This window comes from Synechococcus sp. KORDI-52 (genome assembly GCF_000737595.1).
Lineage (GTDB): Bacteria > Cyanobacteriota > Cyanobacteriia > PCC-6307 > Cyanobiaceae > Parasynechococcus.
Window position 1 is genome coordinate 449,471 of the sequence record NZ_CP006271.1, and the last position, 57,671, is coordinate 507,141.

Genomic DNA, 57,671 nt, shown 5'->3' on the forward strand with positions numbered 1-57,671 from the left:
CGCGACTCACAAAGGCAGACGAGCAGTTGATCTGCTGATCTTAAAAATGCCACTCTTCGGCGATTTAATTTTGTTAGCAGCAACAGCTCAATACTGCCGGATCTTCAGTTCCTTAACCAGAGCTGGGGTACCCATCCTTCTTTCCATGGAGATCTCGAGCGAAACTGCAGGCAATTCAATCATCTCCGATGCCATTGATGCATCCAGAGAGATGGTTCAAGAAGGTGTACTCCTAAGTGATGCTCTCATTCGCCAAAAAGTTCTACCAGACATGGCCCTAGAGATGCTAGCGATTGGCGAAGAATCAGGGGAAATGGACAAAATGCTCGGCAAAGTCGCTGACTTCTACGAAGACGAGGTAAGCACCACAACAAAAGCCCTGACATCGCTACTCGAGCCAATCATGATTGTGCTCGTTGGCGGCATTGTGGGGTCAATTCTGGTGGCGATGTACCTGCCGATGTTCAGCGTGTTTAGTGAGATCTCTTGAAGATTGCTGCGACGGCACGACCTGCTGACCAACCGCCGCTCCAGCAAGCCTGGAAGTTGAAACCGCCGGTCACCCCATCCACATCCAACAGTTCACCGGCCAGGTAAAGACCGGGACATTGGCGGCTCTCCATTGTGGCCAGGTTGACCTCCCCCAAAGCGACACCACCAGCGGTGACGAACTCCTCCCCGAACGGCCCCCGTCCCTGGATCGACAAACTCTGCCCGCAGAGCAGCTCCACCAATTGACGCTCCGCCTTCGCCGGCAGGTCCGCCCAACGGCGCTCAGCCTCAACTCCGGCCATGGTCAAGAAGGCTTGCCACAACCGCCGTGGCAAATGCTCGCAGGGGTTGGCCGCTGAAAGGGTTCGCCGCGCCTGCTCCCGCCGCCATTGATGCAGCCGCTGCTCCATCCCTTGACGGCCCTGGCCTGCACTCCAATCCACTTTCAGCTCACCCTGGTAACGGCTCTGATGCAAGGCCCTGGCCGCAAAGGCCGAGAGGCGCAGCGTGGCCGGACCACTCAGACCGCGGTGGGTGATCAGCACCCGCCCGGTCTGGCGAAAACGCTGGTTGCCCAGCTTCAGATCCAAGCCCACATCATCGACGGCGATGCCACTGCAGTCCGTCAGGGCCGGAGCCTGCAGCGTGAGGCTGAACAGCGACGGCACAGGCGGCACCACCCGATGACCCAGGGATTGCGCCAGTTTCCTGCCACTGGGATGTCCCCCCGTGGCCAGCATCACGCAGCGCCCATGCAAAGGCCCCAGACCGCGGCCCTCGAGCACAAACCCCCCCTCGGGGTGAACTCGCACCTGCTGGACCATGGCCTTAGTGCGCAGCTGGACACCCGATGCCTTTGCCGCCTTCTGCAGGCACTGAATCACAGCCTCAGAACGGTTCTGCTGCGGAAACATCCGTCCATCGGGTTCCTCCACCAGCGTGAGCCCATGCTCGTCAAACCAGGCGATCGCATCGCCGCAGGCGAAGCGACTGAAGGGCCCCCGCAAGGGTCGACTGCCGCGGGGGTAATGGGTGGCCAGTTCACGAGGGTCCCAGCAGGCATGGGTCACATTGCAGCGACCGCCACCGCTGATGCGCACCTTCTGGAGAGGCTCGGGGGTCCCTTCCAGCAGCAGCACCTGCCGAACCCCCTGCTCGGCTGCGGTGATCGCCGCCATATACCCAGCAGGACCACCGCCAACAACGATCAAATCAAGCGGGCTGGAAGCGGAGGGCGACACCGTTGTTGCAGTAGCGCTTGCCGGTGGGTCGCGGTCCGTCATTGAACACGTGGCCCTGGTGCCCACCACAACGACTGCAGTGGTATTCCGTACGCGGCAGGATCAGTTTGAAATCTACTTTCGTGGCGATGGCCCCATCCAGGGGCTGCCAGAAGCTGGGCCAGCCGGTGCCGCTGTCGAACTTGGCCTCCGACGAAAACAACGGCGCATCACAGCCTGCGCAGTGGTACGTACCTGAACGCTTCTCAGCATTGAGCGGACTGGTGAACGGGCGTTCGGTCCCCTCATTACGCAACACGTCATAGGCCTGGGAAGACAACCGCTCACGCCACTGGTCGGCATTGAGATCCCATGAGGGATCACCAGCTTTCGACGCCGCCACCACAGCCTGAGGTCTCCAAAGACTTCCAAAAACCCCTGCCATGGCCGCCAAAAGCAGCGATCGTCGGGACAGAACAGCGGCACTCAGGCTCATTGATGCTGACGCAGGTATCACGGCCGGTTCTAATGGATTGATGACCGCTGCAGGATCCACCGCTGCCTACCGCTTCAGTGTGGCTCCGATGCTGGATTGCACCGACCGCCATTTCCGAGTGCTAATGCGGCAGATCAGCCGCAGGGCCCTGCTCTACAGCGAAATGGTGGTAGCCCAGGCGCTGCATCACAGCAAGCGACGCAGCAAACTCCTGGATTTCGATCCTGTAGAACATCCCATCGCCCTGCAGGTGGGGGGGGACGATCCAGCCCTGCTGGCCGAGGCGGCACGACTGGCGCAGGACTGGGGCTACGACGAGATCAACCTCAATGTGGGGTGCCCGAGCCAGAAGGTTCAAGCCGGCAATTTCGGAGCCTGCCTTATGGCAGAGCCAGATCTGGTCGCCCGCTGCGTGGAAGCCATGGCGGACGCAGGGGGACTCCCCGTGACCGTGAAGCATCGAATCGGCATTGACGATCTCGACAGCGATGCGCTGCTGACGAACTTCGTGGATCGGTTAGCACTGGCGGGGGCCAGCCGCTTCTCGGTTCATGCCCGTAAGGCCTGGCTGGAGGGCCTGGATCCCAAGCAGAACAGGACAATTCCTCCGCTGCAGCACGAGCGCGTGGTGGCCCTCAAACAGCGCCGGCCCGATCTGGTGATTGAACTCAACGGAGGGCTGGAATCCCCTGAAGACTGCCTTCAGGCGCTGGAGGGGTGCGATGGCGCCATGGTGGGGCGGGCGGCCTACAACCATCCCTTGCGCTGGACCAGCGTCGATGCCTTGATTTTCGGGGAGGAATCACGCCAGATTCTGGCTTCAGACGTGGTGGACGGGCTGCTTCCCCATGCGGCCGCTCATCTGGAGCGAGGGGGACGGCTGTGGGAGCTCTGCCGTCACCTGGTGCAACTCGTGGAAGGCGTTCGCGGTGCGCGTCACTGGCGCCGGGAGCTGGGGGAGAAAGCCCAGCGCCCAGGGGCCGACCTGAAAGTCTTGGTCCAAGCCGGGCAGCAGCTCAAGGACGCAGGACTCTGATCAACGGCTGAGGTCAGCCCTCAGCTCCGCCGTAACCGGAGTAGTCATCGCCACCACCACTGGACGATCCACGGCGACGACGGCTGCGCCCTTCGTCGTAGGCGTTTCCCTCACCAGCATTATCGCGGGCGCCGTAGCTGCGGTCTTCCCAGCCCCGTGCACCGGAGGGACGATCACCACCGCCGCCGTAGCCGCCACCGCGATAACCACCGCCACCGCCGTAGCCACCACCGCCGCCACCGCCATAACCGCCGCCGCCACGGCGGGGGGCACTACCACGGGGCTCCGCTTTATTGATCCGCAGAGGACGGCCCATCAGTTCTGCACCCTGCAGCCCCTCAATCGCTGCCTCTTCGATGGACTCATCGGCCATCTCAATGAAGGCAAAACCTCGCTTGCGGCCTGTGTCCCGCTCGAGGGGCAGCGCGCAATTGGTCACTTCACCGAACTGGGCAAACAGTTCGATCACATCTTCCTGCTCAGCGCGGAAGGGGAGGTTGCCGACAAAAATGCTCACGTTTTGCGTGGACCGGGTACGAAACAGTGGACCGATGAGGCCTTGAACATTGCCATCGGGCCATGACTCCGGAACGAAGTGACATACCTCTGGCTGATCAAGCGTAGACCCGTTTATGGGTGAGAGTCATCCCATGGGTTGGGTTCCGTTGAAACGCTGTAACCAGCGCTGAAGCTGTTCATCAACACGCTCAAATCCTGTCCCCCCTTCACTGCGACGGGCAGCCACAACGGCGCGGGGAGCCAGGGCATCATGCAGATCCGCCTCAAAGGCCGGATGGAGTTCCTTCCAGGCACTCAGATCAAGGTCCCGCAACAGACAACCCTGCTCAAGGGAGCGACGGACGACGGCCCCCACCAATTGATAAGCCTCACGAAATGGAACGCCACGAGACACCAGATAGTCGGCCACATCCGTTGCATTGGAGAAGTCCTGCTCCACCGCTTCATTGAGGCGCTCCACTCTGAAATCAAGGCCTTCCTCAAACAAAATCGCCATCGCCTCAACACAATCACGCGTTGTACGGAAGGCATCAAACAGCGCCTCCTTGTCTTCCTGAAAATCCTTGTTGTAAGCCAGCGGAAGACCCTTGATCATGGTCAGCAAGCCTTGAAGATGTCCAAAGACCCGCCCGGTCTTTCCCCGAACAAGCTCGGGCACATCGGGATTCTTCTTCTGAGGCATCAGGCTGCTGCCCGTGGCACAGCGGTCGCTGAGACGCACAAACCCAAATTCCTCGGACGCCCAGGCGATCACCTCTTCTGCAAGACGGCTGAGGTGCACCATCACCAGGGACGCGGCAGCGGAGAACTCAACGCAGAAATCACGATCGCTGACCGCATCGAGGCTGTTGGCGTAAACCGCTGAGAAACCCAGCTCCTTCGCGGTGTGCTGGCGATCAATCGGTACAGGTGTGCCCGCCAGGGCAGCAGCGCCGAGCGGGGAGATGTTCACGCGTTTCCGCACATCCTGAAGACGCTCCCGGTCGCGCTCCAGCATCTCGACATAGGCGAGGAGGTGATGGGCGAGACAGAGCGGTTGGGCCCGCTGCAGGTGGGTGTACCCAGGAATCATGGTGCGGCGATGGCGATCGGCCTGGGTCAGCAGCGCCCCCTGCAACCGCTGCAGATCGTGATCCAGGCCATCAAGCCGCCGCCGCAGCCAGAGGCGTAGGTCAGTCCCAACCTGATCATTACGGCTACGTCCGGTGTGGAGCTTCTTGCCGACGGGACCGAGCAAGGCAATCAGCCGGCGTTCCACGGCGAAATGAACATCCTCATCGGCCAAACCTGGCTCGAAACTGCCGGATGCCGCCTCAGCACGAATCGTCTCCAGGCCCTCCACCAACTGCTCAGCCTCCGCCTCCGTGATCACTCCCACGCTGGCGAGCATCCGGGCATGGGCGATCGACCCATCGAGATCCTCCTGAAGAAGGGTCAAGTCAAAACCGATGGAAGCGTTGAACTCCTCGATGAAGGGATGCAGACCCTGCTCAAAACGATCGCTCCAGGTGCCTGCAGCACCACCGGTCACCCCAGCAGCCATCAATTCATCCGTCGATTTCCTCAGCTTGTCAGGCGGTTGACCGTCCCTGCACACTCGGCAACGTGACCGCTTCTGGAACTTTCAGCACCACAAGGGACGCATCGTCCTCCAGCTGACGATCCGGACCCACAAACCGATCCAAACGTTCAAACAGGCTTTCAAGAATTCCCTGCGCCCCCTGACCACTGCGACATACCGTTTCAAGGGCACGAATCAGCCGTGCCTCATCGAAACGGTCGCCGGTGATCCCGGGTGCCTCGGTCACGCCATCCGTGTAATAGAGCAACACATCTCCGGGTTCAAGACGAACCTCGCCAAGGGCAAACTCAGCCTCAGGTTGGAGACCGATCAGAAGCCCGGCGGCATCGAGCCGCATAACCACCCGACGTTCGGCACGCCAAAGTAGGGGCGGGTTATGGGCCGCGTTGGCATAGCGCAGCCGCAGCGTGCGTGGATCCAGATCGGAATAAAACAGCGTCACAAACCGGTGGGACTGCGCGAGGTCCTCCTGAGCCAGCTGGTTGAGGTCATGAAGAATTCGGTCAGGTGGCAGCCCGCTGAGAACCTCCGCGCGCAGCATCCCTCTCAGCATCGTCATCAGCAGACCGGCGGGAACGCCTTTGCCCATGACATCCCCCATCACCAACGCCCAGCGACCACGCTCACGGCGTCGGCCAATCAGTTCCGGACGGGTGGGAATGAAGTCGTAGTAGTCACCGCCCACCTGAAAGGCGGGCCGGCACCGCGCGGCCAGCTCGACGCCTTCGATCACCGGGCAGCGATCCGGCAACAACTGGGCCTGAATTTCCGCGCCGATGCTGAGTTGACGGTCGACCCGCTCATGACGGCGTGCATCCTGCAGCATCTGATCGTTTTCGATCGCGACACCAGCCAGATCCGCCACCAACTGGACATGCCGACGATGCACCTCAGTCCAGGCGACCGAACCGTTGCGGGCATAGACATAAAGACGACCCCGCGACCGACCGCGGGCCGTCACAGACGTGGACAACAGAGCCACTTTGGGAAGGCAGCGTTGAACCAGACGATCAAGCGCCAACAGCTGCTGGTCGTCGCTACCAAAACCTGCAGCAGAGCCGGGTTCAAAGGCGGCTAAACGCCGCAGCACCTCCTGGGACGGATCAACCGGACTCCCCTGCAGCTGGTCACGCCAGAGGCGACCATCCACCTGAAACGGAACCAGCAAAGCGCCCTCAACCGCCACCAGACGCGCGGCCACGACAGGCACAAGCTCGAGAAAGCGCTGGAGGTTCGTGAAGCTGCGGAGGGCAAACCCCAGGGAGACCAGCAAATCCTGGTTGCGACGCTGTTCGCTGCTGAGGCTGTCAAACAGCTGACGCAGTGAGGCCATCGCCTGTGGCGAGGGAGCCCCAATCCGCGGCTGAGGGCTGGGGTGACGTCCGGGCGGCTTGCTGCTCAACATCGCACCGCCAGGATTCGAAAGTTAGCAACGCTTCAGCGTCCAGCCAGCAGAGCCTCAACGAATTCAAAACTGTTGAAGGGGCGCAGATCACGGATGCCTTCACCAGCACCGATGAAACGAATCGGCAATCCGGCCTCGGATGACACCGCCAGGGCGACGCCACCACGGGCTGTGCCGTCGAGTTTGGTGATCACGACACCGGTAAGGCCGGCCGCCTGGGCAAAGGCCATGGCCTGGCGAAGCCCGTTCTGACCCTGGCTTGCATCCAGAACCAGCAGCGATTCGACCTTCGCCTCCGGCGCCAAGCGATCGATGATCTTCCTGACTTTCTGGAGTTCTTCCATCAGGTTGTGCTTGGTCTGCAACCGTCCAGCGGTGTCCACCAGCAGCAGATCAGACTTGCGCGAGCGCGCGGCACCAATGGCGTCGAAAACAACGGCAGCGGGATCGGCATTGCTGCTGGGATTGGACACCACTGGAACATCACTGCGCTCTCCCCAGACCTCAACCTGCTGAACAGCTGCAGCCCGGAAGGTATCTGCTGCCGCAATCAGCGCCGAGTAGCCACTGCGCACAGCCAAGTTGGCAAGTTTGCCAAGGGTGGTGGTCTTACCAACTCCATTCACCCCCACCATCAACCAGATGTTGAGCCGATCCCGCTCCGGCGCCAGGAGAGGAACACCACTGGCCTGGATCGGGGCATCCAGCAGGCCACGCAATTGTTCCTTGAGGAAGCGAATCCCTTCCGCAGGGTCAACCACCTCCTGGTTCATCCTCTGCCGCAAGGCATCTAGCACCTGATCAGTGGCCTGGACGCCAGCGTCAGCCCTCAGCAACAAAGTTTCGAGTTCATCAAGAACCTCGGGCGTCAGCGGGTCATCCCCAAGGTTCTCGAGAAGACCGGTGACGAAGCCCTGACGGGTCTTTTCAAGGCCGCGACGAAGCCGGCCCAACCAATCGATTTCTTCGAGGGAAATCTGATCGGCACGACGCCCCTGTGCCGCAAGAACCTCGGCGGACCAGGTGAAATCCTGATCAAAGTCACCGAGCTGCGGCTCGTCCGAATCGACGGCTGGCGCAGGGGTGGGAGCCGGCGTGGGTGCAGGGGGAGCCTCACGAGCCCTGTCATCGAGATCCTGCTGACGCTGCTGGCGCTGTGCTGCGGCCTGCTCCAGCAAGGAGAGCCCTGTGGCTGGTTCCGGGGACGGCGTCGGTGGCTGCGTCGGTAGCGGGGACGGCGTCGGTGTGGCTGCCGGTGCTGGTATGGCTGCCGGAGATGGTTCCGGACTGGGAGCAGGGGTGGGCGCGGGGGGCGCTTCGGCAACAGAGGCCGCGGCCTGTTGTTGAGCCTTCAGCCGGGCATAGGCCTCACGAGCCCAAACCAGAGCTTCATCCTCTTCCTCACTGGCTGCAGAAGCTGGAGTCGGCTCCGGCGATGGTGAAACGGGAACATCAGTCCCACCAGCCGTCGGTTCCGGCGTCGGTTCCGGTGGGGGCGCAGGGGAGAGAGTCGGCTCCGGTTTCGGAGACTCCTCGGCCTGTCGTTGAAACCAGTTGAACACCATCAGGCCGATGTCTTGGATTGAGCGGTGTGGAAGCGACGTAACACGCCGTTGATCATCCTGCGTCCCTGCTCATCGCTATAACGATGAGCCAGTTCAACCGCCTCGTTGAACGCCACAGGCGCTGGTGTTCGCAGGCTTTCAAGGTCCACCACAGCCAATCGGAGGATGTCGCGGTCGATGCGCGGAAGTCGAGTCAGTCTCCAACCCTCCATCACCTGATCCAGCCGCGTGTCGATCCCCTCGCGCTGGGTGATCACCTTCTGAACCCTCTCCATGGCACCACGGCGGATCTGTTCTTGATCCCCGAGCAACAACAGACGAGGCAGCTCAAGGCTTGCGGACAATCCGTTCAGCACCTGTTCAGCGGACGTCAAGGACGAACGCAGGTGGGTGCGAACGGTGTCGTGGGTTGCTGTATCGCCCTGCTGCAATTCACTGTCCAACAAGGACTGCTGCGCCTGCTCAAGCTCTGCAGCACTGGCATCAAGTGATTCACGCCAGTGTTGGGTGAGGGTGTCGAGGGCCTGATCAAGGATGGAATCAAGAGCCAGATCAGTCACTGGGACTGACTTCTGTTCCGGCACCTGACCGAGCACCAGCAGAGCCAGCTCGCGTGAAAGGGATCGTGTCGCCATGACTCAGCTCGAAGGAGATGCAGAAGCCCGCAACTGGGCCATGAGGCTTGAAAAACTTCGATTCACGGGTGCTTCCCGATCATCGGGGTTGACGATGCCAGCCGAAATAATGGTTCGGAAGGCTTCTTCAACACTGATCTCAAGCTCCCGGACGGAGCGCGCAGGAACAAGGGTGTACCAACCGGTGGTTGGATTCGGAGCAGTGGGAATGAACACACTCAACAAGGGCTCCTTCAGATCGGACTGAAGGGACGGACCGACCTCACCGGTCACAAAACCGACGCTGAACAATCCTTCCCGGGGGTACTCAACAAGAACAACGCGACGGAACCGGGTGGAGTTATCGCGGAAGAAGGTCTCAAGCAGCTGTTTGAGTGTCTTGTAAACCGATCCAGCCAGAGGGATCCTGCTCAGGGTTCCTTCCCCGAATTCCAACAGCCAGCGGCCCACAATGTTTCTGGCCATCAGCCCGATCAGGAGGATGCCCATCAGAGGCACCGTGAGACCGAGGGCAAGATTGATCAGGTCCTGAAGAAGCGGATTCAGGGTGATGAAGGGATTGAACTGCTTCGGGATCGACGTCAGAAACGCCAGAACAAAGCGACTGACAATCGTTGACAACCAAATTGTGGTAGCCAGTGGGATGACCACCAGCAACCCAGCAATCAGGTCATTCTTCAGATCCTGCCGAAGCCTTGCGGACAAAGGAAGATCAGGTTTGGGATTGGACTGGACCAAGGAGCTACTGCGCCCAGCTTTGGTTGAGGTTTGACCAACCTAACCAGCGGTCAGAGCACTGCCGTGAAAGCAAGCAGGACAAAAGCAACAGCAAGCACCACGGCAGTGATGGTTCCTCCGATGAACCGCTGCTGGGATTCACGGGCCTGACCGGCCTCAACGGTCTTGAGCTGGGCCTCCATCTGAGCGATCTGATCGTCCACCATCCTTTCGGCAGCGCGCAGCTTGTCTTCATCCGTGGCATCCGCAGCCAGTTGACCGGCCTGGGCCAGCTGCTCGCCGAGGGAGCTCACCTGCGCTTCATCAGCGCGGAAGGCTCGAGCATCCTTCAGAGCTTCTCGGCCCTGTTCAAGATTGCGCAGACGGGCAGCATCACCCGCACCCCCATCCATGGACATGGGCACGGCAACCACCATGCCAAGGGCCAACACGGATGAAAGAACAGCGATCAGCAGACGCAGAGGACTGCGCTGCTGCTGAGGGTGATCCAACCGTGACCCAATCAGGCATATCAGCAAGCCGGCAAAACCCAGAGGCGCCAGAGCCACCAGAGGGCCGGTGACCTGCGGGCGGGATGCATCAGCAGTCCAGTCAACGCCGACAAGAACCGCCACCATCTGCAGCACCAGAACCACAACAAGGGTCAAACCGAGCCACCGCAGCAGAGGTGCGAGTCGTCCTGTCTCGGTGCCAGTCACGAAGAAGATGCTGAACAGCGCCCAAGATTAGGGTCAATGCAAGGGCACGTCACCGACCAACAGACGCAACTGAGTCAGGCTCTGAAGCGGCGCGCCGCTGAGGAAGGCTTCAATCCCGTTGGCATTGCCAGAATCCCCGGGAGCCCACGGCTGAAGCTGCGCACCGAAGCCCTGCAGCGCTGGTTGGACCATGGACATCAGGCCGACATGGCCTGGATGGCAGCACCCCGACGTCAAGATCCCAGGCTTCTTTTGGACGGGGCCAAGAGCCTTCTCGCCGTTGGCCTCAACTATTACGTTGACGACCAACCCTCCCCTGGCTCCCTCAAGGTCGCCCGCTACGGCTGGGGACGGGACTACCACCGGGTTGTGGACCAACGGCTCCGACGGATCGGTCGCTGGCTGTCGAAACATCGACCCGACTGTGGCTGGCGCGCCTGTGTTGATGCCACACCGCTGCTCGACAAGGCATGGGCTGAAGAGGCAGGGCTGGGCTGGATCGGCAAGAACAGCAATCTGATTCACGCCGAACGGGGCTCGTGGATGGTGATCGGCCACCTACTAACCACGGAACCCTTGGACGCCGACCCGCCAGCACGAAGCCTCTGCGGACGCTGCACAGCCTGCATCGATGCCTGCCCCACGGATGCGATCCAGGAGCCTTTTGTAGTGGATGCACGGCAGTGTCTTGCTTTTCACACCATCGAAAACAGAGCCAAAGACCTACCGGAACACATCCGCACCGCCCTTGGGCCCTGGGTGGCGGGGTGTGACATCTGCCAGGACGTTTGTCCCTGGAACCATCGGACCTTGCCTCAGAGCAGCGATCCGGAAATGCAGCCACGCCCTTGGCTGCTGAATCTGCAGCATGAGGACATTCAGCGCTGGGATGACAGCGTCTGGGACCAGAAACTGCGTGGATCGGCCCTCAGACGAGTCAAACCGTGGATGTGGCGACGCAACGCCGCTGCGGCACAACCGGATCCCACACCTACGCTTTAGCGACTCCACGATCGCTCCAGTGCTGCGTCGAATCCGCTTCCGTCGAACGCTGGCGGCTGCACTCCTGGTCGTTGGGGGTTGGGTTGGAGCCCCGGCTGCGAACGCACTGATCCCGTACGTCTACCTTCCCACCGAGGAGGAACTGAAAGGCTCATCCATCGGCATCGGACGGACGGCTGCGCAGTTGCTGCAGTTGGGACAGTCCAAGGATGCAGAACGCCTCGCAGCTCTGGCGGTTCGACTCAATCCAAATGACGAAAGGTTCTGGTCGATCCTGGCGGAGGCACAACTCCGCAACAACGACCTCGACAATGCGAGCCGATCTCTGGCCCGCGCCAAGAAGCTGAATCCGGAAAAAGCCGGCCTCTGGTTTGCCGAAGCTGCCATCGCCCTGCGAGGGGAACGCCCCGAGGACGCCGTACCGCTGATTGCCCGCGGACTCCAATTGGATCCGAACAACGCTGCGGCCTATTTCGACCTCGGCAACGCCAGGATCATGCAGAACGAACTCCCGCTGGCCTTGGAGTCGTTCGAAAAAGCCACCGCTCTGAAACCGGAGTTCTGGGAAGCCCTGAACAACCAAGCTTTGGTGCTGTACGAAATGGGCCAGCGTCAAGAAGCGGTGCGACGCTGGCGCCGGGTGTTGAAGCTGGAGGCCAACGCCGAACCGATGCTGGCCCTGGCCGCAGCCCTGCATCAACGGGGTGAACAGACCGAAGCGATCCAGCTGGCATCCACGGCATTGGCCAAAAACCCCAACTACGTCTTGCCGTTGCACCAAGCGGAACAGCTTTGGGGTGTTCGCATCCGTAAGGCAACGGCACAATTGCTGAGCGAGCCGGAACTCACGAACAGCGTGGAACGCGCCCAAGCCAACGCAACGTGGAAGAAAAGCCAGTGATCATCTGTAGGCTGAGCGACCTACGGTCAGAAAGCGACAGACCGAATGGCTGAGGAGCGCGTTCAACCGATCGCCCTGCATCAGGAGATGCAGCGCTCCTACCTCGAATACGCGATGAGCGTGATCGTGGGTCGGGCGTTGCCCGATGCCCGCGATGGTCTCAAGCCCGTCCAACGGCGCATTCTCTACGCCATGCAGGAGCTGGGGCTCACCCCAGACCGTCCCTACAGGAAATGCGCAAGAGTCGTTGGTGACGTTCTCGGTAAATACCACCCCCACGGTGATCAAGCCGTCTACGACGCCTTGGTGCGGCTTGTTCAGACCTTTTCCAGCCGTCACCCCCTGCTCGACGGCCACGGCAATTTCGGCTCGGTGGACGACGACCCACCAGCGGCCATGCGGTACACCGAAACCCGCCTGGCACCGATCTCCCACCAGGCGATGCTTGAGGAAATCGGCGAAGACACGGTTAATTTTGCGCCGAACTTCGATGGGTCCCAACAGGAACCCACCGTTCTTCCAGCCCAGCTTCCCTTCCTGCTGCTGAACGGCTGCTCCGGCATCGCCGTTGGCATGGCCACCAGCATTCCTCCTCACAATCTGGGCGAGGTAGTGGATGGCTTAGTCGCTCTGATCCGGAAGCCGGAAATCAGCGACGACAAACTGCTGGACCTGATCCCGGGGCCCGACTTCCCCACAGGTGGTGAAGTGCTGATCAGCTCAGGACTCCGGGACACCTACCTGCACGGCCGCGGCAGCATCCCGATGCGCGGGGTCGCCCACACCGAAGAGGTGCAACCGGGAAAGGGGCGCCACAAGCGCAATGCCGTGGTCATCACAGAGCTGCCCTACCAACTCAGCAAGGCCGGCTGGATTGAAAAACTGGCTGAATCCGTGAACGACGGAAAAATCGGCGGCATCGCCGACATCCGGGACGAAAGCGACCGCGAAGGCATGCGTGTTGTGGTCGAGCTGCGCCGCGATGCGGATCCGGACAAGGTGCTGAAGGATCTTCAACGTCGAACGGCGCTGCAAAGCAACTTCGGAGCCATCCTGCTTGCCCTGGTGGATGGACAACCCCAGCAGCTGTCGCTGCGCCAACTGCTTCAGACCTTCCTCGATTTCAGGGAACTGACCCTGATCCGGCGCACCAGTCATGCCCTACGCAAGACCGAAGACCGGCTTGAGGTAGTGGAAGGTCTGATCACGGCACTGAACAATCTGCAGGCCGTGATCGCCATGATTCAGGAGGCCAACGACGCCGCCTCCGCGCGCGCCAGCCTGATGGTGCACCTCGACCTCAGCGAACGACAGGCCGATGCGGTATTGGCCATGCCCCTCCGGCGTCTGACCGGACTCGAGCAGGAAAGCCTGCGCCAGGAGCTGGATGACCTGCGGGCAGAACGGCAACGGCTCAAGTTGCTCCTGGACAACCGGGATCAGCTGCTGGACGCGATGGTGACGGAGCTCAAGGCGTTGAAAAAACGCTTCAGCACACCGCGGCGAACCCGCCTGGTGGAGGGCGGTGATGCCCTGATGGCCGAACGGGCAGCCAGCCAACGCCCGAACACGGAACTGTTGCGTCAGCAGGCTCTGGCTGCATTGCCCGGAGATGGTCGGGTGCTGATCCAGGCCGATGGACAAGTGAAGATCGTGACCCCCCAGGTGCTGGGCAGGCTGCACCTCAATGATCCTTGCCCTATTGGTGACGCACCGTCGCCGGCACAGGTGATCCTGCCGATCGAACCACCACCTCGACTGCTGGCGGTGAGTGCGGGGGGACGCATCGCCCAAGTGCGCTGGGAATTTGCCGGACAGCAACCCGGCCCGATAGACCGTTTCCTGCCCACCGGCCTCGACGGTGACCCCATCGTGTCGCTGCTGTCACTGCCCGACCAAAACATCGACGACCTGAGTCTTGGCTTGCTCAGCAGCGATGGTCGCTTCAAGCGGCTTCCCCTCAGCGACGTGGTGGACCTCTCCGGTCGTGCCACCAGCGTTCTTAAATTGAAAGAGGGCGTGGAGCTCAACTGTGCGGTGATCTGCCGCGACCAAGGAACTCTGGTGCTGGTCAGCGACATTGGTCGCCTGCTGCGCCTGCGGGTCACCGAGGATTCACTGCCGTTGATGGGTCGATTGGCACAGGGACCCATGACCATGCGATTGCTCCCCGGAGAACAGATCCTCGGAGCCATCTGCACAGAACAGACACCACTGATGCTGTTCAGCCAACAGGGATTGATTGGGCGTATCGACTGTTCAGGCCTGCGCTACAACCAGCGGGGTGATCTCGGCAGCATGGCCGTGCAGGTTGATGCGGAATCCGATCGCCTCGTGGGCATCAGCGCTGGACCAAGTCTTGTCGGTGTGCGCACCAGCAAAGACCGTCATGGACGCTTGGATCCGGAAGACATCAACATCTCCAAACCCGGAGACAAACTGATCGAGCAGACGTCTCTTCAGAACGGAGAAAGCATCGTTGAAGTGATCAACGCCATTCAACCGAACCCCTGAGCTCCGATCAGGAGCTGCAGTTCTGCTCAAGCCATTGGAAATAATCCTCGTCAATTCCACCGGTCACATAGTGGCCATCGAAACAAGACATCTCAAGGTCCTTGATCTCAGTGTTCTCGACAATGCTTTCCAACAGGTTCTCAACGGTCTGGTAGACGACATAGTCAGCCCCGAGAACATCTGAAATCTCATCACTGGTTCGGCCGTGGGCAAGGAGTTCCGCCCGAGTCGGCATGTTGATCCCATAAACATTGGGATAGCGAACCGGTGGAGCAGCCGACGTGAACGTCACTTTGTTGGCACCGGCGCTGCGTGCCATCTGAACAATCTCGCGAGACGTCGTACCACGAACAATCGAATCGTCGACAATCAAGACATTCTTACCGGCAAATTCAGTGCCGAGAGCGTTGAGTTTCTGACGCACTGATTTCTTCCTTTCAGCTTGACCCGGCATGATGAAAGTACGGCCGACATAGCGGTTCTTGTAAAACCCTTCTCGATACTCAAGACCCAATTGCTTGGCCACCTGCATCGCCGAAGGTCTGGCTGAATCAGGAATCGGCATCACAACATCGATATCGCCAGCCGGCAACGTTTCGGCAATGGTTTGAGCCAAACGATCACCCATCCGCAGCCGCGACTCATACACCGAAATGCCGTTCATGACGGAATCCGGTCGCGCCAGATACACGTACTCAAATGCACATGGAATCAGCCGAGGAGACTCGGCACACTGACGCTGGTGCAGGTTCAAATCGACGTCAATGAACACCGCCTCGCCAGGATCAACATCGCGAACGATGTCGTAGCCGCTGTTTTCAATCACCAACGATTCACTGGCGACAATCCACTCCTCACGCCCCTGTTCAGACAGCCGCCTGCCGAGAATCAGGGGGCGAATTCCATAGGGATCCCGGAAGGCCAGCATTCCGTGGCCGGCAATCAAAGCGATCGCTCCATAGGAGCCCTGAACGCGGTGATGCAGTGACGCCACCGCATCAAACAACTGATCCGGCGTCAGATCGCGTCCTGTGAGTTGAGCTTGAATCTCCGTGGCCAACACATTGACCAGCATCTCCGTATCACTGGTCGAATTGGTGTGACGACGATCAATCTTGAAGAGGTCCTGCTCAAGCTGATGGGTGTTGGTGAGATTGCCGTTGTGAACAAAAGTGATGCCATAGGGGGCATTCACATAGAAGGGCTGAACTTCCTCTTCCGACGCAGCAGCACCACGGGTGGCATAGCGAACGTGACCGATCCCGGCATTGCCCAACAGCTTTCGCATGTCTCGGGTGCGAAAGGCTTCACGCACTCGCCCCCTTTGCTTGTGTACATGGAAGGTGTGATTGTCCATCGTGACAATCCCTGCCGAATCCTGACCACGGTGCTGAAGCAGAAGCAGATTGTCGTAGATCTGTTGGTTGACTGAGTCAACACAGAACATTCCGATAATGCCGCACATGATGAATCCGTAGACAGAGAGATGAGGAAGAGAAACGACCGTCAGGTCACGCCTGACGCAATCACTCCGAATGGATCCGTCGGGGCAACGCATCACGGAATACAGCGGCACAGCGTTGCACCTCGAGATCAAGCTGAACAACCGATTCAGATCGGATCACCAATCGAGCCTCCGCGGTGACGCGTCCAAGCTGGGTGACAGAGAGCGCTGGATTGGATCCAATCAACTGCTCCCATGCAGGGAGACTGGCTGCGTTCACCGACACAATCACCCGGCTTCCGCCTTCGGCGAACAGAACGCGCTCCAGGCGAGCTAAGCCTGTGGACAGCGTCACGTCGATGCCCAGATCAGAGGCGATGCAAGATTCAGCCAATGCCACCGCCAGGCCGCCATCACTGCAGTCGTGGGCGGAGGCCAACAGCCCCTGAACAATGGCCTCACGCACCAGACGCCCCACCGCTGCTTCAACGGCAAGATCGGGCTTGGGCGGTCGTCCGGCCAGTGATCCAAGGGTCTGCTGCTGATAGGCACTGCCCGCCAAACCAAGGCTGGGATCCGCGCCGTCCTCCGGCGGAACACCGATGAGGAAGATGGCATCGCCGGGCTGTTGCCAGGCCAAGCCAGTCACACGGCTGATGTCATCCACCCCACCAACCATGCCGATCACCGGCGTGGGATGGATCGGTTGCATCGTGCCGTCGTCCTGTTTGGTCTCGTTGTAGAGCGAGACATTGCCCCCAGTGACGGGGGTGTTGAGGGCGCGGCAGGCTTCGGAGATCCCGCGGCAGGCCATGGCCAGCTGCCAGAACCCCTTGGGTGTTTCCGGTGAGGGGAAATTGAGGTTGTCGGTCACCGCCAGGGGCTCCGCCCCAACACAACTCAGGTTGCGTGCCGCTTCCGCGACAGCGGCCTGGGCGCCGCGTTCGGGATCCAGGGCAACCCAACGGTTGGGGCAGTCCACCGTGGCGGCAACACCACGATTGGATGCAGCCATGGATCCATCGCCCTGCTGTGGTCTCAGACGCACCACAGCGGCATCAGCGGCACCGGATGAGACCACCGTGTTGGCCAGCACCTGCTGGTCGTACTGACGGTGAACCCAGTGCTTGCTGGCGATGGTGGGATCGTCCAGAAGCTGCAGGAGGGCTGCCGCGGCATCTGTCAGCTCCGGGAGCTCCTGCTCGGTCCAGCGCCAGAGCGCCTGAAGGTCTGCCGGGGGCTCCTGCAACAGGGCATGTTTTTCGATTGGGGTGTCATCGGCAAGAGCTGTGGCCGGCACCTCAGCGGCGACGGCACCGTGATGCAACACCCGCACAATCGGTTCCTGGAGCACCTTGCCCACAACCGCTGCCTGCAAGCCCCAACGACGGAACCGCTGCATCAAGGCGTCCTCCCGGCCGGCCTTCACCACGAACAACATCCGTTCCTGGGATTCCGACAGCAGGAACTCGTAAGCCGTCATCCCGGTTTCACGGGCCGGAACACGATCCAGATCCAGTTCCACCCCCAGGCCCCCTTTCGCGGCCATCTCCGAACAGCTGCAGGTCAGACCGGCTGCGCCCATGTCCTGAGCAGCCACCACATCACCACTAGCGAAGGCCTCAAGACAGGCTTCAATCAGCCCTTTCTCTAGAAACGGATCCCCCACCTGAACGGCGGGGCGATCATCCAGGGAATCAGCACTGAGTTCAGCACTGGCAAAGCTGGCTCCCCCCATGCCATCCCGGCCGGTGGTGCTGCCGACATACACCACGGGATTGCCGACGCCGATCGCACCGGATTTGACGATCTCCTCGGTCTCCATCAACCCGAGAGCCATGGCATTCACCAGCGGATTGCCGGAATAGGAGGGGTCAAAGGCAACCTCGCCACCCACCGTCGGCACCCCAACGCAGTTGCCGTAATGGGCGATGCCAGCCACAACGCCTTCGATCAGACCGACATTGGCGGGATCCTCAAGAGGACCGAAGCGCAGAGCGTTCAGCAGCGCGATCGGACGGGCCCCCATCGTGAAGATGTCACGCAGGATCCCGCCCACCCCTGTTGCTGCCCCCTGAAAGGGTTCGACAGCGGAGGGGTGGTTGTGGCTTTCGATTTTGAAGGCCAACCGGTGGCCCCCTCCGAGATCCACCACGCCAGCGTTTTCGCCCGGTCCCACCAGGATGCGTGGTCCCTCTGTGGGGAAGCCACTCAGCAAGGGCCGGGAATTGCGATAACAGCAGTGTTCGGACCACATCACACCGAACATGCCCAGCTCAGCTCGGTTCGGCTCGCGACCGAGTCGACGGCAGATCTCATCCCAGTCACTGGGCTTGAGCCCTTCCTGCTTCAGGGCTGCAGCTATGTCGTACGCAGGGGAGGAAACCACGAATCGCGGAGCACCTCCCCCCAGTGTTGCCGACCGCCCGTCAGACCCAGGGGTCTTCGTCCTCGCGGCGGCGGCGGGAGGGGGCGTCCTCCCAGCTGTCGTCGTCCCAGACCTCAGGTCCAGACAGGACCTCGGGCTCGGGCTCGTCGTCATCAGGCGAGGAGCGCATGGTCTCTGAGCGCAGATCGTCAATGGGCGCGTCGTCCAACCACCCCTCCAGGCGATCACCAGCGCGGTCCCCCATGGCCCGCAACTGGTCCCGCCAGCGTTGGGTGCGTTGGAGCAGATCTTGACGCACGCTGGCTCGAGCCATGGGCAGATCATCCAATCCCATCAGGCCGGTTTGGATCTGACCAGGTTGCTGATCAAGGATGCGATCCGGAGCCAAACGCCATCGGGAACTCCCCGGCAGTCGCGGGTCGCTGCGGGCGATCAGGTAATGAAGAATCGCACCGTCAGCGGGGCGGAAATCGAGATCCACAACGCTGCCAATCCGCTCACCGTTGCGGTCCAGCAAGGCTGCATCCATCAGCGTGGGCAAGCGATCCAGAGTCACCTGGTCGGTGAGCGCCGGTTCGCCGCGCACGAAAACCTGCTGATCCGTCAACCCACAACACTGGTTCAAACGCCAGACATCTCGCGACATGCGCAGGGCTGATGGACGGCTGACCCAGCCCAGCAGCCGATGCACCGGCGGATGCATCCAGGCCATGACCCCAGGGCCATGGTCCAAACCCAGATCACAACGAACGGTGTGACTCAGAAGATCACTGAGAAGCAGCTGATCCGGAAGCGACACATCAGGAACGAATTTGAACGGGCATCACCAGATAGGTGAAGGCTTCGGAGGCTTCATCGGATCGAAGCACAGCCGGTGTGGTGGGGGCATTGCAGTGCAGAACAATCCGATCGGAACCCAACGCTTTCAGGCCATCCAGCAGATAGCGAACATTGAAAGCAATCTGAATCGCATCACCCTGCAGGTTGGCGGGAAGCGACTCTGAGCCACTGCCCACATCCTGGGCATCGGCACTGATCTGAACAACACCGTCTTCAGGCTGACTGCTGAATTTCACAACGTTGTTGTGTTGATCAGCCAGCACAGCAATCCTCTCCAAAGCAGCGATCAGGGAGCGACGGTCCATTCCGAAGGTGCGGGTGAAACCATCGGGAATCAGCTGGCCGTAATTGGGATACGTGCCCTCCAATGTGCGGCTGGTCACCATCTGGTCGGCCGCAAGAAAGACCACCTGGCCGCGATCACAGAACAAACTGACGGGTTCATCGGAGCGCCAGGACGTCATCAGACGTTCCACCTCCCGCAGAGAACGCGACGGGAGCGTCACCGCGAAACCCTGTCCATCAACAGTGTCGGTAACGGCCGCATCCTGCAAAGCATCATCAACATTGAGAACCGCAAGGCGGTGACCATCGGTGGCAGCCGCTTCCAGAGCCCGCTGGTTGAACTTGAGATGCACACCAGTCAGAAGTTGCTTGGCTTCGTCAGCACTGCTGGCAAAAAGGGTGCCCTTGAGCGCCTGCACCAACCGTTCTGGCTGCAGCTTGAGCGTCATGCCGCTCTCCACCATCGGAAGGTCGGGGTAGTCATCAGCACTCATACCGCGCATCTGATAGCTGCCACTCAAGCTGGTGAGCTGAACCTGTTCGCCGGAGTCGTCAACCGCAAGCGTGACCGGAGAATCACTGGACAAACGAGAGACGATCTCTCCCAGCAACCGGGCTGGAAGGGTGATGGCTCCACTGGTTTCCACACTGGCGGCAAGGGACGTCTGAATCCCAAGACTCAGATCAAACCCCGTGAGACTGAGTCGGTTGCTGCCGGCATCGGCAGTGAGCAACACATTGGCCAACACTGGATGGGTGGGGCGTGTGGCAACGGCACGACTCACCAGCTGCAAAGCGCCATTCAGTTCGGACTGTGAACAGACCACCTTCATCGTCCTGGAGACCTGAGTGCGCTGAGGTGTCCCACGGTTTCACAGGCTGAGGGGAAGTGCAATGGCCAGGGCAACGGGATTCTCTGTCGGCTGTTTGGTTCTTATGGATTTAAAAAAGAAACAACAAAAACAGCCGTCGTAGGGCCTGGGGAAACGGGGAAAAGCTGCCTTGAAACCAGTGCTCAAAGGAGTTTTTTGCCCTACACGGCTGAGGAGAATTTTTTACAGAATGGGGAACGTCACCTGTTTTTCCACCTCTTCACAGCAAGTGGAAAACCGGAGGCTCGAGAGAGTCGGATCTTTTCGTTGGTTTTCCACAGTGTGTTGGGGCGGTTCTGGCTTGTCTTCCGCAGCCGCTTTGTAGGTTGGTTTGCCGCAATGGCCACAAAAAAGCCCCCATAAGGGGGCTGAAGCGCGTTGATGGAGGGCGGTGTCAGAAGCCCATCACGTTGGCGACGGTGCCCAGATCGGGATTGAGATCGGTGTGGAAGGCGGCATCGTTGTTGCTGATGGCGCAGTCGGGATCCTTCAGGCCGTTACCGGTCAGAACGCAGACCACCGTGGCGCCGGCCGGTACTTCATCTTTTCGTTTAAGCAGGCCTGCCACAGAGGCAGCGCTGGCGGGCTCGCAGAAGATTCCCTCCTGGCCGCCCAGGAGTTTGTAGGCCGCGATGATCTCCGAATCGGTCACATCCAGGAACGCACCGTTGCTGGCTTCCCGTGCTGCCAGGGCCTTGGCTCGGTTGACCGGGTTGCCGATGCGGATGGCTGTGGCGATGGTTTCGGGATCCGCCACCGTGGTGTTGTTCACCAGAGGGGCTGATCCGCTGGCCTGGAAACCCATCATTTTCGGCAGGATCCGGCTCCGGCCGGCCTGCTGATATTCCTGAAAACCCATCCAATAGGCGGTGATGTTCCCCGCGTTGCCCATGGGAATGCACAGCCAGTCGGGGGCGTCTCCGAGGGCATCCACGATTTCGAAGGCTGCCGTCTTCTGTCCCTGCAGCCTGTAGGGATTCACCGAGTTCACCAGGGTGACCGGATACTTTTCCGCCGCTTCGCGAACGATGTCGAGGGCACGGTCGAAGTTGCCGCGGATCGCCAAGACCTCAGCGCCGTAGACCAGAGCTTGAGCCAGTTTTCCCTGGGCGACATAGCCATCAGGGATCAAGACGAAGGCCCGCATCCCTCCTCGGCGGGCGTAGGCCGCTGCTGCAGCACTGGTGTTGCCTGTGCTGGCACAGATCACCGCTTCACAACCGGCTTCCTTTGCTTTGCTGATCGCCATGGTCATGCCCCGGTCCTTGAAGGATCCCGTGGGATTGAGGCCGTCGTATTTCACGAACACCTTCACACCCTTGCCGATCTGGTCCGCGATTGATGGAACGGGAATCAGAGGGGTGGCTCCCTCGCGCAGGCTGATCACCGGCGTTGCATCGGTGACGGGAAGCCAGCTGCGGTAGGCCTCAATCAGTCCTGGCCAGTCCTGCATCACAGGGGTGGCACTAAAACGCCGACGGAGGTTCTGAAACAGGGACACCGGCTGGGATGGGGGGATTTCCGAAATCTAGGCGGCGTCCGTTCGGGGCTTGATCAGGGTTGTGCTTCCTTCAATCCGTCCAAAGGGGAGTCGGAGAAAAACTGCACCAGGCCGGCGATCGATTCAGCTTTTTCGATCACCCCAAACAGAGCAGGCAGATTCACCGCCAACACGGCATTGGGATAGCTCTTCAGAAAGCTCACTGCTGTGAGGCCATCTTCACTTTGCAATCCATTGATCACGCCCGCACGGATCGCTGGGACACTGACCTCTGGTTCCGGTGAGTGGATCGGATAAATGATGCGTGCAGTACGACGCAGGATGGCTTCACCGATCCGTGTGTTGATCAGACGGCTGGTGAGCACCAGGGGAAGCTCAAGTTTTTGATTGAGCATCTGCGAAACCTCTTGAGGGTTCTGCCCGGACAGCTCAAGCAGATTGCCCAGCAGTCCAATGCCTTCCCCGGTTTCGGCCAGGTGCTCAAATTCCTTGACCGGTATCGAGCGACGGAAAGCACCGCTTACGAGGGCCACATCGGTGGCGGCGTGCAGGGGTTGCATGATGCTGCTCCAACCGATTCCAAGCCCTGCGGCCAAGGCCACCAGTGAGGAACGGGTGAAAGGCCTGCGAAGCATCACGCTGTTGATGTTGTGGGGAACTTAGGCAGGAACGCCAGCAGCGACCCGCACCAGGCGGACAACTCCACGTTCGGCCAGCCCCTGAGCCACCTGGAATCCCATCCGTCGGGTGTCCGGTTCGTTCAGAACCCTTGGCATTCTTCGAAGTAGAAGCTCGGGTGTGAACCCCGGCAAGGATTGCAACACCTGAATCAACTCGCGCACCGGCTCCAGTTGCATCAGCGGATCGGAGAGCCCTGGAGCTGTTTGAGCGATGGAGGAGGGTTGCAGTCGTTTGGGCAAGCGTCGGCCCAGACGTTGCATCGTGGACCACCCCAGGGCATCCAGTCGGTCCACGGTGGCGGACACCAATTGATCCCTCAGGAGCCCTGCCTTGGGTGAGAACAGGAAGTCGAGCAGTTGGTCCAGAAGGGACTCCAGGTCCAGCTGGGCCTGACTCGCAGCACTGGAGACCAGATTTTCAAGACGGGTCCAACGGAAGGCGTCCCCGTCGAACAGCATCTCTTTGAGGCTCTGACGCAGTTGTGGATCGGGATCCTCCATCAGCCTCCGGGCGAAGTAGGGGTAGGCGGCGCCGAGGATCTTGAAGTTCGGATCCACACTCAGGGCGATGCCTTCGAGGGTGACCAGCGACCGAATGATCAGGGCGTAGTAGGGCGGGACCCGGAAGGGGAATTTGTACATCACACCGGACATGTCGTCGGTGACCGCTTTGAAATCCATCCGGTTGACGCCGGCTTCCAAGGCTTGGCTGAAGACCTTCTCAAAGGCCGGAACAATCGGTTCCAGGTTTACGTCTTCCGCCAGGAAACCCAGGGTGACGAAGTCTTTGGAGAGCTTTCCGAAGTTCCGATTCACCAGATGGACGACGGCCTGAATCAAGCCGGTGCGCGACTCGCGGCTGACTTCGCTCATCATCCCGAAGTCGAGATAACAAAGACGACCGTCCTCCAAAGCCAGGAGATTGCCGGGGTGGGGATCGGCATGGAAGAAGCCATGCTCCAGCAACTGTTGAAGGCTGCAGTTCACGCCCACCTCCACCATGTCGTCCGGATCCACGCCGAGCTCCCGAACCGCATCCAGGTTGGTGAGCTTGACGCCGTCGATCCACTCCATTGTCAGCACGCGGCGGCTGGTGGCGTTGCGGTAGATCGTTGGAACAGCGATCCGAGGGTTGTGTTGATGCAGCTCAGCAAAGGTCTCGGCATTTGAGGCCTCGTTGAGGTAGTCCATCTCTTCGAACACCCGTCGCCCCAGCTCGTCGATCAAAGCGACGAGGTCGCTGCGGATCAGGCCGATGTTGCTGTTCAGCCAGGCGGCGATGTTGCGCACGATGTACAGATCCAGGGTGATCTGCTCACGCAGCCCCGGGCGCTGCACTTTCACCGCCACCTTGGCGCCGCCTTTGAGGGTTCCTTTGTGGACTTGACCCAGGGAGGCGGCTGAAATCGGATCCCGGTCCAGCTGTTCGAAAATCTCGTCGACCGGTGCACCCAGGTCCTCTTCGATGCAAGCCATGGCCAGGCCACTGTCGAAGCCGGGCAGTTGGTCCTGCAGCTGGGCCAGTTCCTCCAGCAGCAATGGGGGGACGATGTCCGGCCGGGTGGAGAGCGCCTGGCCGGCCTTGATGAACGCAGGGCCGAGATCCACCAGCAGTTCAGCGCATTCGCGCGCTCGCCCCCGGGCCCGTTCCTCATCCTTGAGCAACTGGAAGATCCAGTCGAAGGCGACGCCCAGGAGCAACAGGCCGATCGGCACCAGGGTTTGCCAGAGCCGACGGATCAGCCGTTGGGGATGGCCGGCATAAATACGTGTGATGGCGGCAGGGTCGTACTCGAGTAACCCCGCGGCTTCGATGAAATCCCCGAGCTCCTGCGCCATCAATTCATCGGGATGTTCAACACCCCTTCTAAACGAACCGAGCTGCCGCTACGGTCGGCATCATCACAGGGCTGGACGTGCTCACGGGTCTGCTGCTGCAGAACATTGCTCTGATTGAGAGTCTTGAACTGGAGTTCAGCTCGGGTTTCACGGTGCTCACCGGTGAGACCGGCGCCGGCAAGTCGATCCTTCTCGATGCCCTCGATGCGGTGCTGGGTGGAGCGCAGGGGGCCAGCGGGATTCGTCTGCTGCGTGCTGGTTCGGATCGCGCCAGGATCGAGGCTGAGTTTCAACTCAACCCAGCCCTCGAGCAGTGGTTGACCGAGGCGGAGTTTGATCCCGAAGAGGAGCTCCTGATCAGCCGTGAATGGAAACGGCAGGAGGGTGATCGTTATTCCAGTCGCTGTCGGCTGAACGGCAGCACGGTGAATCGTCAGCAGTTGCTTGAGCTCAGGCCGCTGTTGATTGACCTCACCGTTCAGGGCCAGACCCATTTGCTGTCGCGGGCAGGGCAGCAACGGCTCTGGCTGGACCGTCTCGGTGGTGCTGCGTTGGCCCAGGTCAAGGTTCACGTGGCTGATGCCTGGACCGAATGGCGCCTGGCTGCAGATGCCCTGAAGGCACTTGAACAGGAGCAGCAGCGCTCAGAACAGGAGCGGGCTGAACAGGAAGAGCAGCTGGAGCAGCTTCAAGCCGCTGATCTCGAGGACCCCGACGAACAGCAGCGGTTGGAACAGGAGCAGGACCGCCTCGTTCATGGCGTGAGGCTGCTGGAGGGTCTGGCCTCGCTGTTTGGTCGCCTCCGCGATGCTGCGGATCAGGGTCCTTCTCTCCAGGATCACCTTGCGGTGTCCATCCAGGAGCTGCAGGCCATGGCGCAGCTGGATGGTTCACTCGAGCCCCTGCGCGATCAGGCTCTGGATCTCGAGGCCGGTGTGGACAGTTTGCTGCGCTCCCTCGATCAATACGGTCTGGCGCTCGAGAGCGATCCAGACCATCTCACGCGGATTCAGGACCGTCTGTCGGTTTTGAAACGCCTGCAGCGCCGTTACGGCCTTGATCTGGCCGGCTTGATTCAGCGTCGCGATGAGCTGCTTCATCGTTTGGGATCGGACGGCTTCGCGGCGGATCTCACCCGCCTGCACAAAGAGGAAAACGACCGACGTCAGACGCGTGATCAGGCCAATGCGGTCTTGCATCGTGAGCGGTTGAAGGCGGCGGAGGCTCTGGAGGCGTCGTTGCTGGAGCTGTTGCCACCCATGGGCCTCGCCAACGTGCGTTTCAAGGTTGGTCTCACCCCTTCTGATCCGGCTGAGCATGGTGCGGACGCTGTTCAATTCCTGTTTTCCGCGAATCCCGGCCAGCCGATGGCACCGCTGACGGAGGTTGCCTCCGGCGGTGAGATGTCCCGTTTTCTACTCGCGCTCAAGACCACCCTTGCCGCGGTGGATGGCTCCAGCACGCTGCTGTTCGATGAGATTGATGCCGGCGTCAGTGGACGCGTCAGTGGAGCGATGGCGGATCTCCTCCAGACCCTGGCCTGTCAGCGTCAGGTGTTTTGCGTCACCCACCAACCGCTCGTGGCAGCGGTGGCTGATCACCATTTCCGGGTGAGCAAGCATGTGGAAGATGGCGTCACCCATTCGCGGGTGTCCCGACTGCGGGACACTCAGGAACGTCGCCAAGAGCTGGCGGACCTTGCTGGTGGGGATCAGGCCGATGCCTATGCAGCGAGCCTGCTGGACCAGCGAACAGCCTGAAGGCTTCGGTTCTTCCTAAACTTCTGAGCTTTCCAACGGGTCCTGATGGCGCGAATTGCTGCCAAGATCGCTGAATCAGCGGGCCCGCTGGCGACTCAGGATGATGTGATTCGCGTGAGGGGTGCCCGGCAGCACAACCTCAAGAACGTCGACGTCACCATTCCCCGCAACAAGTTGGTGGTGTTCACCGGGGTGAGTGGCAGCGGCAAGAGTTCACTCGCCTTCGACACGATTTTCGCGGAGGGACAGCGCCGCTACGTCGAAAGTCTGTCGGCCTATGCCCGCCAGTTTCTGGGGCAGGTGGACAAGCCTGATGTCGATGCCATCGAGGGCCTGTCTCCGGCGATATCGATTGATCAGAAATCCACCAGCCACAACCCCCGTTCCACGGTGGGCACAGTCACGGAGATTCAGGACTATCTCCGTCTGTTGTTCGGCCGCGCAGGCGAGCCCCACTGCCCCAAATGTGGCCGTTCGATCAAGCCGCAGAGCATCGACGAAATGGTCGATCAGATCCTGTTGTTGCCGGAGGGAACCCGTTATCAGCTGTTGGCGCCGGTGGTGCGCGGCAAGAAGGGTACCCACACCAAGTTGATCAGTGGTTTGGCGGCTGAAGGTTTCGCCCGGGTGCGCATCAACGGCGAGGTGCGCGAGCTGGCCGACAACATTGAGCTCGACAAGAACCAAAGCCACAACCTTGAGGTGGTGGTGGATCGTCTTGTAGCCCGTGAGGGGATCCAGGAACGGCTGACCGATTCGCTGCGCACCGCCCTCAAACGAGGTGATGGTCTGGCGCTGGTGGAGGTGGTGCCCAAGAAAGGGGAGGAGCTTCCCGAGGGTGTTGAGCGGGAGCGGCTTTATTCCGAGAATTTCGCCTGCCCGGTGCACGGCGCTGTGATGGAGGAGCTCTCACCGCGACTGTTTTCGTTCAACAGCCCTTACGGCGCCTGTGAGGCCTGCCATGGCATCGGCCATCTGCGCAAATTCACTGTGGACCGGGTGATCCCGGACCCAACTCAGCCGGTGTATTCAGCTGTTGCGCCTTGGGCCGAGAAAGACAACAGCTATTACTTCTCACTGCTGTATTCGGTGGGTGAAGCTTTCGGCTTTGAGATCAAGACCCCATGGAATGAGCTCACGGATGAACAGCGGGATGTGCTGCTCAACGGAAGCCGGGATCCGATTCTGATTCAGGCCGACAGCCGTTATCGCAAGGGCAAAGGGGGCTACACCCGACCCTTCGAAGGCATTCTCCCGATTCTCGAGCGGCAGCTCCGCGATGCCAGCGGTGAAGCCCAGCGCCAGAAGTTGGAGAAGTATCTCGAGCTGGTTCCCTGTGAAGCCTGTGGCGGTCAGCGGCTCCGCCCTGAAGCCTTGGCGGTGAAGGTGGGGCCATACCGGATTCCAGAACTTACAGCCGTCAGCGTCGGTCAGACCCTGGAACGGATTGAAAAACTGATGGGTGTGGGCGCCCATGAGGGCTCTGAGCCCTTGCTGAATGCCCGTCAGATCCAGATCGGTGATCTGGTGCTCAGGGAAATCCGCCTGCGTCTGAAATTCCTGCTCGATGTTGGTCTCGACTACCTGAGCCTGGATCGACCGGCGATGACGCTCTCGGGTGGTGAAGCCCAGCGCATCCGTCTGGCCACCCAGATCGGTGCTGGCCTCACTGGGGTGCTCTATGTGCTGGATGAGCCGAGCATCGGCCTGCATCAGCGGGACAATGACCGTCTTCTGAACACCCTGGTGCGGCTCAGGGATCTCGGAAACACCCTGGTGGTGGTGGAACACGATGAAGACACGATTCGTGCTGCCGATCACGTGGTGGACATCGGCCCTGGTGCCGGCGTCCATGGGGGCCACATCGTTGCTGAGGGAAGTTTCGATGACCTGGTGGCGAGCAGTGAATCCCTCACCGGCGCTTATCTGAGTGGCCGTCGGTCGATTCCAACGCCGGCCGAACGCCGCCAGAGCGGTTCGCGCTCACTCAAGTTGATTGATTGCAACCGCAACAACCTCAAGAACGTTTCGGTTGAGTTCCCCTTGGGCCGGTTGGTGTCCGTCACCGGGGTGAGCGGCAGCGGCAAGAGCACCCTGGTGAATGAGCTACTGCATCCCGCCCTGGAGAACGGACTGGGTCTGAAGGTGCCCTTTCCGCAGGGTCTGGGGGAGCTGCGGGGGTTGAAGTCGATCGACAAGGTGATCGTGATCGACCAGAGCCCGATTGGACGCACTCCCCGATCCAATCCAGCCACCTACACCGGTGCCTTTGATCCGATCCGTCAGGTGTTCGCCGCCACGGTGGAGGCCAAGGCCCGCGGTTATCAGGTGGGTCAGTTCAGTTTCAACGTGAAGGGCGGCCGCTGTGAGGCTTGCCGCGGTCAGGGCGTGAATGTGATTGAGATGAACTTCCTGCCGGATGTGTACGTCCAGTGCGATGTCTGCAAGGGCGCCCGGTTCAACCGCGAAACCCTGCAGGTGAAATACAAGGGCTACACGATTGCCGATGTGCTCCAGATGACGGTGGAGCAGGCCGCTGAGGTGTTTGATGCGATTCCTCAGGCGGCAGATCGCTTGCGCACGTTGGTGGATGTGGGCCTCGGCTACGTCAAACTTGGACAGCCGGCGCCAACCTTGTCTGGGGGTGAGGCCCAGCGGGTGAAGCTCGCAACGGAGCTGTCACGGCGCGCCACCGGTAAGACTCTTTATCTGATTGATGAGCCCACCACCGGTCTCAGCTTCTACGACGTGCACAAGCTGATGGATGTGATGCAGCGGTTGGTGGACAAGGGCAACTCGATCATCTGCATCGAGCACAATCTTGATGTGATCCGTTGCAGCGACTGGATCATCGATCTCGGCCCCGAAGGCGGTGACAAGGGTGGCGAGATTCTGGTGACGGGAACTCCAGAAGAGGTCGCCCAGCACCCCACCAGTCACACCGGCCGCTATCTCAGTCGGGTTCTGGAGCAGCATCCTCCTGAACTTCCTGTTCCTTTGGCGGCTTGATGACTCGTCTACGCACACACCTGGGTGCTCTCGGCGTCGGCATCTCGTTGGCCTTGACCGGCGGACCCGTCTCAGCTCTGGAAAGGTTGGCGCTGCGACTGCCATTCCTGGACAGTCAGGTCACGATCAATCTTTCCGGCAGTCAGTCCGCTGAACAGTTGATCCTGGCCAGTCCGGATCTGCAGGATCTGCAATCGGTCAGTGGTGGCAAGTTACTGGTTCTGCTGCGCCAAATTTTCCTCACGCCACTGCCTGTGGAGACCAAGGCCTTGCTGGCGGGATCGACCGGTCAGCCGCTTCTGGAGCAGGCCCTCCATGCGGCGACGCAGGTGGTGGACCTTCAGGGTGTTGAACCGGATGTGACCGGTCAGATGCTGACCGATGCCTTGATTCGTGCAGAACGCCGGGGACAACCCAACATTCTCGGGTTTCTAAGGGAATTGCCTGGAGAGCAGGCATCGATCGATCTGTCGCGCGTCGTGGAGGTGGCCAATCGGCTCAAAACCAACCTTGAAGAGGGCGTGACTTTGGCGCGTTCCACCGAAGCTGCATCCGTGACGGCCGCTCTGCGGGTGCCACTGCGGCCCAGTTGGTCCCGTGAGGTTGTTCAGGTTTCCGTGCCGCACCGCCCGCAATCCCTTCGGGTGCTGACGCTTCGGCCTGCAGCGCCATCGAATGGTCGGCTGGTTGTGATTTCCCATGGGCTTTGGGACGATCCGGAATCCTTTGAGGGTTGGGGTGAGGTACTGGCTGCCCATGGGTACACGGTGCTGATGCCAGACCATCCCGGTAGTGATCTCAATCAGCAGAAGGCCATGCTCGCTGGTGATGTGCCCCCTCCTGGAGCCGAGGAACTCAGACTCCGGCCCCTTGATGTTTCCGCTCTGTTGGATGCTGTTCGTGCTGGCCGACTCCTGGCCGACGCTGATTTGGACACGGATGCCGTTGCGGTGGTCGGTCATTCCTGGGGAGCCACCACCACCCTTCAGCTGGCTGGTGGTGTGACCACCGATCGAAAACTCAAATCCCGTTGCAACGACTTGAAGGATTCGGAGCGCAATCTCAGCTGGGTGTTGCAGTGCAGTTGGCTGTCCGGGATCAACCAAGCCTCTGTCGCAGATCCGAGGGTCAAGGCTGTTGTGGCCGTCAGCCCACCACTTCGTTTGTTGTTTGACCGCAGTCGTTTGAAGACCCTTTCCGCCAAGGTGCTCTTGATCAGTGGTACGCGCGACTGGGTGGTGCCCTCGGGTCCGGAGGCGATCGTTCCCATGCGCGAGAGCAAGGCAGTGCAGTTGGGTCACCGTCTTGTGTTGGTGCAGGGTGCTGACCACTTCAGCCTTCGCAGTTTTGGTGGCGAAGCCTTCCCGGCACAGGTTGGGCCGGTTCTCCTTGGCTGGATCAATGAGCAGCTTGAGGTGGACGGTGCCGTCACCTTTTCTGAGGGTGGTTGGGGTGACGAGCAGGGCAGCCTTGTCGATGTGAGCGGCCGTCTCTGACGTTGCTGGGTTGTTACATCCAGCCGTTCGTATGACGTTGGTTTTTCGGGCCCAGATCTCCTGCCAGACAAGACGACTCGGCTGTTTTGATGGTCTTGAACACCTCCTCTTCTAAGGTTTTTTTCACTTTTCACCACTTCTTCTGCCTCTAAAGAAAAACCAACGGCACCGAATCTGTGTCCCGTTGTTGTTTGTGAGGGGAGCGAATGGGGATCCGGTTGTTGCATCTGCACCTCCATGGTCTCTTTCGTGCCCATGGGCTTGAGCTGGGACGGGATGCTGATACCGGTGGCCAGACCTTGTATGTGCTTGAGCTCGTGCGCAGCCTGGCTCAGCGGGCTGAGGTCGAGCAGGTTGATGTTGTCACTCGCTTAATTCAGGACCGCCGGGTTGCGCTTGACTACAGCCAACGGGAAGAGGCCATAGCTCCAGGAGCTCGCATCCTGCGTTTCCCCTTCGGTCCGAAGCGGTATCTGCGCAAGGAGTTGCTTTGGCCCCATCTCGAGGAGCTGGCTGATCAGCTGGTGGAACATCTGAGCCGGCCCGGTCAGAGGGTCGACTGGATCCATGCCCATTACGCCGATGCCGGTCTGGTGGGTGCTTTGGTCAGTCAGCGGATGGGGATTCCACTGGTTTTCACGGGTCATTCCCTCGGCCGGGAGAAACAGCGACGTCTTCTGGCGGGTGGCCTGGATCGCTCTCAACTTGAGCAGACCTACGCCATCAGCCGGCGCATCGATGCTGAAGAGCGCGCCCTGGCCCAAGCCGATCTGGTGATCACCAGCACCCGTCAGGAAGCAGATCAGCAGTATTCCCGCTATGGGCACTTTCAGGCGGATCAGGCGGAGGTGGTGCCCCCTGGGGTCGATGCCACGCGGTTCCATCCCCACGGTTCGTCGCAGGAAAGTTCGGCGTTGCAAAGCTTGTTGCAGCCTTTCCTGAGGGAGCCGGATCGCCCGCCCCTGCTGGCGATTTCCCGTGCTGTGCGACGCAAGAACATTCCCGCGCTGGTGGAAGCCTTTGGCCAATCGCCGGTGTTGCGGCAGCGTCACAACCTGGTGCTTGTGCTCGGTTGTCGAGATGATCCCCGTCAGCTTGAGAAGCAGCAGCGTGAGGTGCTTCAGCAGGTGTTTGATCTGGTGGATCGCTTTGATCTCTATGGCCAGGTGGCTTATCCCAAACAACACAGCCGTGCCCAGATTCCCGCCTTGTACCGCTGGGCGGCGCGTCGGGGAGGGTTGTTTGTGAACCCGGCGTTGACCGAACCGTTCGGACTCACCCTTCTGGAGGCGGCAGCCTGCGGTTTGCCGATGGTGGCGACCGATGATGGAGGTCCACGGGACATCCAACACCGCTGCGACAACGGTCTTCTGGCGGACGTCACCGACCCGGGAGCACTTCAGGAGGCCTTGGAATTGGCCGGCAGTGATCGCTCCCGTTGGCGGCGTTGGAGTGACAACGGGGTCGAGGCCATCAGCCGCCACTTCAGCTGGGATGCCCACGTGTGTCAGTACCTCGCCCTGATGCAGCACAAGATCCGTGTGTCCCCTGTTCGTGGGATGTCGGTGGTGCGGCGACCCAGTCCCGTTTCCAGGCTGTTGGCGTTGGATCTCGATAACTGCCTCGAGCTTCCGGAGGAGCATCCCCTGGCGCATCTGCGAGATCGGCTTCAGGCCGAACCTTTCGCTGCTTCGACAGGGTTGGTGATCCTGACGGGGCGTTCGCCGGATCAGGCGCGTCAGCGCTACCGGGAGTTGCATCTTCCCGACCCCAAGGCCTGGATCTGCCGCGCTGGAACCGTGATCCACCACCGGCTCGATCGCGCAGAAGACCCCGTTTGGACGCAGAGGATCAGCCAGGCTTGGGATCGCGAGGCTGTCCTTGCAGCCATGGGTCAACTGCAGGAACACATTCAGCTTCAGGATCCTGACCATCAGAGTCGCTTCAAGGTCAGCTACCTGTTGCGTGCCACCGATCGGGGTCTGATCGGGTTGGCCCGGCAGTGCTTGCGGCGCCATGGTCTGCAGGCGGAACCCCAGCTCCGCTGTCACTGGTTCTTGGATGTTCTGCCGCAGCGCGCATCCCGCAGCGAGGCCATTCGCTTCCTGGCCCAGTCCTGGGGGCTCCCCCTGGAGCAGGTTCTGGTGGTGGCCAGTCAGCAGGGGGATGGAGAGTTGCTGGATGGTCTACCCGCCACAGTTGTTCCTGCGGATCACGATCCCTGTCTGCTGGGTCAGCGGACCCAGCAACGGGTGTACGTGTCGAAACGCTCCAGTGTTGGAGCTGTGCTGGATGGCTTAACCCATTATCGGTTTTCAGCCAGCCGTTGATCCTGGGATCACGGTTACACATGCGGCTGCCCTGTCGGCCTTGGCTTGTGCTTCCCTGCGATCGGCTCCCCTTGCCAGCGCCACACCCATCCGCCGACCGGGGCGGGCTGTGGGCTTGCCGAACAGCAGCACTTGGGTGTCGGCTTCCGTGAGCGCTTGTTCGACCCCTTCAAAAGCGACGGAGTCCATGTTCGTTTGGGCCAGGATCACTCGGCTGGCCGCGGCACCAGCTGCCGTGATGGTGGGGATCGGTAGACCGAGAACAGCACGCAGGTGCAGTTCGAACTCGCTCAGGTTCTGGCTGATCAGGGTGACCAGGCCGGTGTCGTGCGGTCGGGGAGACAGCTCTGAAAAAATCACCTCGTCGCCACAGAGGAAAAATTCCACTCCGAAGAGGCCGGCGCCGCCCAGGTTGTCGGTGACGGTCTTGGCCATGGCCTGGGCCTCTCGCAGTTGTTGGTCGGTGAGTTGAGCCGGCTGCCAACTGCATTGGTAGTCGCCACCTTCTTGCTCGTGGCCGATCGGGGCGCAGAACAGGGTTTCGCCATTGCGTTGGCGGATGGTGAGCAGGGTGATTTCCAGATCAAAATGGAGGAATTCTTCAACGATCACCTGGGTTGAGGTGCCCCGAGCGCCAGCCATGGCGGCCTCCCAGGCCTTGGGCAGATCGTCGGCACAGCTCACAACGCTCTGGCCTTTGCCGGAGGAACTCATCACCGGTTTCACCACCACGGGCCAGCCCAGAGGCTCCGCCACCTCCATGAGTTCATCAGCGCTGGAGGCATAGGCAAACCGGGCCGTTCGGAGAGCGAGCTCGTCAGCCGCCAGGTCGCGGATCCGGTCTCGGTTCATGGTGACGGCCGTTGCACGGGCCGTTGGAATCACGGTGATTCCCTCCTGTTCGAGTTCTGCCAGGGCATGAACGGCGAGTGCTTCGATCTCCGGGATCACCACGTCGGGTTGGTGGCGCCTGACCACCTTCAGTAAGGCATCGGCATCGGTCATCGGCAGCACTTCCGCTGCGTCCGCCACCTGCATGGCTGGAGCACCGGCATAACGATCACAGGCGATCACCCGGCAGCCAAGGCGTTGGGCAGCAATGGCCACTTCCTTGCCCAGCTCCCCACTGCCCAGCAGCATCACGGTGCGTGGAAACGACGGCATGGTGATCCTTGAACGGCCTGCTTGCATCATCAATCAATGCAAGTCCTGAGACTTTCCGCAGCCTGGGGTCCAGCACTTGATGTTCCGCTAGCTCAGGGATGCGTTCTTGATCGAGTCCAGTGCTGCGGGCGACGTTGTTGGCGGTCCTCACTGGAGCTTGTCTTCAGCTCGGGCCGGTCGGAGCCAGGCCTGCTGATCCCATTCCGCCGGTTGCCCCCTGGCTGAGCGATGTGGAGGCGTTGGCCCTGCTCCCCGCCGCCGTTCGTTCGCGGCCCAGTAAGCAGCTTGTCCTGCATCGCTCCAGCCGTCAGCTGATTCTGCTGGATCAGGGTCAGGTTCGTCTGCGAGTGCCTGCTGCTGTTGGCACCCAAGGCTGGGAAACGCCACTCGGAGAGCATCGCGTGCTGTTCAAGACGGTGGATCCTGTTTGGAGGCATCCCGGCACCGGGGTTCTGGTTCCTCCTGGAGGTGGGAATCCCCTGGGATCGCGTTGGATTGCCTTCTATCAGGACTGCTCCAATCCCGGTGGCTGGGATGGCGAGAAGGTGGTGCAGGTTCGCGGCTGCTCCCACGTCGGGTTGCACGGCACTCCTCATCGTTGGACCGTTGGACGGGCCGTGTCGCATGGATGTGTTCGCCTCTTTGACGAACACATTCGCCGCGTGTTCGACCTTGTGGATGTAGGCACACCCGTGGTGGTCTTGCCTTGAGGAATTGGCTTTGATCCATCGGGCACGAAAAAAGCCCTGGGCAGAGCCAGGGCTTGATTGACGTGTTTTGTCGTTATGGCGTCAGATCACCAGAGTCCCTGAACGGGAGCGGCGGGAGCGGGAGCGGGCTCGGGAGCCTTGGCGGTGTAGGCCTGGATGCATGCCGGGGTGTTCATGTACCAGCTGAGCAGAGAGGTGTCCTTGTGGAAATCACCCTGTGTGTCGGCATTGCAGACCTTCATGGCGCCTTGCAGCCGCTGGTCGGTCGGCAGCTTGGCCATCATTCCGTAGCTGGAGAGCTTGCCATCCTCTGCATCGAGAATGATGGCGCTGCGAACGGCCTGCAGATCGTTCTGCTGGCTGTAGTACGGGTGATAGTTGCCGTTGAGGCTCTCTTTGAGGAAGGCTTCGCCTTCCGTTGAGTAAAGGAATTCAGTGACGTCAGCAACATCGACGTCGTACTGCTTCTCCAGACCCACCTCGAGTTCTTCACGGGTCCAACCGGACAGATTGCTCAGATCCTGAGGAACGGGATTGGAGACTTGCTTTTTGCCACCGATGGGCAACAGCACGTTGGAGCGAACGAAACCGTTGGTGACGGTCCGGGCGGTTTGTTTGGGGGTGGCGAAGCCAGGCAGTCCAGCAGCGGCGACCATCAGGCCGGCACCGGTGAACAGAAGTGCTCTGCGCATGAGCTGCAGTTGATTTGCACTTCGAACCGTCGCCAGACCGCCTGGAGAGAGGCCAGGACCCACCGGGTTTTTTTCCTTTTAAGACAGTGTTAATGAAAAACGGGAATCGTGTCTTTTCTCCGGCCGAGAAAATGATGTCTTAAGCTTCTCTTCCAATTCTCATTCTGATTCATTGCTGGGTCTGTTCGCAGCGTTGCTTGTGCCGATGTCGGGTGTGGTGACCCATGGCGTCGAACAGGACCACCCAGCCTTGGATATCGCCTGCCGCGTGGGCCGTCCTGTTCGTGCCGCCCACGACGGCGTTGGCCGTAGTCGCTGGAGCTCCACCCTCGGCTGGACCTTTCACCTGGCTGGTGCCGGCGTCAAGACCCGTTACAGCCATCTGAGTGTTGGTGCTCCCCCTGGTTCCTACAACAGGGGTCAGATCATTGGCTACTGCGGAAACACGGGGCGCTGGTCGACCGGTCCTCACCTTCACTTCGAAGCGGAACCCCTTCATCTCCTGGACGTGCTTGAGAGCCCCAGCGCAGAGCAGCTGAGATCCATGGAGCAAACGCCTCAATGGCGTCAGCGCTCGGTGGAGGCGAGCCGCTGATGGCTCAGTTCGAATCGGTGCTGCTCTGACGGCGCACTTCTCCGATCAGCCATACGCCCATGAATCCGAGCGACGACAAACCGAAATAGATCAACACCCACCGCAGAACCCGGTCAGGATCCGCAGCTGCATTGGCGAGCAGCTCAGCGGTTTTGGCAAGCAGGTTGTCCATCAGTTCTGAAGATCGGGGATCAACGTGAGTTGGCGGACCGGTGACTCTTCGCTGACAAATCCCCAGGCTTCAAACACCGTGGGATCGGGATGCGTGATGCGCTGCTCCGTGCCGTTGCGTTCCAGCTGGAACCCTTCGCTGGACATGCGCCGCATCAAGCTTGCTGATTCCTCAAAGCGGGCAGCCATCGCCTCAAGGCTTGAGCAGTCACCTGTGAGACCGGATTCACGCCAGGTGAAATAGGTCATTTTCTCAACTGGAACATAGGACTCAGGTGTAGCAGGGGTTTTAAGCGGTAAAGGTTCAGCACAACACTGTGTGAATAAATCAAGCTCTTTCAACTGGCAGAACCGGTTAGCCACAGTTTAGAAGATCACTCCTTAATCAAATTATTTTGAGCCATGACAACCTATCAACTACCGATGAGAAAGCTCCTTCTCTTACTGCTGCTGTTGGTTGCCTCTTTGCCCACTAGTGCTGCAGTTGATCAAAGATCGCTGATTTCTGGATGAAGGCGACTTACTTTGCAGGTTGTGTACGGACTATTAATGTTACTCTACCGCTCAAGTAGCAGAAGGATCTTGAAAGAAGCTATATAGTTGTACTCATGATGACGGCACCAATATTCGGATTTGTATCAACTCAATAAAAGCAGTTCATTAGACGGGATTTTTAAAAGGTACGTGCAGCATGAATTTGGTCTTACGATAAGTAACCAAACATTATGTATGCATTTCAGTATATTGAACATAGCAATCGTTTACTAAGATCGCTGCATATCTAGAAATTTCAAGCTAAAATAATTCAAATATCTTAAAGCTCGTGTTTAGCTATTATTCAAGCATTGAAGATTTCAAATCTAATCACAAAAAAAGGATCGTCGTTTTTACAACCTGTAACCTTGGGGGGCTCCTTTGGCTAAAAATTTAGCTATCAGCTGCTGGAAGCAAGGGGTTGAGCTTCTTTTCTTCGGCAATGACGAGGCTTCTATTAATCAAATGTCAAATTATGCTAGCACTGTAAATAACATCAAGGAAAATAGATTTCGGCTAGACATAACACGAGATCTACCTGCCGATCACACAAAATTCGACACCGAGGACTTCATAAAAACAGCTTGGATGAGATATGAAATCTTCAAATTTCTCACTTGGAATAATTATTATTCTATCTACTTGGATACAGATATTCTTGTAAAGAAAGATTTTACCGAAGATATTATTTCTTATATGGAAAAGAGCTATATTGATGGTGTCGTACAGTTAAATCATCATTCGCGGCCGTGTACTGGAATTTTGGGATTTCATCCACGATCAAAATATAAACTTAATCGTATCTATTCAGAAAATTATTTAGGAAATTTCAATTATAAAGCTATTTATGGTGCTGCAGATCAGTCATCTTTTAATGAACATGTCTGCCCTCATGATGATCAACCAAAGCTCAACATGAATTTTTTATCTCGGGATTTATATCCGAATGGCGCTTGGTGGTATCGGAATAATAAAATCTTAAAAAATGTTGCAAAAATAGCTCACTAGAATTGCGTGATTGGCCAAAATTATAAAAATGAAGCAGTTTGAAGACTATTATCCAAATAACAGTATCTAGTATCCTTACTTATGCCTGTTTCTAGATAATTAATGAATTATGTAGAGAGATGCGAACATGATTTGCTTCGATGTACGATATATGTATTGGAAATTAATTCTATTAATCATTTATTTGGGAAGGATAGTGATTTTGAGTGCTTTTAAAATTTCTATTGCGGTGCTAGCTGTTACTTCGGTGGGTTGATAACGACAAAAGGTGTTTTCGTATTTCGATATAAAATCATCGTTTGCCTTTTCTGCGCTTGCAAGAGACTCTTGATCTATTGACTCTCTGTTGATGCTGTAATCTTTTGTTTTTATGTGATTCGCATGATAATGTGTAGTTTTGTCGTACTTTTCGAAACTTAATTTTTCTTCAGAGTCAAAATTTTCATCAATAAAGTTTTTGACTTGTTCCAAAGAATTCATATTTCTAATACTGTCTACGTTCATGTCTGGCAGACCTTTTCCAAATAATAAGTCGCTTATTTGTTGTATCTTATTATTGCATTGGTTAGGGCTTTCAATCTCTGATTCCTTGACAAGCACTAGGGATGATACCTGTGAAAGGGTGTTGTCCAATCTACGGTTGTAATTAAACATATTTTGCATCTTTTTACTTATCCTGGAATAGTTGGTTTTGGTTGGATTTTGCCTGGATACTCGCATTTGAGATAATGCTGTTTGGAGTGGGTCTCTAACAGAAATAATTACATTTGGGATAATTAATCCTGGAAGAAAGGACGATATTGTTTTAAGGACTCTTATTTTATGAGTTTTTATGAGAAGAAAATCATAGGAGTTTTCGTTAATAAGTGGGATTGACTCGCTGATTTCTTCTTGATTGGTAAACAAAGAAAGATAAGAAAACCCCTGATCTTTGAGTATGCTTTGGGTTGTATTGAATGCCCAAGTTGTGCCTGACCTTGGCAGGCCGATCGAAACAACTATTTTGAGTCCCATGGGAATAAAGGTGCTTCACTGTGTTTTATAATACTATAACTTCTTTGTTTAGTTACCATGCACGGTGCAGCAAAGCGTCTTGAGGAAAGCCTCGTTGACAATCCCGTATCTATAGCATGGGTCATTGTAGGACAAGAGTCCAGTGGTAGTAAGTTCATAGCCAAAACAATGGCCAAAATATTTCACCATAATGATTACAAGGGAACATTTTTTAGTTTAGTAAATTCCAGCTTAATTTATCATCGCTCATGTCCTTTTGGTCGCCCCAAGAATGGGTTTGATTTCATTAAGGAGGAGATAGAAATTATTCGTTCGCACTGTCCTTGTGTGAATATAATATTCACAACTAGAAGCAAAAATATTTCTTTTTCAAGAAAGGCTTTGCGTTTTGGTGATACTACTGAGAGTGCGCATGCAGATCTCGTTGATTTAGACCGACTGTATGAGTATCTAGTCAACCTTGGTAATTTGCTTTTTGTTTGGAACTATGAAACCATGTGCCTTCTTCGTGAAAAATATTTTAAAAGATTATATGATTATTTTGGGATTAATTCTCATTACTTCCCCAATGTAAATGACTCCAACGAGGAATTTTTATTTAATAGCATTTTCTTTGCCGATGAATACTCTTCGATAGCGCTAACATGTAATATTAATTTATATCGAAAAAAGAATGCTAAAGAATTGGACTCTACGCAATTAGAGACAATTAAATCACTAAAAAAGGCACTTTATGCCTCTGTCAACAGACAGCTTAAAATTGTCGTTTCAGTAGCATCTAGAGACCTGCGATTTTTTCATAGTTTATTTCGCGGTGAGAATAGGATTGTAGTTCGTTCCTTAGGTATTGACTCTTGTGAGCGTCAAAAGCCCTACATCCGGGACATTCTTGATCATGACTTATATACAACCACTAATTCGAATGATCAAAGAGTGAAGTCATATTGCATGTATTTAAATGCAGATATTTGTGTGCCGAATTATTTTTTCGAATTCTTATTCCAGCAGCTTATTGGCTTTTCAAATACTAAGTTTCCTGGAAATTTGACAAAAGCCAAAAAAACTTTTGACTGTATAGTCATAAACCGTCGCGATGTTATTGGCGATGATCTTTATTGGCATCCTGGAAGTGACCTTTTTGTCTTTCCAAGTGAATGGTTGGCTTCAATGAGGTTTGGAAATGTTTGCATAGGCTTGCCCCCAATAGGTCCTATTCTTTGGCTTAATTGCCTATATCATTCAAAGTCAGCTCTTCAAGTTAGTGATTTATTTATTACACATCATATTGGCAATGACCAAAGTTGGAAAGACTCTAAAGTTCAAGATGATGTAGATCTAAACATGAGATCAGCCGCTGAAGCTTTTCGGTCACTTATAGGCTCAGATAAACGTAATCTTAGTAAATTTGATATGGAGAAGCATAGTATATTGGCCAAGAAGAGATTGAAACATTTTATACTGCAATGGACTTCAGATTTGGATAAAGAGGATTAATTGGCAGCATGATCACTCACTAACAAAAATTTTATAATACCAACCTCCATTTTTGTTCTACGCAAATAATGTGAATACAAAGAGGCCTTATCCGACTTTCTCATCTTTATCAGCAAGACATAACCCCGACTGAGCCTATCTTCAAACTACATAAACCAATTTTCTGCTTCTATCACAGTAACTGGATCATACATTGCACAAAACCTCTCGCTTATTAGCTGGCTTAGACTTCAGGACAAAACGATTGGATCAACTCTTCCAGGACACAACTCCTAAACCTTTACATCAGAACGTCGAGGTCTTCCAATTGATTCAGAGAACGACAGCCTTTATTGCACGCAATCAGGATAGTGCTTGAAACACATTCCTCTGTAATGCTTTAAAGTCGTTGTTTCCTTCCTCCACAACCACCTCACATATTCCATGCGTTTATTCTACTGAAGCCAGTTCTCCAGCTAAATATACATGGGTTGACATGCCTCTAGATAGAATGAGGATTGGACTGCTCGTAAGTCTCTATATCTATCCTAATGATTTTCAAGATCGGAACGAACGAAATGCGTTCCTGTGACGTATGATGATTTGAATGCAACTCCTGGTTGGATAGATCTCTGCATTCAAGTTCTGATTGTTTGAAGGTTTCTGATTCTTTATGAATTTCCATATATTGATTTATTACCTGCGCTGATAGATCGACCAATTTCAAGAGAGAGATTTAAGAGCCTGTTGGCTGAAGGTTGACGATCTCAATATGTATTGAATGCCAGAATTGAAAAGTATCAAGTTTATTCGTTCATAAAAGGTAAGGCAGTGCTAGACGATTTCTACTCGATCATTGATACCCTGCCTAAAGGTGGAGAAGTTTATTAAGTCTTTGCGTACCTCTCACTCCAACTGAGCCTAAGAATCAAAAGCCGATCACGTTGGACTTAAATGGACACAAGACAGAAATGACTTATGAATGATATGTACATGCCTAAGACTCTAGACTTCTAGAAGGGTTAATATTCTTCTTGTCGAGTTGATGGAAGACACTGTCAGTAACCATCCGGATCGTGAATACCTATTAATCCCAGATTGACATAAGCTTGTGGATGAAGGAGATGCACAGTGGACAGCTCTTGTCAGTTCCCTAAGCAAATAAGAACAATAAGCTCCCAAAAACAACTATGTATCTTAGTAGATTTGTAACTCAGCTCAGTAAAATCAGATTTTAAAATCTGACAATTATCTATTCAAACGATTGTTGATTCTAGTATAGGAATAATTTTGCATTGACTTTTCCTGGGACGTTTTCTTTTTTGAAGGACGAATATACTGAAGTCTCTGAGCCATATCTGATCACTTGAACGAGGCTGTTCAGTACCTCTTGTCTCTCAACGATGTTTGGCATCTTTCGGCGGTGTGTGTGAATATAGTGTGCATGGAAGATCCTGAATCCTGCAAATAAAAGCTGTAGCCTCAAATCACTTCGTCCCAGGTAAAGAAAGTTATGTATTCTGCCTCTCCGTTTAGAAAATGTGAATTTAAGCGATGTGCGCGGCATGGAGTCGTGTTATAGAAATAAAAATGTTGCCAGTTTCGCTATTTTGCTAACGTTTTCTATTGTTAATAGAGGCCTGGTCAGAAGGGCTCAACGCAAAATGCCTATTATTTTTTTAGACTAGGCTCATTTTTGCCATACATATTAATTTGTGCGTTAAGGGGCGGCTTTGATTTCAGTGATATTTTGAATAATTGAATTATTGATGTTGCTTCAGAAATGATGCTCCTCAGTCTTGGATCAAAGATCAACGCTCAGGGATGTACCACGAGTCCCAGAAGCACTAGCCCCGCCGTAACCAGCCAGAACGCAGGCACCACGCTTCGTTCATCGGCGCCTCCTAGCTCAAAATGGTGATGGAGGGGCGCCATGCGGAACACCCGTCGGCCTCGGCCCTCAGGTCCTTTCGTGGCCTTGAACACCCACACTTGAAGGATCACGGACAAGGATTCCGCCACAAAAACCCCGCCCATCACCAGCAGTGGCCAGAGGCTGTTGGACAACAGCGCCACACCACTGAGGGCTGCCCCCATCGCCAGCGATCCTGTATCCCCCATGAACGCTCGAGCCGGGTTTCGGTTGTGGACCAGAAACCCAAGCCACGCCCCGGCCATGGTCATGCAGAACCCAGCCAAGGCCGGATCCCCGTCGTTTCCTCGCAGCATCAGCTGAAGCGCCAGGCCTGTAAAGACCAAGGCTCCACAGCCGCTGGCCAGACCATCCAGGCCATCGGTGAGGTTGGTGGCGTTGCTTTCCGCCAGAACGACAAACAGTCCCAGTGGCCAGATCAGGATCCCAAGCGGTAGCTCAAGTCCGAACGGCAAGGCAATGCTGCTGCTGATCCAGCCCTGCCAGGCTGCGATGGTCAGAAAAACCACGGCCGCAAGGGCTTGCAGCATCAATTTTCCTCGAGCCGTCAGGCCTGTGTTGGTGTGTTTGGTCAGGCTGCTCCAATCATCCACACCGCCGATCAGCATGAACGCCAACGTCAGCGAAGCCAGGCTGAGCAGCTGTTGTGAGGCCACGGCGTCCCTGGTGATCAGGCTGCCGAGAATGACTCCAACCGGAACCACCAGAAGCCCCCCCATGGTTGGCGTTCCCGCTTTGCTCCGGTGGGCGTGAGGACCTTCTTCGCGGATGAACTGTCCCATCTTCAAGCGACGCAGAAGTGGGATACCCAGGCCTGCAACAGTTGCCGTACAGACCGTGGAAATCAACAGCGGCAGGCTCAGCTGCGCGTTGGGGATCCATTTGTCTGCTGCAAAACTGGCCGCCAGGACCACCAGCATCAACAAGCTGGCACTGAGCGAGCCATTTTCCCACCAAGGACGATGGTTCGGATCCGTGGATTGCAAATCAGCAGTGGACTGGTCGCTGGGACCCTAGTTGAGTCCCACAGAGACGACCAGTCCGCACCAGGGAGACGTCAGTCCTCCCACTGCTCCTCATTCTGTTCGTCGTCTTTGTTGTAGTCCTCTTTCTCGCCCATGAGCGCTGAAAGTTCTTCCTCTTCGACGGTGCTCACTTCGGGTGAACCCGACTCTTCGTCGGCCACGAGACGGCCGCTGGTCTCCAGCCACGACAGGAGATCAGGCTCCTCGCGCAGGGGCAGCACGGGTGCTGGATCACGACGGCCGTAGCGGGTGAGGGACGGGTTGACGCTGTCCAGGGCGTTTAAATCAACCAGAGCGCTCATGCAGGGAGGGACGCAGGCCAATCAACCAAGATAAACCACGTGCTGTTTCTGGTTCGCATCTGAACAAATCTGCGCTCCTGGTTGTCCTATGGAGTTCGGCTCTGTTGATCAGTGCTGGTTTGCACTGGTGGGGTCAGCTGCGTCCGGAACCGTTGCAGCCGTCCTGGACCTTGGCGCTGCTGCTGGTTGTTTCCCCGGCTGCGCTGTTGGCGGCATGGTTGTTAACGACCTCTCCACAGGGTGCGGCCGGCGAGACGAGAGAATCAGAGGGATGTGATCAGGAGACCCATTGATGGGCCGCGCCAAGAAGGTGGTACTCGCCTATTCCGGGGGAGTGGATACCAGTGTCTGCATCCCGTACCTCAAGCAGGAATGGGGTGTGGAGGACGTGATCACATTTGCCGCCGACCTCGGACAGGGCGACGAGCTTGAACCGATTCGACAGAAGGCGCTGGATGCCGGTGCCAGTCAGTCGCTGGTGGGCGATCTGATCGAACCGTTCATCAAGGATTTCGCTTTTCCGGCGATTCGTGCCAACGCTCTCTACGAAGGCCGTTACCCCCTCTCCACGGCCCTGGCGAGGCCTCTGATCGCCAAGCGCCTGGTGGAAGTGGCTCGGGAGGTGGGTGCCGATGCTGTTGCCCATGGATGCACAGGCAAGGGCAACGACCAAGTGCGTTTCGATGTGGCCATCGCTGCACTGGCCCCGGATCTCAAGGTCCTCACCCCAGCCCGTGAGTGGGGCATGAGCCGTGAGGAGACCATTTCCTACGGCGAACGCTTTGGTCTTCCTGCTCCGGTGAGCAAGAAGTCGCCCTATTCGATCGACCTCAATTTGCTGGGCCGCAGCATCGAGGCGGGACCCCTTGAGGATCCGATGGTGGCTCCGCCGGAAGAGGTGTTTGCGATGACGCGATCGGTGGAGGCGGCTCCCGACGCTTATGAAGAGATCGAGATTGCTTTTGAATCCGGCAATCCTGTGGCGATCAATGGTCAGCAGCTGGACCCTGTGGCGTTGATTCGTGAAGCCAACCGTCTGGCGGGTACCCATGGCATTGGTCGCCTTGACATGATCGAGAACCGGGTGGTGGGCATCAAATCCCGGGAGATCTACGAAACGCCGGGGCTGTTGCTGCTGATCCAGGCCCACCAGGAACTGGAAAGTCTGACGTTGGCCGCCGATGTGCTGCGCAGCAAGCGGCAACTGGAAATGCAGTGGGCCGATCTTGTTTATCAGGGCCTTTGGTTCGGCCCCCTCAAGGATGCTCTTGACGGCTTCATGGACCGCACCCAGACCACTGTCAATGGTGTTGTCCGTCTCCGCTTGCACAAGGGAACGGCCACGGTCACCGGTCGAGGTTCAGCCGACAGCAGCCTCTACGTCCCTGAGATGGCGTCCTATGGCAGTGAGGATCAATTCGATCATCGTGCTGCCGAGGGCTTTATTTATGTCTGGGGTTTGCCCACCCGCCTCTGGTCAGCGTCACATCGCCGTTCAAGCTGAACGTTGCTGCTTCCGCAGGAATCTGGGAAGCCTCAGGGCCGGAAAGCGCACGACGTTGTTCGGTTCTGGGGTCCCAGATAGGGCTGGCTGAGGCCGCTCATTCTGTTGTTGTTCAACCTGGTCAGCCAGCAGTCGATACCGCTCCATCAACGGCTCCAGTCGCTGTTGGAACCGGCGTTCAAAAACTTCAGGCAGTTCGGCCAGAAGGTCTTCATAAGCCTGGATTTCGGCTTCGAGTTCTTTGATTCTGCTCTTCAACAACCGAATCACTTCAACGTCGCCATGACGCTCGTTCCTAATGGTTTCGGCTGCCTGGGGCTGTTTGGGTTGTGAATCCATGGGCGGACGCTATCGCCCGCCCAGAGATCACACAATGCTGATCAGTCAGCTGATGCAGCGGCTTCGGCTTGTTGCTGTTGAGCAGCTTCGCTGCCCGGCATCACCCGAGGTGCGGGAAGGGGGCCTTCCTGTTTCACCGTCAGGTAGCGGATCACGTCCTCACTGAGGCGCATGGCTTTCTCGAGCACCGCAACGTGCTGGCCATCGCCGTTGTGGCTCAGTTGCACGTAGATGCCTCCTTCCTTGTGCTTGGCGATTGGATAGGCGAGACGGCGCTTGCCGCGCATCTGGTTGTCCAGCACATCGGCACCAGCTTCCACGAGCATGTCGCGGTACTTGGTGAGATGGCTTTCGACTTCCTCCTCCGGAATATCCGGACGGAGGATGTACATGGTTTCGTAGTACGGATCGAGCGTCATGGGCAGCTCCTACGGGGCTTCAGGCTCACTGGAGTGAGCGACGGATCCAACACCTTATCCCCTTGCGTGCCCCAGTACTTCAGTAAAGCTGCATGCGTACGGCCTGGCTGATGCCGGGAAGATCCGGTTCGCGCCCGCGCCAGCACTCCACCAGGGCGAACAGAAGAATGGCCAGCACCGCCACCACAATCGTGCTTGAGAGGGTGCTCAGCAGCAGGCTGCCGCCGGCAACCGGTTGGAGCAGGATTCCAAAGGCAAAGCTCAACACCACGATCACAATGTCGGTGAGAAGGGCCTGCAGGGTGTTGAACCGCAGGAAGTAGGGAACATTTGGGTTGCGAACAACCGCCAGAAACAGCACAAAGAACAGCAACAACCCACCGAACGGAACTCCCCGATTCAGTTGGATCAGCGGCACGGCGGGAACGATCAGCAGCCTGAGCAACGGGATCTGGTTGAACACACCGTCAGCCCCGAGGCCGAAGGGAATTGCGTCACTCCAGGGGAGCAGGTAAACCAGCGGTGCGACCAGCCGCTGCCAAAGAGGAATCTGCACGGTGGGGCTAGGGATTGTTGGGACCTTAGGTCGCAAGAGCAGTCGCGGCGGCGCTTCGCATCGTCTCGACAGGAACGTCGTTTTGACCACTCCAGAGCCGCAGCGAGGCAGCGCCCTGGTGCACCAGCATCTCGAGGCCATCGATGCACCGCTGGCCCCGTTGTTGCCCAGCGGTGAGCCAGCTGGTGGGCCTTGGTGTGTAGATCAGGTCGTAGAGAACCGCTTCGGAGCTCAGCCTGGACCAGATTTCGGCCCCCAGTGGCATCGCCTCGGGGTCACCGTGCTGGGCCATGCCCACCGGGGTGGTGTTCACCACGAGAGCCGCTTGAGCGATGGCGTCATTGAGCTGAGCTGCGTTGTCGAGACAGGGCGTCAGGGGGGCCTTGTCCTGCTGCAGAGCAGCGATGAAGGCTTGCAGTGTCTCGCTTCGGCGTCCCACAACGGTGATGCTGCTGAGGTCCAGGGTCTGCAGGCCGGCCACCACCGCCCGCGCCGATCCGCCGCAGCCGATCACCACGGCATGGCGTCCACCCCAGAGTTCCTTGACACCGAGGGGTGCGAGAAAGCCCTCCACGTCTGTGTTGGTGCCGAACCAGCCACCGCCCTCTCCTGGAATCAGGGTGTTGACGGCGCCGAGACGTTGTGCCAGCGCGCTCAGTTCCTCGCAGAGACCCGCGATGGTTTGCTTGTGGGGGATGGTGACATTGAGGCCTTGGCAGCCAACAGCCCTGAGACCCTTCAACACCTGATCAAGACTTTCGCTTTCGCAGGGCAGGGCCAGGTAGCGCCAGTTGAGCCCCATCGATGTGAGGGCTGCGTTCTGCATCACCGGCGACAGCGAGTGCCGTACCGGATGGCCAAGCAGGCCCACAAGGCTGGTGCCGCCGTTGATCATTGCCAGGGCCGGATCGCTCCACCAGCCTGCCTGTTCGGGAACCACACCTCGCCTGTCACCGGGTTCGCTGTGGAGGATGAGTCCATTCAAATCACCATTTCAGGAGGTGGGCACCGATGGGCAAGGTTGTCGGCATTGACCTTGGCACCACGAACAGCTGTGTTTCCGTGATGGAGGGCGGCAAGCCCACCGTGATCGCGAACGCCGAGGGTTTCCGCACGACGCCCTCCGTGGTTGCTTACACCAAGAATCAAGACCAGCTGGTGGGGCAGATCGCCAAACGCCAGGCGGTGATGAACCCGGACAACACTTTTTATTCGGTCAAGCGTTTCATCGGTCGTCGGGTTGATGAGGTGAATGAGGAGTCGAAGGAGGTGAGCTACGGCGTTGAGAAGGCCGGCTCCAACGTGAAGGTGAAGTGCCCGGTTCTCGAAAAGCAATTCGCGCCTGAAGAGGTTTCCGCCCAGGTGCTGCGCAAGTTGGCCGAGGATGCTGGTAAGTACCTCGGTGAAACCGTCAGCCAGGCGGTGATCACCGTTCCGGCCTACTTCAACGACTCCCAGCGCCAGGCCACCAAGGACGCCGGCAAGATCGCTGGTCTTGAGGTGCTGCGCATCATCAACGAGCCCACCGCTGCGGCTCTGGCCTATGGCCTCGACAAGAAGAGCAACGAGCGCATCCTGGTCTTCGACCTGGGCGGCGGCACCTTCGACGTCTCCGTCCTGGAAGTTGGCGACGGCGTGTTTGAGGTGTTGTCCACCGCTGGTGACACGCACCTCGGCGGTGACGACTTCGACAAGGTGATCGTTGATCACCTGGCCGAGACCTTTAAATCCAATGAAGGCATCGATCTGCGTCAGGACAAGCAGGCCCTGCAGCGCCTCACCGAAGCCGCTGAAAAAGCCAAGGTTGAACTGTCCAACGCCACCCAGAGCGAGATCAATCTGCCGTTCATCACGGCCACGCCTGAGGGTCCCAAGCACCTGGATCTCACCCTCACCCGCGCCAAATTCGAGGAACTGGCCTCGAAGCTGATCGACCGCTGCGCCATGCCTGTGGAGCAAGCGCTCAAGGACGCCAAGCTCTCCTCCGGCGAGCTGGACGAGATCGTGATGGTGGGTGGTTCCACCCGCATCCCGGCCGTGCTCGAACTGGTCAAGCGCATCACCGGCAAAGACCCCAACCAGACCGTGAACCCCGATGAGGTGGTCGCTGTTGGTGCTGCTATTCAGGGCGGTGTGCTGGCCGGCGAGGTGAAGGACATCCTTCTTCTCGACGTCACGCCCCTCTCACTGGGTGTGGAGACCCTCGGCGGTGTGATGACCAAGATGATCACCCGCAACACCACGGTTCCCACCAAGAAAACCGAGACCTACTCCACGGCTGTGGATGGTCAGACCAATGTGGAAATTCACGTGCTCCAGGGTGAGCGCGAGATGGCGTCCGACAACAAATCGCTTGGAACCTTCCGTCTCGATGGCATTCCTCCGGCTCCCCGGGGCGTGCCTCAGATCGAAGTGATCTTCGACATCGACGCCAACGGCATCCTCAGCGTCACCGCCAAGGACAAGGGCAGCGGCAAGGAGCAGTCCATCTCGATCACCGGTGCCTCGACCCTCTCGGATTCTGAGGTCGACAAGATGGTCAAGGACGCTGAGGCAAACGCCAGCGCTGACAAGGAGAAGCGCGAGAAGATCGACCTCAAGAACCAGGCCGAAACCCTCGTCTACCAGGCTGAAAAGCAGATGGGCGAACTGGGGGACAAGGTCGATGCTGACGCCAAGGCGAAGTTGGAGGAGAAGCGCCTCAAGCTCAAGGAAGCCACCGAGAAGGATGATTACGACGCCATGAAGACCCTGCTGGAGGAACTGCAGCAGGAGCTCTACACCGTGGGAGCCTCCGTCTACCAGCAGGACGGGGCTGCAGCAGGTGCTGGTGCGCCTGGTGCTGACGCCGGTGCTGGTGCCAACCCCGGTGGTGGCGATGCCAGTGACGACGTCATCGACGCGGAGTTCACCGAGACCAAGTGATCGGTTGGTTCACCAACGCGTTAGGGCCCTGCGGGGCCCTTTTTTATGCCTGCTCAGCGGCAGCGGCGACCCACTCGGCGGTGCCAGGCGTGAGCAGAACGCCGTTGCGGTAGTGCCCACTGGCAAGGATCAACCCTGGTTCCAGCTCCTCCAGCAGAGGGGCCGGGCGATCCACGGGCCGAGCTCGCAGGCCACTCCAATGGCCAACCACCGTGGCTGAGCGCAGCCATTCCGGTGCCCGCTCATTCAGGTTGCGCATCAGGGTCAGAGGATCCTCCGAAGCGCGATCGCCCGGTTCCACGGTGGCCCCAAGCAGCAACTGCCCGGGTGCGGTTGGAATCAGGTTGAAGCCCTGATCCACCAGCACTGAGGGCCAGTTGCTCCACGTTGTCGGACCCGTTGTCAGTTCCAGTGACAGGGCCTGGCCCAACACCGGTGTCATCGCTCGGGCCTGGCCCAGCGGTTCCAGCAAGGCGTCTGTGTTCAGGGCTGTGGAGAGCACCACAAGGTTGTGATCGGAGCTGTCTCCATCGGCGCGATGCACACACCAGTGGTTGTCGTTGCGCTCCAGGCGGATCACTGCCGTGGCATTCAGCTCCACGCTTTGCCCTGTCAACGCCTGTCGCAGGGCCAGTTGCAGCAGCAGTGGATCCACGCGACCGTCGTGGCGCGAGTGGAGACCGCCGTGGCTGGCCGTCGGCCAGACCGCTGCCAAGTTGGCGTTGGTGACCATCTGAAGGCCCAGGTCAACGCGCTGGGCGGCCAGCGACTCCATTCGCTCAGCCGCTCGTTCGTCCTCGGCGATTTGCAGCAGGCCTGGATGGAGCTTGAGGTCAGGCTGGTGAGCCTGCAGCGTTTCGATCCATTGCGGCCAGAGCTCCATGCTCCGGCGGCGAAGCCTCCAGCCCCGCCCGCTGCTGCGACGAAACACGTGGCCCATCAGCACCCCGAGGGATGCCGATGTTCCACTCAAATCATTTGCTGATCCCTTGCGATCAACGGACTGGTTCAGGCGAGGGTCGTAAACAGAAACAGCATGCCCTTGTTGGGCCAGATGCCAGGCGGTGCCAAGGCCGATGGCCCCGGCACCAATCACTCCAACGGAGCGGGTCAGCTGAAGGCCTCAGCAGGGATCAAATCGCTGTAAGCGTCAAATCCGGCTGCCACCGCGCTGTACGACTTCTGCATGCGGCTGAAATCTTGCAGGCGTGCGGCTTCATCCAGATCGGCCATGGCTTCCTTCAAGGAGCGAGCAACCTTGTCGGCCTTCTTGCGGTCGCTCTTGTCGAGGCGCTGGTTGATGTACAGCATTTCCCGTCCCACTTCCTGCATCGGCCCATGGATCAGGTTGCGGGTGAAGGTCCAGTCCTTGGCGCTCACCAGCCGAGCCAGCTCCGGCAAGCGGGACTTGGTGGCCTCGAAGGCGGAAGCTTGACGTTTGATCACAGACAGGTCTTCCGCTTTGACGCCTGCCGCCTGAACATGACTTGGGCTAACAAGGCCCAGGCCGATGGTGATGCAGAGGCAGAACGCAGCCAGGCGTCTCAGAGCCTTCAGCATGGTGATCAAAAAATTTTCAGCGACTTTAACCAGCCCCTTCAGCGCGGGAGAATTTGTTTTTCAAAGCGTTGTCGTGAGTGACGCAACGGTCATCCTTCAGATGATCTGCCCTGATCGCCCGGGCTTGGTCAGCGCATTGGCAGGTTGGGTGGCCGCCAATGGCGGGAGCATTCGCCATGCCGATCACCACACCGACGCCGGAGCGGGGCTGTTTCTCAGCCGTATCGAATGGCAGCTCAAGGGGTTCGGCATTCCCAGGGATGCCTTGCCTGAGGCCGCTCAGGCTCTGGGCGAGCGGCTTGGTGGTGAAGTGCAGCTTCATTTCTCAGATGCGCTCCCCCGTGTGGCGATCTTCGCCAGCAAGCAGAGCCACTGCCTGCAGGATCTGCTCTGGCGTGTTCAAAGTGGTGAGTTACCGATGCAGGTTCCCCTGGTCATCGCCAACCATCCGGACTTGGAACCGCTGTGTGCATCGTTCGAAATTCCCTTCGTTTGTGTGCCTGTCAGGAAAGACGCCAAGGAGGAAGCCGAGCAGCACATGTTGCAGCTGCTTGAGGAGAACGCCGTTGAACTCGCAGTTTTGGCCAAGTACATGCAAGTGCTCAGTGCTGATTTCCTCGAGCGATTTCCGCAGGTGATCAACATTCATCATTCCTTTCTGCCTGCGTTCAAGGGTGCTCAGCCTTATCACCGGGCCTGGGACCGTGGGGTCAAGCTCATCGGCGCCACAGCGCACTACGTGACTGAGGATCTGGATGACGGCCCGATCATTGAGCAAACCACGGTTCCCGTCAGCCACCGCGATGAGGTGGAGGATCTGATTCGCAAGGGTCGTGACACCGAACGTCTTGCTCTGGCCCGGGCTCTTCGCCTGCATCTGCGCCGTCAGGTGATGGTGTATCGCGGTCGTACAGCTGTTTTTGCATGACGTCTCATCGCGGTCATCAGGCATTCCAGCTCGGCCTGTTTCTGCTTCCCTCCAGTGCTCTTCTCTCGGGTATTTGCCTGTTGGTGGCCTGTGTCAGGGGTAGTCGGGGTCGGGATTGGCCTTTTTGGCAGGACCGCTGGACGCAGCCGTTCCTGGTCGCTGCCCTGTTGATGTTGGTGGGGGCGCTGGGGGCGGAAACGGGGTCTCTGGCCTGGGCAGGGTTGGCCAATTGGTTGCCGTTGTTCTGGGCTTTCTGGGCTTTTCAGCCCTATCTCGCCAGCGAACAGCAGCGCCGTCAGGCGGCTTGGATGCTGGTGGCCGGAACCTTGCCCGTGCTGCTCACTGGGCTGGGGCAAATGTTTCTGGGTTGGCAGGGGCCCTGGCAACTCGGAGGCGGCGCCATCATCTGGTTCGTCGCCCCGGGTGGCCAGCCTCAGGGTCGACTTTCAGCCCTGTTTGATTACGCCAACATCGCAGGTGCCTGGCTCGGGGTGGTTTGGCCCTTGATGCTGGCGGCTGTGCTGCGACCGGATGGTTGGTGGCGGCGTGGTGCTGCTCTGGTGCTCACGCTTTCAACGGTTCTGGCCATCGTGCTCACCCAGTCGCGCAATGCCATGGGAGGCCTTGCCCTGGCGATTCCCTTTGTCCTGGGGCCGATGCAGTGGTTCTGGTTGCTTCCCCTGCTGGTGCTGTTAGCCGCTCCGTTTGTGTTCGTGGTGCTGCCTGGTGTGCCTTCCGGATTGCGCCAACTGGCGATGGCTCTGGTGCCTGAGCCGATCCTTGAGCGGCTTCTGGAGCAGGGCGGGCCCACCGCCTGGAAACACACCCGCCTGGGGCAATGGGGGTATGCCTTGGAGTTGGTTGCGTCCCGTCCCTGGCTGGGCTGGGGGGCAGCTGCCTTCAGCGTGCTGTACCCGATCTATGCGGCCAAGCGTTGGCATGGCCATTCCCACAATCTCCCCCTGGAACTCGCGATCAGCCACGGCCTTCCGGTGATGATGTTGATTGTCGGAACGGTGCTGCTTCTGCTGGCGTTGGCCCTGCGTCGGGGAATGCTGCAGAAAGCGCCCATGGAGCGGGCCTGGTGGACTGCCACGCTTGTGTTGGTGGTGATGCATGCCACCGACCTGCCCTTTTTTGACAGTCGCCTCAACATTCTCGGTTGGACACTGTTGGCAGGTTTGGCCGCCTTCAACCAGGAGGTTGGGCCGATTCCACACCCAAGGCCTGATCGTGATGGTCCCGCAGCATCGTCGGAGCCAGGGGCCCCCTGAGGTGGGTCCAGGGGAGGGTCGTTGAGGCTTCCCATGCTTCGTGGATCACCGCGCTCCAAGGTGGTGGTGATGGCAAGTTCGGCCCTGGCATTGGCTGGAGCTCACCGTTGAGGGCAGCCCGGTAGGTCTTTTTCCAGCCGCCCATGCTTTCGCGGCCCTCGCCAACGGCCGCGATCACCGGTGCCAGGCGACGGTCGCTGCGGGAGAGCAGGGCCTGTATCACGCTCCAGCCATAGCTCTCCGGGCGGAACTCGATTCCCTTCGGTTTCAAACGCTTGGCCAGACGTTTGAGGCGCTTCTCTGCTTCCGGTCGAACCCCCTGCCATTGGAATGGGGTTTGGGCTTTGGGCACAAAGGTGCTCACCCCCAGGGTGAAGCGCAGTCCGGCGGTCCCTTTCTTGAGCGCCAGCAGAAGATCCGCCGTCGCTTCGACGTCTTCATCCGATTCCGTCGGCAGGCCCACCATCCCGTAGAGCTTGAGACCCGAAAGGCCGCCCTGTTTGGCGTGGCGAGCCGCTTCATGGATGGCCTCCGTGGTGAGTTTCTTGTTCACCACCTCGCGCATCCGCTCACTGCCACTTTCGATGGCGATGGTGAGCGAGCGGCTGCCCCGTTTGGCCAGGATCCGACCCAAATCAGGGGTCACGGTGGCGGCCCTCACCGAGCTCACGCTGACGCGGGTGCCATCGAAACGGTCCTGATCCAGCCAGTGCAGCAGGTCGGCGAACTGGGGATGCTGGGTGACGGAGGCCCCCAAAAGGCCCAGGCGTTTGGTGGCCTGAAGACCTTTCTCCACGGCCGGGATCAGGCCGTTATCCAACGATGGGGTGCGGAACGGCAGCGTCAGGTAGCTGGCCAGACAGAACCTGCACAGTTCAGGACAACTGCGCACCACTTCCACCATATGGATGTCGGGCCAAGCGGCTTCGGGGGTGACCACCGTTGAGTGACTGAGGGTGTTGCCCCGCCAGGTCTGTTTTTCGACCAGGGCCGGCACTGCTGGATCGATCGGTTCCACCGCAATCAGTTCCCCATCGGAGTCGTATCGCGGGGCGTATAGCGCCGGCACGTACACCCCCGGCACCTGCGCAAGCTGTCGGAGACGCTCCGCTCGGGGTGCCTGTCGGCAACTCTGCAGGGCATCGATGAAGGCGGGCAGCAGCAGTTCGCCATCCCCGAGCAGCACGGCATCAAAAAACGGCGCCAGGGGTTCCGGATTGGCCGTGAGCACCGGTCCGCCGCCGAACACGATCGGATCTTCATCTCCCCGCTCCAGGGCCCAGACCGGAATGCGCTGGTTCTGCAGCAGCACCGGCAGCACCGGTCCATCCAGTTCCCAGCTCAGGGAGAGCCCGAACAGATCGATGTGGCGTGGCATGGCATCACCCTGATCGGTGAACAGCCGGCGGACGTCCACATCCGATCGCTGCGCAAGGGTCGCCCAGACGATCTGATAGCCCAGGCTGGTGATCCCTACGGAATAGGTGCTGGGAAAGGCCAGCACGGCCTTCAGGGCCTCAGGGTCCGGTGTGGCCGGATCGAAGAGCAGCGTTTCCTGGTTCAGCTGAGGTCTCCTGTTGGTCCTGATGGAGGGGTTGGTGGGCTGAATGGACGTCGATAGCGGTTGAGTTTCATCGTCATCCGATCTTCAGAGTCGAGCTCCATGCCCATCTGACGTTCGTAGATCGAGTGGGGATGGAACAGTCGGGCGACAACGAAGCTGGTGAGGCAGGCCACCAGGATCGGTTTGAGGATGAGCAGATCCTTGGTGAGCGCAAACGCCAGGAACATCGCTGAGATCGGGGTGCGGGAACAGCCGGCAACGAAGGCGCCCATACCCGCAAACACATAGGTGGTGGGCACATGGCCGGTGAGGGCCTCAACGCCACTGCCACCGGCCAAACCAATGGCCCCTCCCAGCGTCAGCATCGGCATAAACAATCCTCCCGGTGCTCCTGAGCCGGCCGCCAGACCGGTGCTGAAGAACAGGACCACAAAGCTGGCCAGGGCCAGGCTGATGTCGGCCTTGCCGGCTCCGATCAGGTGCTTCAGCTCGCTGGGGTTATGGAAGGCATCGGGCAGGGCTGCATAGACGCAGCCCAACACGAGTCCGCTCAGGGTCATGCGCAGGATCAGACGGTCACCGAACCAACGGTTGCCCTGCCGCTGCATGGTGAGCACGTAGCGGGTATAGAGCTCGGCCAGAACGCCGATCACCACGCCGAGAGCGATCAGGTACAGCAGATCCACAGGCAGGAAGCGCACCAGGGGGGTGTACTCCCGTTCCAGTTGAAATCCGATGGTGCTGTTGAGCCCGCCGCCCCCGGGGTTGAGGCCTAGAAAGCCGAGCACATCCGCAAGAGTGTCGGCCGAGAAGGTGGTGATGATCACCAGTAGCAGCACCACGGGCCTGGCGGAGTGGAGCAGCTCCTCGATCGCGTAGATGAATCCACCGATGGGAGCACTGAACACGGAGGCAATACCGGCACCGCCACCGGCGGCCACAATCACCCGGCGAAAGGCCACCGGTGCCCGCAGCCAGCGGGACATCTGCCAGGCCACGGAGCCGCCCATCTGAACGGCGGGGCCTTCCGGGCCGAGGGGGAAACCCGAGCCGATGGCAATGATGCCGGCCACCAGTTTCACCAGGCCAACCCGAAGCCCCATCGGAACTGACCGGTGGCGCAGAAAGCCCATGATGTGGGTGATCCCCGCTCCGCCAGCGGCCGGAGACAGGTTGGTGATCAACCAGGCCGAGACCATGCCGCCGATGGCGCCGAGGGCGGGGAGCACCACCCAGGCTGGAAATTCATCGAGCAGGTCGAGCCGCCAATCCCGCAGCAGGTTGATGCCGCTGGTGAACAGCAGGCCGGTGATGGCAGCCCCAAGGCCCGTGAGCGCCAGAGCCAGAACCACCACCAGCCAGCGGCGTTCCAACAAACTCCTGATGCTCCGGCTGGAGCCCAGGAGGTGGCGTCGTTGTTTGGGTTCGCTCAGGGATTGCACAGATGAGGTGATCCGGGATCAGGCCTGAGCCAGAACGGTGGCTTCGTCGTCAGCACTGACCACGCGCCCCTGGTCTTCAAAGCCGCTGATCTGATCAAAGTTCAGGTAGCGGTAGAGCTCGTCGGAGAGGGGATCGATCTTCTCGGCCGCAATGCTGCGGTATTCCTCCGGGGTGGGAATGCGTCCCAGCCGGGCGCAGACGGCGGCCAGTTCGGCGCTGCCCAGGTACACCTGAGCACCCTTGCCCAGGCGGTTGTTGAAGTTGCGGGTGCTGGTGGAGAACACGGTGGTGTTGTCCTCCACGCGGGCCTGGTTGCCCATGCAGAGGGAGCAACCCGGCATCTCCATGCGGGACCCGGCGGCCTCGAAGGTGGCGTAGTAGCCCTCCTCCTTCAGGGTCTCTTCGTCCATCCGCGTTGGCGGGCAGACCCAGAGGCGCGCCGCGTTCTGGCCGGCGCCTTCCAGCACCTTGGCCGCGGCGCGGTAGTGGCCGATGTTGGTCATGCAGGAGCCGATGAACACCTCCTGCACCGGGTCACCAGCCACCTCGCTGAGCAACTTCACGTTGTCGGGATCGTTGGGGCAGGCCACCACCGGTTCGGTGAGCTCGTCGAGGTTGATCTCCAGCACTTCCGCGTACTCCGCGTCTGCGTCAGCACTCATCAGCTGGGGATTCGCCAGCCAGGCCTCCATCTCCTTGATCCTGCGGGCAAGGGTGCGGGCGTCGCTGTAGCCGCGGGCGATCATGTTTTTGAGCAGCGCCACGTTGCTGCGCAGGTATTCGCTCACCGTCTCTTCGGAGAGCTTGATCGTGCAGCCGGCGCAGGAGCGTTCGGCGCTGGCATCGGTGAGTTCGAAGGCCTGTTCCAGCTTCAGGTCGGGCAGACCTTCGATCTCCATGATCCGGCCGTTGAACAGGTTCTTCTTGTTGGCCTTTTCAACGGTGAGCAGTCCCCGCTGAATGGCCACCCAGGGGATGGCGTTCACCACGTCCCGGAGCGTGACGCCCGGTTGCAGGGATCCGCTGAAGCGCACCAGCACCGATTCCGGCATGTCCAGTGGCATGGCGCCGATGGCGGCCGCAAAGGCCACCACCCCAGAGCCGCCGGGGAAGGAGATGCCGAGGGGGAAGCGGGTGTGGCTGTCGCCGCCGGTGCCGACGGTGTCGGGCAGAAGCATCCGGTTCAGCCAGCTGTGGATGATGCCGTCACCGGGTCGAAGGGCCACGCCACCGCGCTGGGCGAAGAAATCGGGCAGGTCTTTCTGGGTCTGTAGATCCACCGGCTTCGGA

49 protein-coding genes (2 of these 49 running past the window's edge) are annotated in these 57,671 nt (G+C 58.6%); 18 read left to right on the top strand and 31 right to left on the bottom strand.

Annotated elements, in window-relative coordinates; all coding sequences use genetic code 11:
• Positions 1 to 490, top strand: the end of a protein-coding gene (locus tag KR52_RS02305; RefSeq protein ID WP_038551943.1) for a type II secretion system F family protein. 767 nt of this gene lie to the left of the window's left edge; 490 of the gene's 1,257 nt are visible here — the last part of the coding sequence; its start codon lies beyond the left edge, outside the window; it ends in the stop codon at positions 488 to 490.
• Here KR52_RS02305 and KR52_RS02310 read toward each other — a convergent pair.
• Together KR52_RS02310 and msrB are read right to left on the bottom strand one after the other, a co-directional pair.
• Positions 474 to 1,733 carry an NAD(P)/FAD-dependent oxidoreductase gene (locus KR52_RS02310; protein ID WP_038551947.1) on the bottom strand — a complete coding sequence of 420 codons (1,260 nt, stop codon included), beginning with the start codon at positions 1,731 to 1,733 and terminating at the stop codon, positions 474 to 476. The two genes, KR52_RS02305 and KR52_RS02310, sit on opposite strands and share 17 nt — an antisense overlap.
• Entirely contained in the window at positions 1,705 to 2,208 is a 504-nt protein-coding gene (gene msrB, locus KR52_RS02315) for a peptide-methionine (R)-S-oxide reductase MsrB (RefSeq protein WP_038551950.1), read from the bottom strand. Before msrB ends, KR52_RS02310 begins: the two co-directional genes overlap by 29 nt.
• A 40-nt stretch (positions 2,209 to 2,248) precedes the next feature.
• On the opposite strand from msrB, the gene dusA reads away from it, so the two are divergent.
• Positions 2,249 to 3,244 (top strand): tRNA dihydrouridine(20/20a) synthase DusA, encoded by a 996-nt coding sequence (dusA, locus tag KR52_RS02320; protein ID WP_038551954.1) that lies wholly within the window; start codon positions 2,249 to 2,251, stop codon positions 3,242 to 3,244.
• 13 nt (positions 3,245 to 3,257) lie between these two features.
• On the opposite strand, the gene KR52_RS02325 is transcribed toward dusA, so the two are convergent.
• The 7 genes from KR52_RS02325 to KR52_RS02355 form a co-directional block, all read right to left on the bottom strand.
• Positions 3,258 to 3,761, bottom strand: a complete 504-nt coding sequence (locus tag KR52_RS02325) for an RNA-binding protein (RefSeq protein WP_038551957.1) — start codon at positions 3,759 to 3,761, stop codon at positions 3,258 to 3,260.
• A gap of 126 nt (positions 3,762 to 3,887) precedes the next feature.
• A complete protein-coding gene (argH, locus tag KR52_RS02330; protein WP_038551960.1) occupies positions 3,888 to 5,306 on the bottom strand; it encodes an argininosuccinate lyase in 1,419 nt (472 codons plus the stop codon).
• A gap of 28 nt (positions 5,307 to 5,334) precedes the next feature.
• Positions 5,335 to 6,747 carry a PP2C family protein-serine/threonine phosphatase gene (locus KR52_RS02335; protein ID WP_038556742.1) on the bottom strand — a complete coding sequence of 471 codons (1,413 nt, stop codon included), beginning with the start codon at positions 6,745 to 6,747 and terminating at the stop codon, positions 5,335 to 5,337.
• A gap of 35 nt (positions 6,748 to 6,782) precedes the next feature.
• The gene (gene ftsY / locus KR52_RS02340) at positions 6,783 to 8,315 is read right to left on the bottom strand and encodes a signal recognition particle-docking protein FtsY (RefSeq protein WP_038551963.1); all 1,533 of its coding nucleotides are present in this window, start codon (positions 8,313 to 8,315) and stop codon (positions 6,783 to 6,785) included.
• A complete protein-coding gene (gene nusB, locus KR52_RS02345; protein WP_038551965.1) occupies positions 8,315 to 8,950 on the bottom strand; it encodes a transcription antitermination factor NusB in 636 nt (211 codons plus the stop codon). Before nusB ends, ftsY begins: the two co-directional genes overlap by 1 nt.
• A 3-nt stretch (positions 8,951 to 8,953) precedes the next feature.
• Positions 8,954 to 9,688, bottom strand: coding sequence for a DUF502 domain-containing protein (locus KR52_RS02350; RefSeq protein WP_038551968.1), 735 nt, complete (start codon positions 9,686 to 9,688; stop codon positions 8,954 to 8,956).
• A 50-nt stretch (positions 9,689 to 9,738) separates the two neighbouring features.
• Positions 9,739 to 10,386 (bottom strand): HpsJ family protein, encoded by a 648-nt coding sequence (locus tag KR52_RS02355; protein ID WP_038551971.1) that lies wholly within the window; start codon positions 10,384 to 10,386, stop codon positions 9,739 to 9,741.
• A gap of 36 nt (positions 10,387 to 10,422) precedes the next feature.
• Between KR52_RS02355 and queG the strand changes: the two genes are divergently transcribed.
• The 3 genes from queG to KR52_RS02370 are packed head-to-tail and all read left to right on the top strand — an operon-like array spanning position 10,423 to position 14,803.
• Positions 10,423 to 11,388, top strand: a complete 966-nt coding sequence (gene queG / locus KR52_RS02360) for a tRNA epoxyqueuosine(34) reductase QueG (RefSeq protein ID WP_038551975.1) — start codon at positions 10,423 to 10,425, stop codon at positions 11,386 to 11,388.
• Positions 11,389 to 11,407: 19 nt separating this feature from the next.
• Entirely contained in the window at positions 11,408 to 12,289 is an 882-nt protein-coding gene (locus KR52_RS02365) for a tetratricopeptide repeat protein (protein ID WP_038551978.1), read from the top strand.
• A 45-nt stretch (positions 12,290 to 12,334) separates the two neighbouring features.
• Positions 12,335 to 14,803 (top strand): DNA topoisomerase (ATP-hydrolyzing) subunit A, encoded by a 2,469-nt coding sequence (locus KR52_RS02370; protein ID WP_038551982.1) that lies wholly within the window; start codon positions 12,335 to 12,337, stop codon positions 14,801 to 14,803.
• Between the two features lie 7 nt (positions 14,804 to 14,810).
• Here the strand turns inward: KR52_RS02370 and purF are convergent, their stop codons facing one another.
• From purF to KR52_RS02405, 7 genes are all read right to left on the bottom strand, one after another.
• Complete coding sequence (gene purF, locus KR52_RS02375; protein WP_038551985.1) at positions 14,811 to 16,268, bottom strand: amidophosphoribosyltransferase; 1,458 nt, start codon at positions 16,266 to 16,268, stop codon at positions 14,811 to 14,813.
• Between the two features lie 61 nt (positions 16,269 to 16,329).
• Entirely contained in the window at positions 16,330 to 18,636 is a 2,307-nt protein-coding gene (gene purL, locus KR52_RS02380; protein WP_038551988.1) for a phosphoribosylformylglycinamidine synthase subunit PurL, read from the bottom strand.
• A gap of 40 nt (positions 18,637 to 18,676) precedes the next feature.
• On the bottom strand, positions 18,677 to 19,435 hold the full coding sequence (locus tag KR52_RS02385) for a hypothetical protein (protein ID WP_038551992.1): 759 nt from the start codon (positions 19,433 to 19,435) through the stop codon (positions 18,677 to 18,679).
• A 1-nt stretch (position 19,436) separates the two neighbouring features.
• Positions 19,437 to 20,594 carry a DNA polymerase III subunit beta gene (gene dnaN / locus KR52_RS02390; RefSeq protein ID WP_038551995.1) on the bottom strand — a complete coding sequence of 386 codons (1,158 nt, stop codon included), beginning with the start codon at positions 20,592 to 20,594 and terminating at the stop codon, positions 19,437 to 19,439.
• A gap of 433 nt (positions 20,595 to 21,027) precedes the next feature.
• Positions 21,028 to 22,086: a threonine synthase gene (thrC, locus tag KR52_RS02395; RefSeq protein WP_051834388.1), complete on the bottom strand. Its 1,059-nt coding sequence runs from the start codon at positions 22,084 to 22,086 to the stop codon at positions 21,028 to 21,030.
• A gap of 101 nt (positions 22,087 to 22,187) precedes the next feature.
• Positions 22,188 to 22,769 (bottom strand): alpha/beta hydrolase, encoded by a 582-nt coding sequence (locus tag KR52_RS02400; RefSeq protein ID WP_038552002.1) that lies wholly within the window; start codon positions 22,767 to 22,769, stop codon positions 22,188 to 22,190.
• Positions 22,770 to 22,793: 24 nt separating this feature from the next.
• The gene (locus KR52_RS02405; protein ID WP_038552005.1) at positions 22,794 to 24,653 is read right to left on the bottom strand and encodes an AarF/ABC1/UbiB kinase family protein; all 1,860 of its coding nucleotides are present in this window, start codon (positions 24,651 to 24,653) and stop codon (positions 22,794 to 22,796) included.
• A gap of 77 nt (positions 24,654 to 24,730) precedes the next feature.
• On the opposite strand from KR52_RS02405, the gene recN reads away from it, so the two are divergent.
• The 4 genes from recN to KR52_RS02425 all read left to right on the top strand — a co-directional run bounded on the left by recN (position 24,731) and on the right by KR52_RS02425 (position 33,248).
• Positions 24,731 to 26,413, top strand: coding sequence for a DNA repair protein RecN (gene recN, locus KR52_RS02410; protein ID WP_038552009.1), 1,683 nt, complete (start codon positions 24,731 to 24,733; stop codon positions 26,411 to 26,413).
• Between the two features lie 45 nt (positions 26,414 to 26,458).
• Positions 26,459 to 29,422, top strand: coding sequence for an excinuclease ABC subunit UvrA (gene uvrA, locus KR52_RS02415; RefSeq protein WP_038552012.1), 2,964 nt, complete (start codon positions 26,459 to 26,461; stop codon positions 29,420 to 29,422).
• Positions 29,422 to 30,918, top strand: coding sequence for an alpha/beta fold hydrolase (locus tag KR52_RS02420; protein WP_038552015.1), 1,497 nt, complete (start codon positions 29,422 to 29,424; stop codon positions 30,916 to 30,918). Before uvrA ends, KR52_RS02420 begins: the two co-directional genes overlap by 1 nt.
• A gap of 206 nt (positions 30,919 to 31,124) precedes the next feature.
• Positions 31,125 to 33,248, top strand: coding sequence for an HAD family hydrolase (locus KR52_RS02425; protein ID WP_038552018.1), 2,124 nt, complete (start codon positions 31,125 to 31,127; stop codon positions 33,246 to 33,248).
• On the opposite strand, the gene purT is transcribed toward KR52_RS02425, so the two are convergent.
• Positions 33,234 to 34,412 carry a formate-dependent phosphoribosylglycinamide formyltransferase gene (gene purT, locus KR52_RS02430; RefSeq protein ID WP_038556744.1) on the bottom strand — a complete coding sequence of 393 codons (1,179 nt, stop codon included), beginning with the start codon at positions 34,410 to 34,412 and terminating at the stop codon, positions 33,234 to 33,236. The genes KR52_RS02425 and purT overlap by 15 nt on opposite strands.
• A gap of 119 nt (positions 34,413 to 34,531) precedes the next feature.
• Between purT and KR52_RS02435 the strand changes: the two genes are divergently transcribed.
• Positions 34,532 to 35,122 carry a L,D-transpeptidase gene (locus tag KR52_RS02435; RefSeq protein ID WP_038552022.1) on the top strand — a complete coding sequence of 197 codons (591 nt, stop codon included), beginning with the start codon at positions 34,532 to 34,534 and terminating at the stop codon, positions 35,120 to 35,122.
• A gap of 86 nt (positions 35,123 to 35,208) precedes the next feature.
• Here the strand turns inward: KR52_RS02435 and KR52_RS02440 are convergent, their stop codons facing one another.
• Complete coding sequence (locus KR52_RS02440; protein WP_038552025.1) at positions 35,209 to 35,814, bottom strand: alpha/beta hydrolase; 606 nt, start codon at positions 35,812 to 35,814, stop codon at positions 35,209 to 35,211.
• Between the two features lie 172 nt (positions 35,815 to 35,986).
• Between KR52_RS02440 and KR52_RS02445 the strand changes: the two genes are divergently transcribed.
• The gene (locus KR52_RS02445) at positions 35,987 to 36,409 is read left to right on the top strand and encodes a M23 family metallopeptidase (protein WP_038552028.1); all 423 of its coding nucleotides are present in this window, start codon (positions 35,987 to 35,989) and stop codon (positions 36,407 to 36,409) included.
• A gap of 4 nt (positions 36,410 to 36,413) precedes the next feature.
• Here KR52_RS02445 and KR52_RS14705 read toward each other — a convergent pair whose 3' ends face one another.
• Positions 36,414 to 36,581, bottom strand: a complete 168-nt coding sequence (locus KR52_RS14705; protein ID WP_173402184.1) for a hypothetical protein — start codon at positions 36,579 to 36,581, stop codon at positions 36,414 to 36,416.
• Complete coding sequence (locus KR52_RS02450; protein WP_038552033.1) at positions 36,581 to 36,829, bottom strand: hypothetical protein; 249 nt, start codon at positions 36,827 to 36,829, stop codon at positions 36,581 to 36,583. Before KR52_RS02450 ends, KR52_RS14705 begins: the two co-directional genes overlap by 1 nt.
• A 666-nt stretch (positions 36,830 to 37,495) precedes the next feature.
• On the opposite strand from KR52_RS02450, the gene KR52_RS14035 reads away from it, so the two are divergent.
• Positions 37,496 to 38,122, top strand: coding sequence for a putative nucleotide-diphospho-sugar transferase (locus KR52_RS14035; RefSeq protein ID WP_156957560.1), 627 nt, complete (start codon positions 37,496 to 37,498; stop codon positions 38,120 to 38,122).
• Between the two features lie 180 nt (positions 38,123 to 38,302).
• Here KR52_RS14035 and KR52_RS14040 read toward each other — a convergent pair whose 3' ends face one another.
• The gene (locus KR52_RS14040) at positions 38,303 to 39,136 is read right to left on the bottom strand and encodes a hypothetical protein (RefSeq protein ID WP_156957561.1); all 834 of its coding nucleotides are present in this window, start codon (positions 39,134 to 39,136) and stop codon (positions 38,303 to 38,305) included.
• Positions 39,137 to 39,193: 57 nt separating this feature from the next.
• On the opposite strand from KR52_RS14040, the gene KR52_RS14045 reads away from it, so the two are divergent.
• Complete coding sequence (locus KR52_RS14045; protein WP_156957562.1) at positions 39,194 to 40,630, top strand: hypothetical protein; 1,437 nt, start codon at positions 39,194 to 39,196, stop codon at positions 40,628 to 40,630.
• A 1,797-nt stretch (positions 40,631 to 42,427) separates the two neighbouring features.
• On the opposite strand, the gene mraY is transcribed toward KR52_RS14045, so the two are convergent.
• Both mraY and KR52_RS02465 read right to left on the bottom strand, forming a co-directional pair.
• The gene (gene mraY, locus KR52_RS02460; protein ID WP_253912433.1) at positions 42,428 to 43,462 is read right to left on the bottom strand and encodes a phospho-N-acetylmuramoyl-pentapeptide-transferase; all 1,035 of its coding nucleotides are present in this window, start codon (positions 43,460 to 43,462) and stop codon (positions 42,428 to 42,430) included.
• Between the two features lie 137 nt (positions 43,463 to 43,599).
• Positions 43,600 to 43,869 carry a DUF3134 domain-containing protein gene (locus KR52_RS02465; RefSeq protein WP_006850710.1) on the bottom strand — a complete coding sequence of 90 codons (270 nt, stop codon included), beginning with the start codon at positions 43,867 to 43,869 and terminating at the stop codon, positions 43,600 to 43,602.
• A 292-nt stretch (positions 43,870 to 44,161) separates the two neighbouring features.
• Here KR52_RS02465 and KR52_RS02470 point away from each other — a divergent pair, with 292 nt between their 5' ends.
• Together KR52_RS02470 and KR52_RS14055 are read left to right on the top strand one after the other, a co-directional pair.
• Positions 44,162 to 45,373: an argininosuccinate synthase gene (locus KR52_RS02470; RefSeq protein ID WP_038552042.1), complete on the top strand. Its 1,212-nt coding sequence runs from the start codon at positions 44,162 to 44,164 to the stop codon at positions 45,371 to 45,373.
• Between the two features lie 105 nt (positions 45,374 to 45,478).
• Positions 45,479 to 45,706, top strand: a complete 228-nt coding sequence (locus tag KR52_RS14055; protein WP_162175601.1) for a hypothetical protein — start codon at positions 45,479 to 45,481, stop codon at positions 45,704 to 45,706.
• A 47-nt stretch (positions 45,707 to 45,753) separates the two neighbouring features.
• On the opposite strand, the gene rpsF is transcribed toward KR52_RS14055, so the two are convergent.
• The 3 genes from rpsF to KR52_RS02490 form a co-directional block, all read right to left on the bottom strand.
• Entirely contained in the window at positions 45,754 to 46,131 is a 378-nt protein-coding gene (rpsF, locus tag KR52_RS02480; RefSeq protein ID WP_038552048.1) for a 30S ribosomal protein S6, read from the bottom strand.
• Between the two features lie 79 nt (positions 46,132 to 46,210).
• A complete protein-coding gene (locus KR52_RS02485) occupies positions 46,211 to 46,723 on the bottom strand; it encodes a Tic20 family protein (RefSeq protein ID WP_256382194.1) in 513 nt (170 codons plus the stop codon).
• On the bottom strand, positions 46,713 to 47,582 hold the full coding sequence (locus tag KR52_RS02490; RefSeq protein WP_038556746.1) for a shikimate dehydrogenase: 870 nt from the start codon (positions 47,580 to 47,582) through the stop codon (positions 46,713 to 46,715). Before KR52_RS02490 ends, KR52_RS02485 begins: the two co-directional genes overlap by 11 nt.
• 116 nt (positions 47,583 to 47,698) lie before the next feature.
• On the opposite strand from KR52_RS02490, the gene dnaK reads away from it, so the two are divergent.
• Positions 47,699 to 49,612: a molecular chaperone DnaK gene (gene dnaK / locus KR52_RS02495; protein ID WP_038552053.1), complete on the top strand. Its 1,914-nt coding sequence runs from the start codon at positions 47,699 to 47,701 to the stop codon at positions 49,610 to 49,612.
• A gap of 43 nt (positions 49,613 to 49,655) precedes the next feature.
• Here dnaK and KR52_RS02500 read toward each other — a convergent pair whose 3' ends face one another.
• Complete coding sequence (locus KR52_RS02500) at positions 49,656 to 50,708, bottom strand: FAD-binding oxidoreductase (protein WP_038552056.1); 1,053 nt, start codon at positions 50,706 to 50,708, stop codon at positions 49,656 to 49,658.
• Positions 50,709 to 50,722: 14 nt separating this feature from the next.
• Positions 50,723 to 51,172 (bottom strand): photosystem II protein PsbQ, encoded by a 450-nt coding sequence (psbQ, locus tag KR52_RS02505; protein ID WP_038552060.1) that lies wholly within the window; start codon positions 51,170 to 51,172, stop codon positions 50,723 to 50,725.
• Positions 51,173 to 51,245: 73 nt separating this feature from the next.
• Between psbQ and purU the strand changes: the two genes are divergently transcribed.
• Both purU and KR52_RS02515 read left to right on the top strand, forming a co-directional pair.
• Positions 51,246 to 52,100, top strand: coding sequence for a formyltetrahydrofolate deformylase (gene purU / locus KR52_RS02510; protein WP_038556748.1), 855 nt, complete (start codon positions 51,246 to 51,248; stop codon positions 52,098 to 52,100).
• Entirely contained in the window at positions 52,097 to 53,374 is a 1,278-nt protein-coding gene (locus tag KR52_RS02515; RefSeq protein ID WP_038552063.1) for an O-antigen ligase, read from the top strand. Before purU ends, KR52_RS02515 begins: the two co-directional genes overlap by 4 nt.
• On the opposite strand, the gene KR52_RS02520 is transcribed toward KR52_RS02515, so the two are convergent.
• The 3 genes in view from KR52_RS02520 to acnB are tightly spaced (at most 56 nt apart) and all read right to left on the bottom strand, a layout consistent with a single transcriptional unit that may run on beyond the window.
• Entirely contained in the window at positions 53,292 to 54,878 is a 1,587-nt protein-coding gene (locus KR52_RS02520) for a radical SAM protein (protein WP_038552066.1), read from the bottom strand. The two genes, KR52_RS02515 and KR52_RS02520, sit on opposite strands and share 83 nt — an antisense overlap.
• 56 nt (positions 54,879 to 54,934) lie before the next feature.
• A complete protein-coding gene (locus KR52_RS02525) occupies positions 54,935 to 56,380 on the bottom strand; it encodes a ClC family H(+)/Cl(-) exchange transporter (protein WP_038552069.1) in 1,446 nt (481 codons plus the stop codon).
• 18 nt (positions 56,381 to 56,398) lie between these two features.
• Positions 56,399 to 57,671 carry the end of a bifunctional aconitate hydratase 2/2-methylisocitrate dehydratase gene (gene acnB / locus KR52_RS02530; protein ID WP_038552072.1) on the bottom strand. The gene runs 1,310 nt beyond the window's last position, so only the last 1,273 of its 2,583 coding nucleotides appear in the window; its start codon lies beyond the right edge, outside the window; its stop codon occupies positions 56,399 to 56,401.

Excerpts from the sequence above, each read along its gene's own strand:
- KR52_RS02450 (WP_038552033.1), bottom strand. The coding sequence starts at position 36,829 with ATGACCTATTTCACCTGGCGTGAATCCGGTCTCACAGGTGACTGCTCA.
- KR52_RS02425 (WP_038552018.1), top strand. The coding sequence starts at position 31,125 with ATGGGGATCCGGTTGTTGCATCTGCACCTCCATGGTCTCTTTCGTGCC.
- purF (WP_038551985.1), bottom strand. The coding sequence starts at position 16,268 with ATGTGCGGCATTATCGGAATGTTCTGTGTTGACTCAGTCAACCAACAG.
- mraY (WP_253912433.1), bottom strand. The coding sequence starts at position 43,462 with ATGCTGGTGGTCCTGGCGGCCAGTTTTGCAGCAGACAAATGGATCCCC.
- msrB (WP_038551950.1), bottom strand. The coding sequence starts at position 2,208 with ATGAGCCTGAGTGCCGCTGTTCTGTCCCGACGATCGCTGCTTTTGGCG.
- KR52_RS02400 (WP_038552002.1), bottom strand. The coding sequence starts at position 22,769 with ATGCTTCGCAGGCCTTTCACCCGTTCCTCACTGGTGGCCTTGGCCGCA.
- KR52_RS02420 (WP_038552015.1), top strand. The coding sequence starts at position 29,422 with ATGACTCGTCTACGCACACACCTGGGTGCTCTCGGCGTCGGCATCTCG.
- queG (WP_038551975.1), top strand. The coding sequence starts at position 10,423 with ATGCAAGGGCACGTCACCGACCAACAGACGCAACTGAGTCAGGCTCTG.
- dnaK (WP_038552053.1), top strand. The coding sequence starts at position 47,699 with ATGGGCAAGGTTGTCGGCATTGACCTTGGCACCACGAACAGCTGTGTT.
- KR52_RS14705 (WP_173402184.1), bottom strand. The coding sequence starts at position 36,581 with ATGGACAACCTGCTTGCCAAAACCGCTGAGCTGCTCGCCAATGCAGCT.
- psbQ (WP_038552060.1), bottom strand. The coding sequence starts at position 51,172 with ATGCTGAAGGCTCTGAGACGCCTGGCTGCGTTCTGCCTCTGCATCACC.
- ftsY (WP_038551963.1), bottom strand. The coding sequence starts at position 8,315 with ATGGTGTTCAACTGGTTTCAACGACAGGCCGAGGAGTCTCCGAAACCG.
- nusB (WP_038551965.1), bottom strand. The coding sequence starts at position 8,950 with ATGGCGACACGATCCCTTTCACGCGAGCTGGCTCTGCTGGTGCTCGGT.
- dnaN (WP_038551995.1), bottom strand. The coding sequence starts at position 20,594 with ATGAAGGTGGTCTGTTCACAGTCCGAACTGAATGGCGCTTTGCAGCTG.
- purT (WP_038556744.1), bottom strand. The coding sequence starts at position 34,412 with ATGCCGTCGTTTCCACGCACCGTGATGCTGCTGGGCAGTGGGGAGCTG.
- KR52_RS02440 (WP_038552025.1), bottom strand. The coding sequence starts at position 35,814 with ATGCGCAGAGCACTTCTGTTCACCGGTGCCGGCCTGATGGTCGCCGCT.
- rpsF (WP_038552048.1), bottom strand. The coding sequence starts at position 46,131 with ATGACGCTCGATCCGTACTACGAAACCATGTACATCCTCCGTCCGGAT.
- KR52_RS02490 (WP_038556746.1), bottom strand. The coding sequence starts at position 47,582 with ATGATCAACGGCGGCACCAGCCTTGTGGGCCTGCTTGGCCATCCGGTA.
- KR52_RS02515 (WP_038552063.1), top strand. The coding sequence starts at position 52,097 with ATGACGTCTCATCGCGGTCATCAGGCATTCCAGCTCGGCCTGTTTCTG.
- thrC (WP_051834388.1), bottom strand. The coding sequence starts at position 22,086 with ATGCAGGACTGGCCAGGACTGATTGAGGCCTACCGCAGCTGGCTTCCC.
- dusA (WP_038551954.1), top strand. The coding sequence starts at position 2,249 with ATGACCGCTGCAGGATCCACCGCTGCCTACCGCTTCAGTGTGGCTCCG.
- KR52_RS02465 (WP_006850710.1), bottom strand. The coding sequence starts at position 43,869 with ATGAGCGCTCTGGTTGATTTAAACGCCCTGGACAGCGTCAACCCGTCC.
- KR52_RS02470 (WP_038552042.1), top strand. The coding sequence starts at position 44,162 with ATGGGCCGCGCCAAGAAGGTGGTACTCGCCTATTCCGGGGGAGTGGAT.
- KR52_RS02405 (WP_038552005.1), bottom strand. The coding sequence starts at position 24,653 with ATGGCGCAGGAGCTCGGGGATTTCATCGAAGCCGCGGGGTTACTCGAG.
- KR52_RS02370 (WP_038551982.1), top strand. The coding sequence starts at position 12,335 with ATGGCTGAGGAGCGCGTTCAACCGATCGCCCTGCATCAGGAGATGCAG.
- KR52_RS14045 (WP_156957562.1), top strand. The coding sequence starts at position 39,194 with ATGCACGGTGCAGCAAAGCGTCTTGAGGAAAGCCTCGTTGACAATCCC.
- KR52_RS14040 (WP_156957561.1), bottom strand. The coding sequence starts at position 39,136 with ATGGGACTCAAAATAGTTGTTTCGATCGGCCTGCCAAGGTCAGGCACA.
- argH (WP_038551960.1), bottom strand. The coding sequence starts at position 5,306 with ATGGCTGCTGGGGTGACCGGTGGTGCTGCAGGCACCTGGAGCGATCGT.
- uvrA (WP_038552012.1), top strand. The coding sequence starts at position 26,459 with ATGGCGCGAATTGCTGCCAAGATCGCTGAATCAGCGGGCCCGCTGGCG.